This is a genomic window from Lacticaseibacillus songhuajiangensis, from assembly GCF_003946025.1.
Classification (GTDB): domain Bacteria; phylum Bacillota; class Bacilli; order Lactobacillales; family Lactobacillaceae; genus Lacticaseibacillus; species Lacticaseibacillus songhuajiangensis.
The window spans coordinates 1-52,935 of record NZ_RHNR01000012.1; the positions used below are offsets into that span (position 1 = coordinate 1).

Annotated in this window: 44 protein-coding genes, 2 tRNA genes, 1 other RNA gene and 1 pseudogene; 36 read left to right on the forward strand and 12 right to left on the reverse strand. The window is 53.5% G+C overall.

Annotation, left to right across the window (positions count from 1 at the left end; all coding sequences use genetic code 11):
* Window positions 1-405 precede the first annotated feature (405 nt).
* A complete protein-coding gene (locus tag EKM97_RS04585) occupies window positions 406-2,067 on the reverse strand; it encodes an APC family permease (RefSeq protein ID WP_125571108.1) in 1,662 nt (553 codons plus the stop codon).
* A 364-nt stretch (window positions 2,068-2,431) separates the two neighbouring features.
* On the opposite strand from EKM97_RS04585, the gene EKM97_RS04590 reads away from it, so the two are divergent.
* The 6 genes from EKM97_RS04590 (at window position 2,432) to EKM97_RS04615 (ending at window position 10,360) form a co-directional block, all read left to right on the forward strand.
* Complete coding sequence (locus EKM97_RS04590) at window positions 2,432-3,190, forward strand: ABC transporter ATP-binding protein (protein WP_125571109.1); 759 nt, start codon at window positions 2,432-2,434, stop codon at window positions 3,188-3,190.
* A gap of 15 nt (window positions 3,191-3,205) precedes the next feature.
* The gene (locus EKM97_RS04595; RefSeq protein ID WP_125571110.1) at window positions 3,206-5,023 is read left to right on the forward strand and encodes an FtsX-like permease family protein; all 1,818 of its coding nucleotides are present in this window, start codon (window positions 3,206-3,208) and stop codon (window positions 5,021-5,023) included.
* A 270-nt stretch (window positions 5,024-5,293) separates the two neighbouring features.
* Window positions 5,294-6,334, forward strand: coding sequence for a BMP family lipoprotein (locus EKM97_RS04600; RefSeq protein ID WP_125571111.1), 1,041 nt, complete (start codon window positions 5,294-5,296; stop codon window positions 6,332-6,334).
* 381 nt (window positions 6,335-6,715) lie between these two features.
* Window positions 6,716-8,257, forward strand: a complete 1,542-nt coding sequence (locus EKM97_RS04605) for an ABC transporter ATP-binding protein (RefSeq protein WP_125571112.1) — start codon at window positions 6,716-6,718, stop codon at window positions 8,255-8,257.
* Window positions 8,247-9,404 (forward strand): ABC transporter permease, encoded by a 1,158-nt coding sequence (locus EKM97_RS04610; protein ID WP_125571113.1) that lies wholly within the window; start codon window positions 8,247-8,249, stop codon window positions 9,402-9,404. The genes EKM97_RS04605 and EKM97_RS04610 overlap by 11 nt, the downstream gene beginning before the upstream one ends.
* Window positions 9,401-10,360, forward strand: coding sequence for an ABC transporter permease (locus tag EKM97_RS04615; RefSeq protein ID WP_125571114.1), 960 nt, complete (start codon window positions 9,401-9,403; stop codon window positions 10,358-10,360). The genes EKM97_RS04610 and EKM97_RS04615 overlap by 4 nt, the downstream gene beginning before the upstream one ends.
* Window positions 10,361-11,256: 896 nt before the next feature.
* Here the strand turns inward: EKM97_RS04615 and EKM97_RS04620 are convergent.
* Window positions 11,257-12,567, reverse strand: coding sequence for an NCS2 family permease (locus tag EKM97_RS04620; RefSeq protein WP_125571115.1), 1,311 nt, complete (start codon window positions 12,565-12,567; stop codon window positions 11,257-11,259).
* 365 nt (window positions 12,568-12,932) lie between these two features.
* Between EKM97_RS04620 and EKM97_RS04625 the strand changes: the two genes are divergently transcribed.
* Entirely contained in the window at window positions 12,933-14,036 is a 1,104-nt protein-coding gene (locus tag EKM97_RS04625) for a DUF871 domain-containing protein (protein ID WP_125571116.1), read from the forward strand.
* A 48-nt stretch (window positions 14,037-14,084) separates the two neighbouring features.
* On the opposite strand, the gene EKM97_RS04630 is transcribed toward EKM97_RS04625, so the two are convergent.
* The gene (locus EKM97_RS04630; RefSeq protein WP_125571117.1) at window positions 14,085-16,124 is read right to left on the reverse strand and encodes a KUP/HAK/KT family potassium transporter; all 2,040 of its coding nucleotides are present in this window, start codon (window positions 16,122-16,124) and stop codon (window positions 14,085-14,087) included.
* A 304-nt stretch (window positions 16,125-16,428) separates the two neighbouring features.
* On the opposite strand from EKM97_RS04630, the gene EKM97_RS04635 reads away from it, so the two are divergent.
* Window positions 16,429-17,778, forward strand: a complete 1,350-nt coding sequence (locus tag EKM97_RS04635; RefSeq protein ID WP_125571118.1) for a threonine/serine exporter family protein — start codon at window positions 16,429-16,431, stop codon at window positions 17,776-17,778.
* A gap of 72 nt (window positions 17,779-17,850) precedes the next feature.
* Here the strand turns inward: EKM97_RS04635 and EKM97_RS04640 are convergent, their stop codons facing one another.
* The 3 genes from EKM97_RS04640 to EKM97_RS04650 all read right to left on the reverse strand — a co-directional run bounded on the left by EKM97_RS04640 (window position 17,851) and on the right by EKM97_RS04650 (window position 21,235).
* The gene (locus EKM97_RS04640; protein ID WP_125571119.1) at window positions 17,851-18,807 is read right to left on the reverse strand and encodes an L-lactate dehydrogenase; all 957 of its coding nucleotides are present in this window, start codon (window positions 18,805-18,807) and stop codon (window positions 17,851-17,853) included.
* Window positions 18,808-19,038: 231 nt separating this feature from the next.
* Window positions 19,039-20,034 (reverse strand): NAD(P)-dependent oxidoreductase, encoded by a 996-nt coding sequence (locus tag EKM97_RS04645; RefSeq protein WP_125571120.1) that lies wholly within the window; start codon window positions 20,032-20,034, stop codon window positions 19,039-19,041.
* A gap of 1 nt (window position 20,035) precedes the next feature.
* Window positions 20,036-21,235, reverse strand: a complete 1,200-nt coding sequence (locus EKM97_RS04650; RefSeq protein ID WP_125571121.1) for an aminotransferase class I/II-fold pyridoxal phosphate-dependent enzyme — start codon at window positions 21,233-21,235, stop codon at window positions 20,036-20,038.
* Window positions 21,236-21,779: 544 nt separating this feature from the next.
* Here EKM97_RS04650 and EKM97_RS04655 point away from each other — a divergent pair.
* The gene (locus EKM97_RS04655) at window positions 21,780-22,598 is read left to right on the forward strand and encodes a fumarylacetoacetate hydrolase family protein (protein ID WP_125571122.1); all 819 of its coding nucleotides are present in this window, start codon (window positions 21,780-21,782) and stop codon (window positions 22,596-22,598) included.
* Window positions 22,599-23,098: 500 nt separating this feature from the next.
* Window positions 23,099-23,584 carry a hypothetical protein gene (locus EKM97_RS04660; protein ID WP_125571123.1) on the forward strand — a complete coding sequence of 162 codons (486 nt, stop codon included), beginning with the start codon at window positions 23,099-23,101 and terminating at the stop codon, window positions 23,582-23,584.
* A 95-nt stretch (window positions 23,585-23,679) separates the two neighbouring features.
* Here the strand turns inward: EKM97_RS04660 and EKM97_RS04665 are convergent, their stop codons facing one another.
* From EKM97_RS04665 to EKM97_RS04680, 4 genes are all read right to left on the reverse strand, one after another.
* A complete protein-coding gene (locus tag EKM97_RS04665) occupies window positions 23,680-25,020 on the reverse strand; it encodes a C1 family peptidase (protein WP_125571124.1) in 1,341 nt (446 codons plus the stop codon).
* A 104-nt stretch (window positions 25,021-25,124) separates the two neighbouring features.
* On the reverse strand, window positions 25,125-26,447 hold the full coding sequence (locus EKM97_RS04670) for a C1 family peptidase (RefSeq protein WP_125571125.1): 1,323 nt from the start codon (window positions 26,445-26,447) through the stop codon (window positions 25,125-25,127).
* 174 nt (window positions 26,448-26,621) lie between these two features.
* Complete coding sequence (gene rpiA, locus EKM97_RS04675; protein ID WP_125571126.1) at window positions 26,622-27,308, reverse strand: ribose-5-phosphate isomerase RpiA; 687 nt, start codon at window positions 27,306-27,308, stop codon at window positions 26,622-26,624.
* Between the two features lie 102 nt (window positions 27,309-27,410).
* Complete coding sequence (locus EKM97_RS04680; RefSeq protein WP_125571127.1) at window positions 27,411-27,695, reverse strand: GNAT family N-acetyltransferase; 285 nt, start codon at window positions 27,693-27,695, stop codon at window positions 27,411-27,413.
* Between the two features lie 158 nt (window positions 27,696-27,853).
* Between EKM97_RS04680 and EKM97_RS04685 the strand changes: the two genes are divergently transcribed.
* The 5 genes from EKM97_RS04685 to EKM97_RS04705 all read left to right on the forward strand — a co-directional run bounded on the left by EKM97_RS04685 (window position 27,854) and on the right by EKM97_RS04705 (window position 33,965).
* Complete coding sequence (locus tag EKM97_RS04685; RefSeq protein ID WP_125571128.1) at window positions 27,854-28,393, forward strand: dCTP deaminase/dUTPase family protein; 540 nt, start codon at window positions 27,854-27,856, stop codon at window positions 28,391-28,393.
* Window positions 28,394-28,413: 20 nt separating this feature from the next.
* On the forward strand, window positions 28,414-29,799 hold the full coding sequence (gene radA / locus EKM97_RS04690) for a DNA repair protein RadA (RefSeq protein ID WP_125571129.1): 1,386 nt from the start codon (window positions 28,414-28,416) through the stop codon (window positions 29,797-29,799).
* 383 nt (window positions 29,800-30,182) lie between these two features.
* Window positions 30,183-31,355, forward strand: a complete 1,173-nt coding sequence (locus tag EKM97_RS04695) for a PIN/TRAM domain-containing protein (RefSeq protein ID WP_125571130.1) — start codon at window positions 30,183-30,185, stop codon at window positions 31,353-31,355.
* Between the two features lie 310 nt (window positions 31,356-31,665).
* On the forward strand, window positions 31,666-33,114 hold the full coding sequence (locus EKM97_RS04700; protein ID WP_125571131.1) for an amino acid permease: 1,449 nt from the start codon (window positions 31,666-31,668) through the stop codon (window positions 33,112-33,114).
* 131 nt (window positions 33,115-33,245) lie between these two features.
* Window positions 33,246-33,965 (forward strand): sulfite exporter TauE/SafE family protein, encoded by a 720-nt coding sequence (locus tag EKM97_RS04705; RefSeq protein ID WP_125571132.1) that lies wholly within the window; start codon window positions 33,246-33,248, stop codon window positions 33,963-33,965.
* 119 nt (window positions 33,966-34,084) lie between these two features.
* On the opposite strand, the gene EKM97_RS04710 is transcribed toward EKM97_RS04705, so the two are convergent.
* Entirely contained in the window at window positions 34,085-35,005 is a 921-nt protein-coding gene (locus EKM97_RS04710) for an aldo/keto reductase (protein WP_125571133.1), read from the reverse strand.
* A 237-nt stretch (window positions 35,006-35,242) separates the two neighbouring features.
* Here EKM97_RS04710 and gltX point away from each other — a divergent pair, with 237 nt between their 5' ends.
* The 8 genes from gltX to EKM97_RS04750 all read left to right on the forward strand — a co-directional run bounded on the left by gltX (window position 35,243) and on the right by EKM97_RS04750 (window position 41,817).
* Window positions 35,243-36,733 (forward strand): glutamate--tRNA ligase, encoded by a 1,491-nt coding sequence (gene gltX, locus EKM97_RS04715; RefSeq protein WP_125571134.1) that lies wholly within the window; start codon window positions 35,243-35,245, stop codon window positions 36,731-36,733.
* Between the two features lie 232 nt (window positions 36,734-36,965).
* Window positions 36,966-37,367: a hypothetical protein gene (locus EKM97_RS04720; protein ID WP_125571135.1), complete on the forward strand. Its 402-nt coding sequence runs from the start codon at window positions 36,966-36,968 to the stop codon at window positions 37,365-37,367.
* Window positions 37,368-37,541: 174 nt separating this feature from the next.
* Window positions 37,542-37,613 (forward strand) — tRNA-Glu (locus tag EKM97_RS04725).
* A gap of 9 nt (window positions 37,614-37,622) precedes the next feature.
* Window positions 37,623-37,695, forward strand: a tRNA-Val gene (locus EKM97_RS04730).
* A gap of 175 nt (window positions 37,696-37,870) precedes the next feature.
* Window positions 37,871-38,575: a DUF6287 domain-containing protein gene (locus tag EKM97_RS04735; protein ID WP_125571136.1), complete on the forward strand. Its 705-nt coding sequence runs from the start codon at window positions 37,871-37,873 to the stop codon at window positions 38,573-38,575.
* Window positions 38,576-38,827: 252 nt separating this feature from the next.
* The gene (locus EKM97_RS04740; RefSeq protein ID WP_225419212.1) at window positions 38,828-40,027 is read left to right on the forward strand and encodes a quaternary amine ABC transporter ATP-binding protein; all 1,200 of its coding nucleotides are present in this window, start codon (window positions 38,828-38,830) and stop codon (window positions 40,025-40,027) included.
* Window positions 40,028-40,900, forward strand: a complete 873-nt coding sequence (locus tag EKM97_RS04745; RefSeq protein ID WP_125571137.1) for an ABC transporter permease — start codon at window positions 40,028-40,030, stop codon at window positions 40,898-40,900.
* An 8-nt stretch (window positions 40,901-40,908) separates the two neighbouring features.
* On the forward strand, window positions 40,909-41,817 hold the full coding sequence (locus EKM97_RS04750) for a glycine betaine ABC transporter substrate-binding protein (RefSeq protein WP_125571138.1): 909 nt from the start codon (window positions 40,909-40,911) through the stop codon (window positions 41,815-41,817).
* Between the two features lie 840 nt (window positions 41,818-42,657).
* On the opposite strand, the gene EKM97_RS04755 is transcribed toward EKM97_RS04750, so the two are convergent.
* The gene (locus EKM97_RS04755; RefSeq protein ID WP_125571139.1) at window positions 42,658-43,875 is read right to left on the reverse strand and encodes an MFS transporter; all 1,218 of its coding nucleotides are present in this window, start codon (window positions 43,873-43,875) and stop codon (window positions 42,658-42,660) included.
* 153 nt (window positions 43,876-44,028) lie between these two features.
* On the opposite strand from EKM97_RS04755, the gene EKM97_RS04760 reads away from it, so the two are divergent.
* The 13 genes and pseudogenes from EKM97_RS04760 to EKM97_RS04820 all read left to right on the forward strand — a co-directional run bounded on the left by EKM97_RS04760 (window position 44,029) and on the right by EKM97_RS04820 (window position 52,856).
* Window positions 44,029-44,640: a class I SAM-dependent methyltransferase gene (locus EKM97_RS04760; RefSeq protein ID WP_125571140.1), complete on the forward strand. Its 612-nt coding sequence runs from the start codon at window positions 44,029-44,031 to the stop codon at window positions 44,638-44,640.
* A pseudogene (gene tadA / locus EKM97_RS04765) lies at window positions 44,640-45,140 on the forward strand (tRNA adenosine(34) deaminase TadA); the annotation flags it as partial. The gene EKM97_RS04760 and the pseudogene tadA, both read left to right, overlap by 1 nt.
* Window positions 45,141-45,371: 231 nt before the next feature.
* Window positions 45,372-45,469, forward strand: an RNA gene (gene ffs, locus EKM97_RS04770) — signal recognition particle sRNA small type.
* Between the two features lie 211 nt (window positions 45,470-45,680).
* Complete coding sequence (gene dnaX / locus EKM97_RS04775; RefSeq protein WP_125571142.1) at window positions 45,681-47,441, forward strand: DNA polymerase III subunit gamma/tau; 1,761 nt, start codon at window positions 45,681-45,683, stop codon at window positions 47,439-47,441.
* A 53-nt stretch (window positions 47,442-47,494) separates the two neighbouring features.
* Complete coding sequence (locus tag EKM97_RS04780) at window positions 47,495-47,806, forward strand: YbaB/EbfC family nucleoid-associated protein (protein ID WP_125571152.1); 312 nt, start codon at window positions 47,495-47,497, stop codon at window positions 47,804-47,806.
* A gap of 19 nt (window positions 47,807-47,825) precedes the next feature.
* A complete protein-coding gene (gene recR, locus EKM97_RS04785) occupies window positions 47,826-48,425 on the forward strand; it encodes a recombination mediator RecR (protein WP_125571143.1) in 600 nt (199 codons plus the stop codon).
* Between the two features lie 16 nt (window positions 48,426-48,441).
* Window positions 48,442-48,705, forward strand: coding sequence for a DUF2508 family protein (locus tag EKM97_RS04790; protein ID WP_125571144.1), 264 nt, complete (start codon window positions 48,442-48,444; stop codon window positions 48,703-48,705).
* Between the two features lie 136 nt (window positions 48,706-48,841).
* Entirely contained in the window at window positions 48,842-49,492 is a 651-nt protein-coding gene (tmk, locus tag EKM97_RS04795) for a dTMP kinase (protein WP_404820203.1), read from the forward strand.
* Between the two features lie 22 nt (window positions 49,493-49,514).
* Window positions 49,515-49,850 (forward strand): cyclic-di-AMP receptor, encoded by a 336-nt coding sequence (locus EKM97_RS04800; protein WP_125571146.1) that lies wholly within the window; start codon window positions 49,515-49,517, stop codon window positions 49,848-49,850.
* Window positions 49,850-50,824, forward strand: coding sequence for a DNA polymerase III subunit delta' (gene holB, locus EKM97_RS04805; RefSeq protein ID WP_125571147.1), 975 nt, complete (start codon window positions 49,850-49,852; stop codon window positions 50,822-50,824). The genes EKM97_RS04800 and holB overlap by 1 nt, the downstream gene beginning before the upstream one ends.
* Before the next feature lie 93 nt (window positions 50,825-50,917).
* Window positions 50,918-51,253: a DNA replication initiation control protein YabA gene (locus EKM97_RS04810; protein ID WP_125571148.1), complete on the forward strand. Its 336-nt coding sequence runs from the start codon at window positions 50,918-50,920 to the stop codon at window positions 51,251-51,253.
* Window positions 51,253-52,122, forward strand: a complete 870-nt coding sequence (gene rsmI / locus EKM97_RS04815; RefSeq protein ID WP_125571149.1) for a 16S rRNA (cytidine(1402)-2'-O)-methyltransferase — start codon at window positions 51,253-51,255, stop codon at window positions 52,120-52,122. The genes EKM97_RS04810 and rsmI overlap by 1 nt, the downstream gene beginning before the upstream one ends.
* A gap of 5 nt (window positions 52,123-52,127) precedes the next feature.
* A complete protein-coding gene (locus EKM97_RS04820; protein WP_125571150.1) occupies window positions 52,128-52,856 on the forward strand; it encodes an acyl-[acyl-carrier-protein] thioesterase in 729 nt (242 codons plus the stop codon).
* Window positions 52,857-52,935 lie beyond the last annotated feature (79 nt).

A 52,935-nucleotide genomic window follows, 5' to 3' on the forward strand; every position in this document is an offset into this window, starting at 1 on the left:
AACAGCACTGAGATTGGAACTAGGCTTGTGGGGCTAAGCGAACAATTTGCCTGATTCTTGAGCAGACCAAAACCGCTGGTTCTCCTGGATCCCACGATGAGTAGTTTTAGTTCCACTTTGTAACGTGTCGGCCACGGCTTCACACAATAATACCGGGAGCGCAGAGTTGACGCTGGTTTTTGCGGCAACTCTGCCAGCGGAAGACCGCGTTAGCGGGCTGAAGCGGCCCCGCCCGACGTAGTTCCCGGAGCGTAGCCCAAGCGCACCACCACTGGAGTTGCCGCCCCACCGCCTAGCGGCGGTTTGAAAACAAACCCAAGCGTAAAGCGCACCCTTGCGGGCGCAGACTTACACTGAGGACAGCAAAAGCCCCGAACACATGCGTGCTCGGGGCTTCATTTTGCTTTAGAGGTCGGTTGCGACTTGGTTGCGACCGTTGCGGGTCATGCCCCAGACAACGGCGGCGATGATGATGTCGACGATGACAACGATAATCCAGCGGCCGATACCCATGCCGACTGGCAGAATGGAATTAATCATCCCGTACGTCACGGCCAGCAGCAGCAGAATCTCCACAATCGCGGTGAAGACGTACCAGGTGCCGCGGCCAAAGGCGATGCCGTTAGCGGCCTTAGTTTGACGTGCGGCAATCCACGGCATCAGGAAACCGAGCACCACCATGGCAATGGTGACCACGATACTCATAATCAGTTCCATGGTCCACTTGGTTGTCCCGAAGACGGCGTCAACGGGGAAGAAACCAAGCAAGGCGAGCACAGCGGTGATCCCAAACATCCACCAACCGACGGTAAGGCCGGCCCAGCGGTGCTTCAGGTAGACGTAATCGCCGCCCTTGAACTCATTGTTGCGTTGGCGCACCTGGATGTAGGCCCAGAAGAGGAACAAGGTGCTAGCCGGGGAAACAATCCCGTTCAGGTTCAGCAGCCAGTTGAAGATGTCGTTAATCTGTGGCAGCATGCCGGCTAGCGCCATTAGCAGGCTGCAGATGATGGTGGTCAGCCAGTAACCATTGATTGGCAGACCATCGGAATTCATTTTGGTCATTTGGCGTGGCATGTAACGCTTGGCGACGTCACCCAGGAAGATACGGGTGGAGGCGTCCAGAATCACGGCCAACTGCGCCAGCATGTAGATGCCTTGCACCACAGCGAAGACGTACATCAGGATGTTGCCCATGCCGAATTGTTTACCAATGGCCTGGAATGCGTAGTAGGAACCGTTCATCTTGAGGTCATTTGGCAAGTGGTGGGCGTTAAAGTAAACACCCAGAGAGAAGGTGCCAAACAGCGTCAGGAACATGGTCATGATGGCAATCATCTTCAGCGCCTTCGGAAAGTCGCGGGAAGGGTTCTTCATGTCCTTGGTGTAAGGAGCAGCCAGCTCGGAGCCGTTCATTGCGAAAACGAAGAGTCCAAACGCGGCTAAGAAGTGCATGTCGATGTGCTTAGGCAGGAAGTTGGTGAAGTGGAAAGGCTGAGTGGCAATCGGGTTACCTTTTGCCAGACCGGCGAAGGTCATGATGACAAACAAAATTGTCATGATGAACATCGCGCCCCCACCAATAGTACTCATGATTTCCAGTGAGCGGTTCTTGAAGAAATGCTGGAGCCAGATGAAGCCAACGAAGATGAAGGCGGTCAGAATGCCGAACCAGGCGTTACCGAGGTGCCCCTGAATGTCGCCGTTACCGGTGATAATCCAGCCGAGGGAGATGACCACTGAGTTGGCCACGTCGACCACGTATGGCAGGCCGGTGATCCAGTAGAACCACGCGGAAAAGTAACCGACTTTGTCGCCACTGGTTTCGCGCATCCAGGAGGTGACACCACCGCCAAGCTGATCAAACTGACTACCCAGGTGGGCCACAATCAGGTTGTACGGAATGACGTAGAAGAAGGTCATCAGAACCCAAGAGAAGACGGCCACGAGGCCCTGGTTCTGGAAGTTATAGATGATGTCGTCAAAGCCGATAACGGTTACGAAGTCCATCAGGCCGACAATCATCCACGGAATATAGCGGTTGTTCTTATTTTGTTGTAAAAGCATATTATTCTCCTTGTGCAAAATGTGAAAATGAGGTTTCACAAGGCACAGGGCGCTTTGTTACGCAGTTTGTTCAACACGTTAATGTCCTCCAAGGACTAAGTTTGCTGAAAAATTATAACAAATTATTAAGTTTAATGCGAGTGCCTGCGGATATGCCAAAGGATAAAAAACGTGAAGTGCGTTAAGACAGGAGGTGGTATGCAAAATTGCGGTAGCTTAGAAAAATGATTAATCCCTGAATGATGCTTTTTAACTTTTGCTAAAGCGGGCAGTATCAACGGCAATCTCGGTCTCTGGACCCAATGACTATTTTTCGGCGAGAGTGTATGGTTAATTCATCAGCAAATGTTGTGGAGGAGAAAAAATGACAGCAAGTAAAGTTGTGGCATTAAAGGACATTAACAAAACGTACGGCAAGGCGGGGCAGAAGCAGTACCAAGCACTTAAGGGAATCAGCTTCGACGTTGAACCGGGCGAATTCGTCGGCATCATGGGTGCCAGCGGTTCCGGGAAGACAACGCTTCTTAACATCTTGAGTACTCTGGACACACCAACTAGCGGCAGTGTGGACATTAACGGGACGGACGTCACCAAACTCAAGGGGGACAAACTGGCGGACTTTCGGGCCAAGGAAATTGGCTTTATCTTTCAAGATTTCAACCTGCTTGAGAGTTTAACAGCCCGCGAGAACATCGCTTTGCCACTCGCTCTGCAGAACGTATCGACCAAGAAAATTCAGCCAGCGGTGGAAAAAATTGCCGCTTCATTAGGAATTAGTGCGATTCTGGATTCTTACCCGAGTGAGATTTCTGGTGGGCAAAAGCAGCGTGTCGCTGCCGCGCGGGCACTGGTGCACGAACCAGCCATTTTGTTCGGGGACGAACCAACTGGGGCGCTGGACTCCCAGAGCGCGCGCGAATTGCTCGAAACCATGAAGCGCCTCAATGATGAGGATGACGTGTCGATTCTGCTTGTGACCCACGATCCCTTCTCTGCCAGTTACGCCAAGCGCATTTTGTTCATCAAGGACGGGGTGATTGGCAAGGAACTGCTGCGGGGCGACATGCCGCGCGAACAGTTCTACGGTCAGATTCTGGACGAACTGGGCACCTTCCAGAAGTAGTGGGGAGGAGAAGACATGTTAAACAAACTCGCTTTGGCCGGGATTAAGAATCGTTTCCGCGATTACGCGGTCCTGTTCTCTGGCCTGATTATTGGTAGTGCTATTTTCTACATGTTCATGACGCTCGCGACCAACCGCGACTTTCAGAACGCGAACTCGTCCATTTCCGCAACGCCCTTCATCTTCATGTTTGGTGCGGTGCTGCTGACGATTATCACCTTCGTGTACATTATCTACGCGAACAATTTCCTGCTCTCGATGCGTAAGCACGACTACGCGACCTTCATGATGCTGGGCGCCAAGTCGAGCAAAATTTCCAGCCTGATCTTCACCGAAACGATGGTCATTGGGCTTGGTGCCACCGTAGTCGGTTTGGCACTGGGTGTCGGGGCAACCGCATTAGTTGGTAAGTTTCTGATGCAGGCCTTAGACGCCACGGCTTCGCATTTCGCGCCGTTTTACCTGCCGGCGATTCTGACGACCGCAATTTTCTTCGTCATCCTGTTCCTGCTGGCAGCGATTGTGAACGCGGCCAAAATGCGGCGGACGCCCGTGCTCGAACTGCTGCGCGCCGACAGTACACCATCAAGATCCAACCGTAAAAATTGGCAGCTGGCCTTGTCAGCGGTTGCTGGTATCGCCTCCTTAGCAATCGGTTACTGGGCGATGGCAGAAATTGCTGTCTTAAAGTTGATGTCGATTCCAATCGCGATGGTCACCATTGTCCTGGGCTCATATCTGCTGTTCAACGCGGTCGTCGTGGCTGTGATTAAACTGCTCAAGCGTAACCAGAATTTTGCGAATAAGGGACTACGGAACTTCACACTGAGCCAGATTAGCTTCCGTGTGCGGTCCTACACGGCGATTTTGTCCGTTGTGTCCATTCTCTTCGCGCTCGCGCTGGGAGCTATTACGGTGGGACTCGGCTTCTATAATGAAGTGCCGGCCATGGCCCAAAACTTTAACAGTTACGCACTGGTGCAGCATGACCCTAGCCCTAAGGATGTTGCGGCCGCTAAGGCATTAACGGGTGCATACGGTCAGGCGAATTACCAAGTGAAGTCAAATAAGCAGGTCGTCACACTGCGTCAGAGTGACCTGCAGGCGCATCCACTGATTGCGAACCAGGCGAACGGCGATGACATACTGCAGAAAAAGGTGCGCGTAACGACCAAGGAACTGACAGCAACGCCGCAGAAGTACATTGAGGCCATTGATAGTCTGCTCATCAAGGCACGGATGTCAGCGGGTGCCAAGGTTCAGGTAGTTTCCGATGGCACCTTTGCGCAAACGCCGGGGACCGCGCAGACGGTGCGCGTCTACCGGGTGCACGACCTGCGGGCCAATGCCAAAACGCTGACCAAGTTGCAGAACGTCGAAAACAAGAAATTTCCTGCCTTGGCGGCCCGGGGTGTAGCCGGCAGTACCGCAGCGTCTTACGCCCTGTTCAACGCCTTTTGCAGCGGTTTTGCCTTCATGGGCTTCTTCCTGGGGATTGCCTTCCTGGCCATGCTCGCAAGTACCCTGATGTTCAAGATTCTGTCGGGTGCAGATTACGACAAGAATCGTTACCAGATGCTGCGCAAAATGGGGGTGCGGGAAAAGCTACTTCGCGGATCAATTCGGCACGAACTGTTCACATTGTTCGCACTTCCGGGCGTTCTGGGGGTTGTGCACGTCCTGTTCGGCCTTAAATTGTTCACGTCGCTACTGCTAAACCCGTACGACAAGCTCTACTTACCTTTCGGCATCTTCATCGTTCTGTATCTGCTTTACTATCTTGTGACGGTGTGGCTGTACGAGGGCATCGTGCTGCGGCAGAATGATCGTTAAACTAGATATAGGGGCCAAAACCGCTTAAATAAGCTGAATCGCCACTATATGTAGCGCCTAATGTAATTAGAAAATTAGAATGATTTCTCATAATGAGTGGCAAGCCCCGCAGTACACGGGTTTTGCTACTCATTTTTTTATACAATTACAAATGTAAGAGATATACGAACGTTTTTGGAATTTTCAGTGAAGATTGTTCTTGCTTTAAGGGCTTTTCCGTGCTAAATTTAAGCCAATCGGGGCTTAACCCCAAACGAGGAGGACAAAGCAGTGAAATTCACTTCTAAGTTTGCGACCGCAGCGGCAGTCGCAGCGCTCACCATTGTACTCGGTGCGTGCGGTTCAAAGTCAGCGCAGTCAGGTAAGAAGGATGCAGCACATTCTGTAGCGCTCGTTACTGATGGCGGTGGGATCGACGACAAGAGCTTCAACCAGTCAGAATGGGAAGGTTTGCAGAAGTGGGGTAAGAAGAACGGCCTTGTAAAGGGTGTTGGTGGTTACAACTACGCCCAGAGCAACTCGGATGCCGACTTCGTACCTAACGTTAACAAGATGATCCAGGCGAAGTACAAGACCATCATCGGTTCTGGGTACAAGCTGGAAAAGACCATTAGCGATGCTGCGAAGAAGAATCCAAAGACGAACTTCATCATCATCGATGATGTCATCAACCAGAAGAACGTTGCTTCCGCTACCTTCAAGGATAACGAAGCAGCCTTTCTTGCCGGTGTTTCCGCAGCGATGACGACCAAGACCAACAAGGTCGGGTTCATCGGTGGTGTGCACGGCCAGGTTATCGACCGTTTTGAAGCTGGTTTCCGTCAGGGTGTTGCGGCTGTTAACAAGAAGATCACCGTTGACGTCAAGTACGCCGACAGCTTCTCCAAGCCAGACGTTGGTCAGGCACTCGCCCAGGCAATGTTTAACAACAACGAAGACGTTATCTACCAGGCTGCCGGTGGTTCCGGTGCCGGTGTGTTCTCCGCTGCTAAGAACGCCATCAAGTCCAAGAAGGTTTGGGTCATCGGTGTTGACCGTGACCAGACTGCCGAAGGTAAGTACAAGGGCGGCAACCTGACCCTGACCTCTACCGTTAAGGGTGTTGACATCGCGGTTGAAAAGCTTGCTGATGCTGCCAAGAAGAACAAGTTCCCTGGTGGTAAGACCGTTGTTTACGGGCTTAAGGATGACGGTGTTAAGTTGACCCGTGGTAACATGTCTGCTAAGGCATGGGCCAAGGTTAAGGAATACAAGCAGAAGATTGTTTCCGGTGACATCAAGGTTGCCGAGAAGCCATCCCAGCTGAAGTAATGACTGCTTGTCAGTCAAAGGTGCAGGCCTGATTTCGCGCTTGCATTGATTCAATACAGCCCCTGCACCCAACTTTGGGTGTGGGGGCTGTATTGCACTATGAGCGGTTTGAGTTAATGCGTACTGGCTTGAAAATATTGGGCGTACCGCAATCAATGTTCAGAAATTCGTGGTTCAGAATAGCCCTGATTTTGTGAAAACAGGCAATGAAAAATGTGCAACTTAAGTTATGCACATATTTTCACAAAACCATGCTGAATATGCGAAAGTGCATGCCCTGAAATGGGCCTAGCAGTGGTATGCTAGTAAAGGCTAAATAAAGTTAAGAAAGGATCGCAAGCATTTTGCATGCAAGTGTGAAAGCTGCGTGGGGATGACACGATGAATGAAACACCCGCAATCGAAATTCACCACCTAGTAAAGGCTTTTGGCACGTTCAAGGCGAACGATGATATTTCAATCACGTTCCGCAATGGCGAGGTTCACGCCTTACTCGGTGAAAACGGTGCTGGTAAATCGACCCTGATGAATATGCTCTCCGGAATTCTGCGCCCGACTAGTGGCCAGATTCTGGTTAAGGGAAAGGAGGTCGACCTCCACTCCGCTAAGGATGCCTCTGAACTGGGTATCGGGATGGTGCACCAACACTTTATGTTGGTTGGTGCCTTTACGGTTTTGGAAAACATCATTCTGGGTTCCGAACCGACCAATGCCGGCCGGCTGAACTTCAAAACTGCCCGGAAGCGGGTTGAGGATATCCTGTCACGGTATGACCTTGATGTTGATTTGGACGCGCGTGTTGATGACATCTCCGTGGGGATGCAGCAGCGTGTTGAAATCGTTAAGGTGCTGTTCCGTAATGCTGACGTCCTGATTTTTGACGAACCAACAGCGGTGCTGACGCCGCAGGAAATCGATGATTTGCTTGCCATCATGCGCCAACTGGCTGAAGAAGGTAAGGCGGTCATCCTGATCACCCATAAGCTTGAAGAAATTCGGGCGGTTGCGGACATCACCACGATTATCCGGCGCGGTCGGGTGATTGACACGGTGAAGACTGCTGAGAAGACTGCTGAGGAATTGGCAACCTTAATGGTTGGCCGTCCGGTTGACTTCGACTTACCGAAGAGCGACTTGGCCGAGGGTGCCCCGATTCTGACGGTTGAACACCTTGATGTTACGGACAAGAACAAGGTGAAGCGCGTCGCCGACCTGAACCTGACCGTGCACGCTGGCGAAATTGTCGGCCTTGCCGGGATTGACGGTAACGGGCAGAGCGAACTGGTTAAGGCGCTCACGGGGTTGCTGCCAGTGCATGCCGGCACGATTACCATTGCCGGTAAGAACACGACCCACGCCACACCGCGCCAGATTGTGCGCGACGGGGTCGGGCACATTCCTGAAGACCGGCAGAAGTTTGGCCTTGTCATGCCAATGACGGTCATCGAGAACATGGGGCTCATGACCTATACAGAGGAACCACTGTCAAAGCACGGCATTCTGAACGAAGGGGCCGCCGTCAAAATGACGGAGGAACTCACCAAGAAGTTTGACGTGCGGACCAGCAGCATCCACAACACGGCCGGCTCCCTCTCCGGTGGTAACCAGCAGAAGCTGATTATTGCCCGGGAAATGAGTCGTGATCCGCAACTCATGATTGCGATGAACCCTACGCGTGGTCTTGACGTCGGGGCCATTGAATTCATTCACCAACAGATTCTGAACGCCCGTGAGGCAGGGCACGCGGTCCTCCTGATTTCTTACGAGCTGGATGAAATTAAACAGCTTGCAGATACCATCGCGGTTATTCACGCGGGTCACTTAGTTGCCACGCGTGAGGCGGGCGACTTGACCACTTCCCAGATTGGGCTGCTCATGGCCGGTGAACAACTGAACGAGGAGGCTGCCGTCGATGCGGATTAAAAATAAAAATATCCAGAGTATCTGGATTCCAATTATCGCCATTATTTTGGGCCTCTTGGTCGGGGCGATTGTCATGCTTCTGTCGGGTTTTAACCCGATTGAAAACTACATCAACCTGTTTACCGGGGCGGTGGGGACACCTAACGCCATCGGTGAAGTCCTCCGGGCCGCAACCCCGCTCATCCTGACTGGTGCTGGGTTCGCGATTGCTAACTCGGCTGGCTTCTTTAACATCGGGCTTGCCGGGCAGGCACTGGTTGGCTGGCTCTGCTCCGTGGCGTTTGCGAACGCCTTTCCGAGCTGGCCAGGCTACCTTTTGCTACCGGGTGCCATTATTGCCGGTGCACTTGCCGGTGCCATTTGGTCCGGGATTGCCGGTTTCCTGCGTGCCTACTTCGGCGCCAGTGAAGTGATCACGACCATCATGCTGAACTACATTGCTTTATACGGTACTAACGCCATCATCAAGGGCGTGCTTGCTCACGGGAACAACGACTACTCGCCAACAATTCCCGTTCAGGCACGTCTGCGGACCCCATTCCTGGAAAACTTGACACAAAACTCAACCTTCCACTGGGGGATTATTATTGCCATTGTTGCCGCCATCTTCCTGTGGTGGCTGATGAAGAAGACGACCCTTGGATTTGAGATCCGCGCGGTGGGGATGAATCCTGATGCTTCTCGTTACGCTGGGATGTCCACCAAGAAGACCATTATCGCCGCAATGCTGATTTCCGGTGCACTTGCCGGTTTAGGTGGCGCGATGGAAGGTCTGGGTGACTTCCAGAACATCGTCGTCAACACCGCACTGCCAGATATTGGGTTTGACGGGATGTCTGTTTCCCTGCTGGCTGGTGGGGCCCCAATTGGAATTATCTTCTCCGCCTTACTCTTTGGGGTGTTGAAGATTGGTGGCCTGAACATTTCGATCACCTCCACAACGCCTTCTGAAATCGTGAACATCGTCATTGCGTCCGTTATCTTCTTCGTCGGTGCGCAGTACATGATTCGTTACTTCTTCGACAAGTCCGGTAAGAAGGGCAAGAAGAACGGCAAGAAGGGCGCCGCAAAAGGCAAGGCGGATGCGCCGACAGGTACAGACGCCGACCAAGCGGCACCAACAACTCAGGGAGGTGACACAGAATGAACATTGAAACCTTACTTTTGACGGTTGTCTCAACATCACTCGTTTACTCTGCGCCGCTGATTTTCACTTCCATCGGTGGTGTGTTCTCAGAACACTCCGGGATTGTTAACGTTGGTCTTGAAGGCATGATGGTCATGGGCGCTTTTGCTTCCGTGGTCTTCAACCTCGCGTTTGGGGATGCCTTTGGCGCCGCAACACCGTGGCTCGGTCTTTTGGTCGGCGGATTGGTGGGGATGGTCTTCTCACTGATTCACGCGGTCGCAACCATCAACCTGCGCACTGACCACATTATTTCTGGGACGGTGCTGAACCTGATGGCACCTGCACTTGCGGTTTACCTCACCCGGCTCCTGTTCCAAGGCCGCGGACAAACCGACATCCTGCAGCACCCGCTTTCTACCGTCACCATTCCGGTTCTTTCCAAAATTCCCGTCATCGGCCCGATTTTCTTCACGAAGACCTCTGCAGCGGCATACCTAGGAATTATTGTTTCCATCGTTGCTTGGTGGGTTTTGGCTAAGACTCGTTTTGGCCTGCGCCTGCGCTCCGTTGGTGAACATCCAGAAGCGGCTGACTCAGTCGGGATTTCCGTTTACGCTTACCGCTATGCTGGGGTGCTGATTTCTGGTTTCCTTGGTGGTATCGGTGGTGCGGTAATGGCTCAGTCCATTACCTTGAACTTCTCCGTGACGACCATTGTTGGGCAAGGGTTCATGTCTCTTGCAGCGATGATCTTCGGTAAGTGGCACCCAGTCGGTGCCATGGGCGCGGCCGTCTTCTTCGGCTTCGCACAGAGTTTGGCGATTGTTGGGAAGTACATTCCGGTTATCGAAAACATGCCGGACGTTATCTTCACGATTGCGCCTTACCTGATCACCATCATCGTGCTCGTTGCCTTCATCGGGAACGCACGGATGCCAGCGGCAGATGGTTCGACCTTTATCAAGGCAAAGTAAACATGCAAAGCAAAAAGACGCTGCGGCGTCTTTTTTGTTTGCGCTGTCCGTCAGCGATAGCATTTTAGCGACGGAGTCGCGCCGGGCCTCTGTAGTATTTTCATAGCGCCGTTAGGCGGTGGGGTCGGTAACTCCGGCGGTGGTGCGCTTGAGCTGCGCTCCGGGAACTACGTCGGGCGGGGACCGCTTCAGCCCGCTATCGCGGTCTTCCGCTGGCGGAGTTGCCGCAAGAACGGCGTCAACTCCGCGCTCCCGAGATGATTGTGTGAAGCCAAGACGGCAAGTACGGCCGTCCTGTCTCCAAACAATCATCTTTTCGCCCGACTCCGTTCCCTGCGCCCTTCGGTGTCCGTCTCTCTACGCGCCAAAGCGCGAGGTCGACTGGCTTCGCCCAAGCACACCACTACCTCCGTGACCGACACGTTAATGAGTGGAGACGGAGCGATTAACGATTGCATGGCAGTTTCAAGTCATACTGCGCTGGATATGAAATCTTCGACTAAACGTTGCGTGGAAATGTCATGAACACAGTATCGTGAACGCACTTAGGGCCTGGGGTGGATTGGCGTAGTGGGCAGGAACGGAGTTAGCGAAAATAAAATAGGCTGTGTATTCCCGACATGATTTTCGTCGGGGGTACACAGCCTATTTTATCGGGAGCGGGATATTGACGCTGGGCTTGCGGCAATATCCCCAGTGGAAGACGGCGCAGCCGGCTGAAACGGTCCCCGCTAACGGAGTTCCTGCCTGCGAAGCCAATCTGCCCCAGGCCCGACCTTCGGTCAATTTTCACAGAAGCCATCCTTGCGGATGGTATTTTCAACACTTACGCTGACGGACATCGTCAACACGACAAAACAGCCGCTCCGAAGTCGGGACGGCTGTTTTGCTTGAATTTACTTGTAGTTGAGAATCCACATGAACGCAATGAAGACGAAGAACAGCAAGTACATAATTGGTGAAACTTCCTTACCGCGTTTTGCGGAGATCATCGTGATTGGGTAAACGATGAAGCCCAGTGCGATACCATCGGAGATACTGTAGGTAAGTGGCATGCCGAGTACGATGAGGAAGGATGGGATGGCGATTTCCAGCTTGTCCCAGCTGATGTATTTCAGATTCTGTGCCATCAGCACCCCGACGATGATCAGCGCTGGTGCGGTCACCTGCGTCGTGACAACGGCCAGCAGTGGGGAGAACAGCATGGACAGCAGGAAGCATATCCCGGTAACAACCGCAGTCAGCCCTGTGCGGCCACCAACCGCAATCCCGGCTGAAGATTCAACGAAGGCACCAACTGGTGAAGTACCCAGCAGAGAACCAGCGAGCATCGCGGTGGAGTCGGACGCCAGTGCCTTACCAACGCGCGGCATTTTGTTGTCCTTCATGAAGCCGGCCTGAGTCGCAAGACCAACTAGGGTACCCGCAGTGTCGAAGAAGGTGACCAGTAGGAAGGTGAGTACCACGACCCACAGCTGGACGGTGTTGATGTCACCGACGTGTTTGAGAGCAACCAAGAAGGTTGGCTTCAGGCTTGGGGCAGCGGACATGATGGCGGATGGTGCGTGAATCATACCGGTAGCGAGGCCCAGAATGGTCGTCGCAATCATCCCGACAAAGATGGCACCAGGAACGCGGCGAACCATCAGGACAGCTGTCACAATCAGACCGAAAATGGTCAGCCAAGTGGTGTTAACGCTGAGGGAGCCAAGACCCACGAGCGTAGACTTGTTGGCGACAATCAGGCCGCCGTCGCTCAAACCGAGGAAGGCAATGAACAAACCAATCCCACCGGAGATGGCGTGCTTCAAGTCCGCTGGAATGGCGTCGATGATCATTTCCCGGAGTTTGAAGATGGTGATGAGGATGAAAATCAGTGAGGCAACGAACACGCCTGCCAGGGCGGTTTGCCACGGAATCTTCATGCCGATGCAGACGGAGTACGCGAAGAAAGCGTTAATCCCGAGGGCAGGAGCGGTGGCGATAGGGTAGCGCGCCAGAATCCCCATCAGGATGGTCCCGAAGGCGGAGGCGAGGGCAGTCGCGGTGAAAACCGCACCCTTGTCCATCCCAGAAGCACCAAGCACAGATGGGTTGACGAACAGGATGTAAGCCATGGAAATGAAGGTGGTCAACCCAGCCAGCATTTCGCGTTTTACATTGGATCCCAGTTCATCAATTTGGAAATATTTCTTAATAGCAGTCATGAATAATATCCTCCAAAACACGAACATTCGTGAATTAATTGCCTTGAAACAACGCAGATAATCATACAATATTGGCATGGCGATGTAAATAGCAAAATTATTGTACCGTAAAACGCGAACATTATGTTACCTACAAGCGAAAAGCGTATTGGGACGGGCTTTTGCATTCGCTTAACATGAAAAAATTCATGAAATTAGAGTCAAGCGGCAAGAAATCGCCACGCATTTTGTGAATTGGCTGGGCACAAGTCGGAATGTTGGCCGAGGTTTAATTTTGTGTAAGCGCTATGCTAAAATTTTAAGTATAGAAAACAAATTGGAAAGAAGCTGAGCACTGACGAACGCAAACGTAAAGGAGTGACAGCATGCGTAAAATGGGCATCTCACTGTATCCGGACACTTCAAGTCTTGATGAGGACAAGCGCTATTTGGAATTGGCACGGCAATATGGTTTCAGTCGGGTCTTTACCTCACTGCTGCAATTAGCAGGGGATTCGGACGCGGATAAGCTGGATAAGTTTAAGGCGACCATCGCGTACGCCCGCGAGTTGGGTTTTGACACCATTGTCGATATTAATCCGGCGTTGTTTAGCGAGCTGGGGATTAGCTATGATGATTTGCGTTTTTTCAGTGAACTTGGTGCCAGCGGCTTACGTCTTGATGAAGGCTTCACCGGCGCCGAAGAAGCGCAGATGACGCGCAATCCCTACGGCCTCAAAATCGAAATCAATATGAGCGCGGGGACGAATTATTTGCAGAGTATTCTCAGTTACCATCCGCAGCGCGACAGTCTGTGGGGCTGTCACAATTTCTACCCGCAGCAGTACACGGGGCTGGCCGATGAATACTTTATGGCGTACTCACAGCCGTACCGTGGCGCGAATTTGCACACCGCGGCCTTCGTTTCCGCGCCCAGCGCACACTTCGGACCGTGGCCGATAAGCGAGGGTTTGCCCACCATGGAAAGTGACCGCACTCGGCCAATGACGACGCAGGTGACGCACCTGCTTATGACCGGCATGGTGGACGATGTGATCGTGGCCAATGCTTACGCCTCGGAAGTGGAACTGGCGGCAGTGGCGGTCGCGTTCACCGCCGCCGTTCCCAGTATAGGGGTGCACTTGATTACAGATATTGAGCCCACTGAACGGGCGATTGTGCTGGCAGGGATTGATGGGCAGCACTTATACCGCGGGGACGCGTCGGCGTACTTATTACGGTCGACCCTGCCGCGAATTCGCTATAGCGACGCGCACATTCCGGCGCGTGCTAGTCGCGGCGATTTTATCCGTGGCGACGTGCTGGTGGTGAATGATGACTATGCGCGCTACAAGGGTGAACTGCAAATCGCGCTGTGTACGTTTCCGAATGATGGGCGGCGCAATGTTGTCGGACGCATTACGGCGGCGGACATGGTGTTGCTCGATTTGCTCGAACCGTGGATGAGTTTTGCCCTGCATGAAGCCTAGTTGGAATCACGAAAAAAGCGAACCGCTCGCGGTTCGCTTTTTGTATGCTTAGTTTTCGTCGTCTTCATGTTCATCGAAGATGCGCTTGAGGTGGATACGGCGCGTTTTCCCCAGCACCAGTGGTACGCGTTCGGTCACCACATCGGCGTAGTCAAGACCGAACCAGCGGGCGGGGCTAATGGTGTTCTTCTGAATCCAGAGACGCGCACGAATTAGGGCTTTTGCCAGCCCGTTAATTTGCGTTTCGGGTGACAACTCTTCTTGCACGAGCACGAAGGAGAAGTCGCCGACGTTGCGGCCGGGCATTGTCGTGTACTTTTGCGGCTGGTGGTGCAGTTCGCCGCTGTGCATCAAGTCACCGACAATCTGCCGCAGGAACACGTTGACCTGCTGATTCATGCGGAAACCCAGGTAGAGCTGGACGTTGACGATGTAATCGGTCCCGTAAGTTTCCGTTTTGTACTCGGCTGTGTAGGGCTCGTCGGTAACGTTCACCGTGACGAACCAGTAAACGTCAGCGCGCTTCGGCCGCTTGTCGAGGATGGAGTAGATCAGATCTTTCTTAACGAAGTGGTCCTCGCTGGTTTCAGTCAGGTAAACCAGGTTGTCAGCGTAGAGTTCGTAACTGGTGTCGTCGTGCAGACGCCGCAACTGCTCCTTGTAGGCGAGCAGGGAAACCATCTGCCGGGTGTGTGAATTGTCATCGCGCATGACGCGGCCTTCATACCAGACGACCATGATGGCTAAAATGGCGATGGCAATCAGCGCGGTAATGTAACCACCGTGCATAAACTTGGCGACACTAGCCAGGAAGAAGACGAATTCAATGGAGATAAAGAAGATGAGCACGAGCAGGGCGACGCCGAGGGGCGCTTTGCGCATGCGCAAGTACTCGTAGAGCAGAATCGTCGTCATTAGCATCGTGACGGTGATGGCCAGGCCATACGCTGCTTCCATGTGGGCACTAGTGCGGAAGTAGAAGATGACGGCCATGCAGACCAGCCACAGCAGGGTGTTGACGGCGGGAATGTACAACTGGCCCTTAAAGCGCGTTGGGTAAATAATCCGCAGGCGCGGGAGGAAATGCAACTTAATGGCTTCAGACACCAAGGTGTAAGAGCCGGAAATCAGGGCCTGACTAGCGATGATGGCAGCCAGCGTGGCGAGGCCAATTCCGAACAGGTGCACCGCTTGTGGCATCATGTCAAAGAAGGGGTTGGCGTCTGTTGCCTTCAACAAGGCTGGGTTCATCCGGTTCTGGTCAATCCAAACTGCCTGACCCAAGTAGTTCAGAATCAAACTGATGTTGACGAAAGGCCAGCTGACGTAGATATTTGGCCGCCCAACGTGCCCCATGTCCGAGTACAAAGCTTCAGCACCGGTCGTCGCCAGGAAGATAGACCCCAAGATGAAAATCCCAGTCTTGTTGGCGGGGCTGAACAAAATTTTGATGGCGTAGTACGGGTTCAGCGCGGCGAGCATGGACCAGTCGCGACTCAAGGCGAGCAGACCGAGGATACCCAGGAACAAGAACCACACGGTCATAATCGGGCCAAAGGCGCGGCCGATAATCTCGGTCCCGAAACGCTGGATAAAGAATAGGAAGCTGATAATCAGGATGGTGATCAAAATGACCTGACTTTGCCCATTAATCCAGACACTTTTGCCAATTTGGAGGCCTTTGAGACCTTCGATAGCGGTGGTGACGGTCACGGCTGGCGTCAGCATGCCATCGGCCAGCAGGGTGGCCCCACCAATCAGGGCGGGGATGGCCAGCCACTTGGCGCGCTGGCGGACCAGGGTGTAGAGGGCGAAGATACCACCTTCACCGTGGTTGTCAGCGCGCAGGGCGATGACGACATATTTCAGCGTGGTGATAATGGCTAGTGTCCAGAAAACCAGGGATACTGAGCCTAAGAGAAAGTCGTGGTCAACGCCGCGGAAACCACCATTTCCGGCGACGATTGATTTCATAACGTAAAGCGGGCTGGTCCCGATGTCGCCGTAAACGACCCCTAGCGTGATCAGCAATCCCGCCATTGTTAATTTATTGTGGCGACTACTTGCGCCAGTGTTCAGTTTCGTCATGATTGCACCTCATATGGATAACGTGTCATTGCAGTCCAGTTTAGGCTATTCATCGGCTTGAGGCAATGATTAGCGGGCAGAGCAGGACATTTCCCGGGAAATGATGCTCCGAGCGGTGGGTATTTTCGCAAAATAATGACCGTTTTTCTGCGCTGAGAGATACAGGTAAGCCCATTGCGGACGTGTTTGCAAGTGTCGAGCCGCGCAGTGGTTGACTCCCGGCGATATTTAGCAATCAACGTTTTCTGCAAACGAAATAAGTGCTAATCTAGTAGAAGATATTTTATTCAAAGTAGGAGAAATCATGGACAACTCTGGTAATACGAACGCACAACATATTCACATCTCAGCAAAGCACCACATGACCATTCACTGGCACCGCTTCGTGAAGGACCAGAACGTTCCTGCAGTGCAGAGTAATCTGCGCGAACGCGCCACAATTGTGGGCCGGGTGGGGATTCAGATGCTCAGTTGTGGCACGGGGGCTTGGCGGGTGCGTGAAGCGATGGATACCATCGCCCGCGCGCTCAGCTTGACCTGCTCCGCAGACGTGGGGTTGACCACCATTGAATACACCTGTTTCAGCAATGGTCACCACTACTCGCAAACTCTGGCCCTGCCCACGTCAGGGGTGAACACGGATAAGCTGCACGCCATGGAGACTTTTGTGACGAGCTTCGCGGAAGACTGTGCGGACGACACGCCGGCGCAGATTCACGATAAGCTGGACCAAATTCGGGACATGAAAGCTAACTATGGTGCTGTTGCGGCTGGACTCGCATCGGCCTTTGCCTGTGCGGCCTTCGTTTTCCTGCTCGGTGGCAGTCCGGTCGAAATGTTGTGTGCCTTCTTTGGCGCCGGCGCAGGTCACTTCTCCCGAAAACTAATGGGCAAACGTCACCTCACGCTCATTGTGGTGACTTCCCTGAGTGTGGCGCTCTCCTGCGTGGTGTACATGCTGGTATTCAGAACACTGGAGTTCACCCTGCACGTCGCCAGTGCCCATGAAGCTGGCTATATTGGCGCAATGCTGTTCGTTATTCCCGGCTTTCCGCTGATTACTAGTGGCCTAGATATTTTTAAGCTCGACATGCGCTCGGGCTTGGAGCGGATGCTCTACGCGCTGACCGTGATTCTGGTTGCCGTGCTCACCGGCTGGGTGGTGGCCATGCTCGTGCAACTGCGGCCGGCAAACTTCCTGCCGCAAAACCTCGGTCCCTGGGCGCTACTTTTCCTGCGCTTGGCCGCTAGTTTTGTCGGGGTGTTTGGTTTCTCGATGATGTTCAACAGCCCGTACAAAATGGCGGGCCTTGCGGGACTGGCTGGCGCGTTTGCCAACACCTTGCGCTTGGAGCTGGTTGACTTTAAACTGCCCGCAGCTGCGGCCGCCTTTCTGGGGGCACTGCTGGCCGGACTTATTGCCTCCTATCTGCACCGCAAAATGGGCCTGCCGCGAATTTCGCTGACGGTACCGTCCATCGTCATCATGGTGCCGGGGTTGTACATGTATCGCGCGATGTACAATTTGGGCCTGAACAATTTTGCAGTGGGTGGTTCCTGGCTGATTAAGGCAGTCTTGATGGTTGTCGCGTTGCCCCTGGGTCTTGCGACCGCACGGGTGCTGACCGATCCGCTGTGGCGCCACACGAACTAAATAGCAGGTAAAAAGCCTGCGAAAAATCTTCTATTGAAGGTTTGCGCAGGCTTTTTGTGTGCATTGATAAAGCTAGTTAGAAGATGCGCTGGCCGCTTCCAGGTCGCCGCGCATAATGGCGTCATAACGCGCTTTGATGAAGTCGGCAGATTTCTGCAGCTTGGTCAATTCCTCTTCGGTCAGCGGCAAGCTCAAGGCCCGCTCCACGCCGTTAGCCCCGACGATGGCGGGGTAGGACAAGTAGCAGTCGTATTCGGCCTTGTAGTTGGATACGGGCAGCTCGCGCTTGGCGTCACTGAGGACCGCGTTCAGCAGGCGAGTGGTTGCCGCCGCAATGGCGTAGTTAGTGTAGTGCTTTCCCAGCATAACGTGGTAGCCGCCAATGCGCGCTTCGTGGTCAATGGCGTCCAAATCAATATTGGCGTCCTCTTCGGCAAGTGTGGTGATTGACTGGCCGAGGACGCGGACGGTCGACCAAGCGGTGAACTGCGAGTTGCCGTGTTCGCCGAGGTTGTAGCCGGAGACAGAGCGGGGGTCGACGTGTAGCGCCTCCCCAACGGCACGCTGCATGCGTGCGGAATCCAGCAGGGTGCCCGTGCCCATCACGTGGGCAGCGGGTAAGCCGGATAACTGTTGGTAAATCATGGTCTGGATGTCACAGGGATTCGAGATGACCAGCAAAATGCCGTGGAAGCCGGATGCCTTAATTTTGCCCGCCACGATTTTAACCTGTGTCGAGGTGAAGGCGACCTCGGAGAAGCGGTCGAGCTTGATCTTCTGGATTTCGATGTCGCCCAGGGCAGAGATGATGACTTCACAGTCCTTGAGCTCATCGTAATCATTCACGTGCAAGACCGTGTGGTAGTCCAGGTTGGCCATGGCGTCGCGGAAATCGAGCGCGTCTGCTTGCACTTTGTCTTCATTAATGTCGATGAGGGTCAGCTCGTCCGCCAACCCGCCCTGAATGATATTGTGTGCGACGGTCGCGCCCACGTGTCCACAACCAATAATTGCAACTTTGCGTGTCATGTTTGTTCTCCTTACTGTCATTTCCCGGGAAATTAGCAGAAAATGGCTAAAAAAAGGGCTGTGCCAAAAGGCGGTTAGCTCCCGCCATACAAGCTGGCGCCGGTTGGAATCCCGAATTTAGGATTCTGGCCGGTGCCTGTTTGTATGTTAGGGAGCTGCCTTTTGGCACGCGACCACGATGTAACATTCGCGTGCTAAATCCTTTTGGTACAGCCCCACGTCTATTCGTTTCTACTTGAATTCATTTACAGGTGGCTTGCCGGCCAGAATGAGTTCGACATCGTTCAAGGAAATGTCGACCATGTTTTGCACGGCAATGTTGGTGAAGAAGGCGATGTGCGGCGTGATGATGACGTTCGGCATTGCGTGCAGTTTTTCAACCAATGGGTAGTCGCTGAGCCCGTCAGTGCGGTGGTCGAAGGCAAAAATATTGGCTTCACCCTCAACAGTGTCGAGGCAGGCCGCCGCAATTTCCTTTTGCTCAAGTGCGGCAACCAGTGCTGCTGTGTCGACGACGGGGCCGCGGGAAGCGTTGACCAAACCGGCAGTGGGCTGCATCAACTTAAAGTCGGCCGCACCAATCAGCTTCTCGCTGCTGGAATTCAGGTCAACGTGTAAGCTGACGACATCACTACGCTTGAGCAAGTCTTCCTTGCTCGTGTAAGTGACGATGCCGTCAAGATCGGCCCGCGGTTTTACATCGTAAGCCAAAACCGTGGCGCCCAATGCATGCAGTAAGCCGGCGAGGGTGCCGCCAATGCGGCCGGCACCGATAATACCAATCGTGGCGGAGTGAATTTCCTTAGCCTGCAAACCACCCCAGCGGTAGTCGTTGGCGGCCACGCGGTTGTCGACGATTGCGGACTTGCGCAAAATGCGGAAGATCGACATCAGGGCGTGCTCAGCAACAGAGCGCGGTGAGTAAGCCGGCACGTTGGTCACGATGAGGCCAGCCGCGTGGGCTGCAGCCAGGTCAACAGTGTCAACGCCGGCGGTGCGGGTGGTAATCTGCTTGATGCCTATGCTGGCGAGCTGTGTGTAAACGGCCGCGTCGTCAATTGGGGCGCGCTGCTGAATCACGATGCCATCGTAACCGTCTGCTTGAGCGACCGTGGCCTTGCTCAGCAAATCGCGGGTGATGTCAATTTGGTTGCCGCTTTGCTGCGCGTGGGCCGCAATGGCGGTTTCTTCGTCGTCGCGAACGGAATACATCAAAATTTTGCTCATCTTAGTTCTCCTTCCGGTTGGCCTGAACGTAGGCACCCAGGCGCTTCATGGCCTCATGCAGGTCATCCATGGACGCTGCGTAACTGATACGGACGTGGCTTTCACCACCAGGGCCGAAGCCGCCACCCGCGATGACCGCGAGCTTGTTCTTGCGGAGCAGGTCGTAGCAGAACTCGGTATCGTCCTGAATGCAACCTGCTGGGATTTTGGCGAAGACGTAGAACGCGCCGGTTGGTTCGGGAATCTGGAAACCCATTTTGGTCATTTCACCCACGACGTAATCACGCCGCTTGATGTATTCGGCTTTCATCACTAGCGAATCCTGACGGCCAGCTTCGGTTGAAAAGGCTTCTGTGGCACCGGCCATTGCGGGGTTGGAGGCAACGGTGACGTTGAAGGCGTGGGCGAGGGCGACGCGCTTCATCAGGTCGGCGGGGCCGGCGATGATACCGATGCGCCAGCCGGTCATGGCGTGGGACTTGGACACCCCGTTAATCAGCAGGGTTTGCTGCGGCAATGCCTTGGCAAAAGAGTAGTGGTCAGCGCCGTAAGTCAGTTCAGAGTAGATCTCGTCAGAAATCACGGCGATGTTGGTTTTAGCGACAACCGCCGCAATGGCCTCAACCTGCGCCTTGTTGTAGGTCACGCCGGTCGGGTTGGACGGGAAGTTCAGGAGAATCGCCTTTACAGACGGACCTTCCTTGGCGATGGCTGTGGACAGCTGCTCGGGTGTGAGGACGAAGCCAGTGCTCTCGGTGTTGATGTAAACGGGGATGCCGCCATTGATGCGGATCAACTGGTCATAGAGGGAGAAGGTCGGACTCGGCATCAGCACCTTGTCGCCAGGATTGAGTAGCGTGTCGAGGCAGGAGTGCAAGCCTTCAGTCGCGCCAACGGTGACGATGATTTCGCTGTCCGGGTTGTAGTCCAGTTGGTAACGGTCGGCGAGAAAACCCGCGGCCGCCTTGCGCAGTTTTGGCCAGCCATTAGAAGGGCCGTAGTGAGACTCGTTGTTGTTGATGGAGTCAATTGCGGCTTGCTTGATGTGTTCGGGAACATCGAAGTCGGGTTCGCCGAGCGTGAGCTTCAGGACACCAGGAGTGGCGCTGGCTTCGGCATCAAAGACGCGGATGGGGTTGGGCTTCAGGCCATCGTAGGTGTGCTTCAAATCGGTTAACAAGGCTGGTTTAGTACTGGGCATGTGAATAACTTCCTTTCCAGATTGGCGGGAGAAAACAAAAAATCACCGGAGCGCGCTGCGCATCCGGTGATTTGCTGTACGGAAGAAACGGTACTTCCGTTAATGAAACAGCTCACGCGGATGCTTGACCGTCATCCGCGCGCCGCAAAGTGCCTGGCTCTCGGATGACTAACCGAAATACCAGGTAAAAAATTTGCGCGTTGATAAGCTGTTTGTTTGAGTCATATTATGAGAACTCCCTGAACATTTAATACATAGAGACTAATTCTAAAATGAGAGAAAGTCAATAGAATTTTTGTCGGAATTCAATTTGATAATTCACATTCATGTGTAAATTTGCAACAAATCAAGGCGACAACACCCGACACTAGGGCGTTGTGAGTAACTAAGTGTTCAAAAATTCTGCGTAATTTTTCATGGTATCTCGCAATGGCAGTATTGTGAGCGTGACGAATTCACCTAGTTTTATTGTAAAAACACAATTATTTTCAAAAAGGACTAAAATAAAGGTGAATAAATCCAATTATAAGGAGATCCTATTAACATGCGCTTAGCGATGTATGCGGGACAACCGTATTCGATTCGGGAAGCAAATGGTCAGGTATTGGGAAAGAAGTTGGCGGCAAAGAGCGTGTTGTCTTGCATCACGCATCCGAAGTATTTACGTGATGCTAAGCAATCCGCCCCAGAGGAAAAACTGAACGAGAAGGGGTTGCAGGCGCCAATTCGCAGGCCAAGGCAGATTTTTGCGTCAGGCGTTAACTATCGTGGTTATGCCGAAGAGGCCGGACTGAAGGAAAGTGACCAGCCTGTTTTCTTCAGTAAGTTTACGAGTTCACTCACGGGGCCGAATCCCTTGGTGGAACTCCCCAATGACACAATTGATTGGGAAACAGAACTCGTCGTGGTGATTGGCGAAAAGATGCACAAGGTCACCCCTGAGCAAGCAAATGCGGGTATCTTCGGCTACATGGTCGGTCAGGATCTAACCGACCGCACTCTGCAGTATTCCGGCAACACGCCGCAATGGGGATTGAGCAAGTCCTACCCGCGGTTCTCAGCTATTGGTCCGTGGATTACCACACCGGATGAAATCACCGGTGATTTGCAGGATCTGCGCATCCAGACGCACGTGAACGGCCAAGGCAAGCAGGATGCAACGGTTGGCCAGATGATTCACGGCGTTCCTGAATTGCTGGCGTACCTAGCTGGTATCGTCACATTATTGCCAGGCGACCTCGTCTTCACCGGGACGCCAAGCGGCATTGGCTACGGGGCCAAGCCGCAGACCTTCCTGCACAGTGGCGACTTTTTGAGCAGCGACATCGCACAGCTCGGTGAACTGTGTGTTGTGCTGAAGTAGCCCTGCTGGGAGCGCAAGTTACTTTTTGAATGTGAATAATTGAAAAGTACAAAGGACAGCCTTGTGGAATTTTCTTAGAAAGGGAATTTCTGCGGGGCCGTTTTGTTTGTTTACTTTTGGCAAAATACTCTTGGAGAGCTGACGCAGACGCGGCGTTGCGTTCCTACTTGGTAGTGTAAGTCACCTTCCATCAGCAAAAGAGCCTGAACTGACCCGCTAAATTGTAATTGTCTATTTTTCACCATACATAGTTTTTAGTGTTTCCTTGAACCATTCGTCGTGCTTCAAATCGCTACTAAATACAATATCGGATGAATAGGCCACAAATTGCTATGGGGATGCATTGTATTGATGATACGAGTATGCAACAATCGAGCAGTGAAATATTATTAAGCATTAATAGTATTTTTTAACGGATAGCGCTTAAAAATGTGCCGGTTGTTAAACTTCATTTTTTTGAAGAATTGCCGTTTATCACATCCAAGATTGGGAGATACTAAATGCAAAATCAACGAGTAGGGGCAAAAAAAAGGCCGCAAGCACTTCTGGTCATTTTAATTCTGGCGATGTTTACGGCAGGCGTTTTGGTCGGCAAACACGAATATCATCAGTATCAGCTCAAGCAAATGATGAATCAGACTTTGAAACTAAACGGATATACCAATCTCACCGTGCGTAGATCCTTGTACAAAGAGGAAATGGGACCTTTCAGCGGTATTTATTGGTACGAAGCCACTTTCACGAACAAGGAAACTTTGAAAGCGAGTTACCGTTTTGAAAAACAGCGCGGTCATTCACCAAACCATTTAACGCTGGCAAACAGTCCGATTGTCTACCGCGTTGTGCTGAATCCACCAACAACAAAAGTTAAATCGTGGGACGCAATCATCTATTTGGACACCAATCGGGCTATCAAGGATTCTGATCAATCGCCGGATGTCATGCGGCTTAATAAGTCGTCGTTGCGAAGCTTGAGGATGCCATAGGGATGTGCAGTCACCGCGGTGCAAATTTTCAGTGCTTGTTTCAGCCAAGAAAAAAAGAGCCGCCCATGAGGGGAGCTCTTTTTTAATACTCATGCTTATGCCAAGGCGCCCATTGGGTCCCATGGTGCAAGTAGGGTAGGCTTGTCGTATTCAGCCTTGATGGTGGCCTGGTCATCGTCCGCAAGGTACTTCTTGTTGACAACAACTTGGTAAACCCATTCGTCGAACCAAGCGTCGGATGCCACGAAGTAGCCCTTCGTGCCGACCTTGTCGCCCCAAGAGTTTTCGACCTTCCACTTGGTAGGCTGGCCATCAACGATGTCGACACCGGTCAGAACCATGGCGTGGGTCATGAGGCTCTGTGCGTAGTCAAGGCGTTCGCCCTTGGTCATGGCGAAACTGGTGTTGAACAGACCATCTTCATCGTAGATAGCGGGGTCAAGAATCCCGAGCTGACGGTCGGATTCTTTACCAACATCACTACCAAACCAAACGGATTCGCCGGCTTCAAGCTGCTTGATTGCAGCCTGCTTGAAGTCATCGATGTCCAAGTTGAAGTGACGCACTTCGCGGCCGCCAATGACGTTGCCAAGCATTTCAACAGTGTAGAGGTGCTTGTACGGCTTGTCAGCGGTTGGTGCGTTGATGAGGGACTGGTACTGATCCAGGTCCCAGTTGATGTACTTAGCGTAGAAGGACTTTGGTGTCAGACCCTTGTCGATGTGGTAATTCTTGTCATCGTCGCGGTATTCAAAGTCGAATTCTGTTGGTGGGTTGCCCAGCGTGTAGGCGAGGATCCGGTAGACTTCAGAGAGGAACTGGTTCTTGGTTTCCTCAACCTTGTCGGCGCTGGCGCCATCGTTCACGAGCTTGCGCAGGGCAACGGCGTCCTTACGCAACTTGAGGTTCAAGGTGGCGTTGAGTTCACTGCTCTTGGATGAAGAGTAGGTTTCAGGCATGACAGACTTAGGTACGATACCGTACTTGTCAATCAAAGCGGTGAGCATGTCCCACTGACCACCATCCTGCTGGGGGGTAGTCAAAAGGAATGCAACCTTGCGGGAGTCAGTTGCCTGATCGGCGGTTGCGATGATGTTTTCGTAGAAGTAGTTTGACTTTTCAAACTTGTCCCAGAAAAATGTGTAGTTCTGGGAAAGTTCGAAGTCCTTAATCTTGTACTGGGCCTGAATGGAGTGGCGCATCGTGTTGAGTGCGGCGAACATCCAGCAACGGCCGGACTGCTTCTGGTTTGCAACGGCCCCAGTTTCAAGGTCAATGGAGAAGGTTGGGGTCATCTTGGTCTGACTCTCAATGCTCTCGGCGGACTTCAAAATCCCGTTGTTCATCACAGCCTTTTGCAAGGCGGCGTGGGCGGGTGTGTTGTTCAAATCCTTAGCGTACTGGGCAAGGTTTGCTTCTGAAATGGCTTTGGTCATTTAAAGGTTCACTCCTTAGTGAGAATATGATTAAAGTTCTATCAAACAGTGTAGCACACAATGAGACGAATTGGCGGGCCAAACAGTCACGTTTGGGCGACCACTTAGGCTAGGTTGTCCCAAGATGGCAGGGTAACGGGTTCGGTTGCTAGTGCGGCGCGGGTCTTGTCGTCCAGCAGGGACTTCTTGATGACCACTTCGTAAACGTAATCGTCAAACCACTGCTTGTCGGCGACAAAGTACCCGTCGCGACCGTTTTCGCTGCCCCATGAGTTTTCAACCTTCCACTGGGTTGGCTTGCCATCGACCAGGTTGACGCCGGTGAGCGTCATCGCGTGGGAAACTTCAGCTTGGCCGGTGGCAAAGCGGTTGCCCTTGTCGAAGCTGAAGTCGGCGTTGAACAATTCAGAGAAGTTGAAGAGGCCGCCGTGTAGTGTCCCAGACTTGCGGTCCATGTCGGCCAGGACATCGTTACCGAACCAGATGGTGTCGCCGCCCTGAATCTGCTTGATCGCCAGCTTCGTGAAGACATCGTGCGGTACGTTCAGCATTTTGACTGGCCGACCCTCGATGACGGTGTTCTGAGAAGGCAGGGTGTAGGTCTGGTAGTATTCCTTGCCTGGTTCCGGTGTGCTGACCAGGGTGACGTATTCGTCCAGGTCCCAGCCCACGTACTTGGCGTAGAATTCCTTCGGCGTGATGTTACGGTCGGCGTGGAATTGCTTGTCCTTGTCGCGGTATTCGAAATCGAACTGCTGAACGGGCTCACCGTATGCGTAAGCCAAAATGCGGTAGATGGTGCTGAGCTGCTCTTGCTTCTTGGCGCGCAGGTCGTCTTCACTGGCGCCGTCCGCAGCGGCGGCGCGCAGTTCACTCGCGTCCTTACGCAGCTTGAGGTTGAGGCTGGCGTTCAGTTCGCTCGTTTGGGAGCTGCTGAAGGTTTCGGGCTGGGCGGACTTAGGGACAATCCCGTACTTGGCAGCGAGCGCGGCGGCGTTGTCAAACTGACCACCGTCACCGTTAGGGTAGCCAATCAGGTCAGCAACGACCCGGTCGGTTAGTGGCCGGTCGCGGCTGGCAATGATGCGTTCCAAGAAGAGGTTGGACTTTTCCAAACGGTCGTAGAAGGCGAGGTAAGCTTCAGAGAATTCCAAGTCCTTGATGCCAAAACGCTTGGCAGTGTCGTGGCGCATGGTGTTCAGTTCGGAGAACATCCAGCAGCGGCCACTCTTCTTCTGGTTCGTGACCTTGCCAGTTTCAATTTCGTCACTGAAGACGGCGGGCGTGTCCGTGTCTTCAAACTGACCGTGGCTGGCGGCGTAAATCCCAACGTTCTGTACGGCCCGGGCGAGTGCACCGCTGGCAGGCGTTGCGGCGAGATCCTGCTTGAACTGCTGAATCTGGTCAAAGGAAACGGCTTTTGACATTGATAATTCCTCCTATATATGTAGCAAAGATAAGAATAGTGTAGTCCTTTTAATGAGATTTTGCAGACAAAAATACCGGAAAACTCTAATTTTTCCACCAAATGAACGAAAAAAAGAAGGACATTCTCGCCGAGTGTCCTTCTGCTGCTAAATTTACGGAATCAAATGTGGCGACTAGCGCACTGCGTCGATGACTTTGGCGCCATCCTGGGTGCCGACAACCACGGTGTCAACGAGGTCGAGGAACAGGCCATGTTCGAGCAGGCCAACCTGGCCGTCCAGGAAGGACTTCAGCAGGTGGGGGTGCTTAATCTGCCCGAGGTGCAGGTCGATGACGTAGTTGCCGTTGTGGGTGCGGATCCGCTTCCCGTCAGCATCGGTACGGAAGTGCGGGTGCAAGTTTTCACTTTCCAAGCGGTGGAAAACTTGCTCGCAGCCGAACGGAATGACTTCGGTCGGCAGTGGGAACTTGCCGAGGGTGTCGACCATCTTGCTTTCGTCGACAATCCAGATGTTGCGGCGGCTGGTAGTGGCAACCATCTTCTCCAGCGTGTGGGCAGCACCGCCACCCTTAATGCCCTGGAAGTGCTTGTCGATTTCGTCGGCGCCGTCAATGCACAGGTCGATGTGGTCGACGTCATTGATGTCCTTCATAGTGATGCCCAGTGCGCTCGCCTGCTTGGCGGTGCGGCTACTGGTGGCGACGGCTTCAATGTGCAAGCCTTCTTCACGGACGCGGCGGGCGATGGCTTCGACCAGGAAGAACACCGTGGAGCCGGTGCCCAGGCCAAGGGTCATGCCGTCTTCAACAAACAGTGCTGCACGTTCGGCAGCGACTTTCTTTAGTTCACTCTGATTCATTGGGAATCCTTTCTTAATTGAGCGGTTTACGGCCATAGCGAAAAGCGGCCGTGTTTATGCCCGTTAATTCTAACACGGAACGACGATGACCAAAAACTGGGCCTAGTGTACTGGTCGCAAGACGTCGCCGTACTCAGGGTGGCGTTCAAAAGCAGCGTGGGCGTAAGTGCATAGTGGTTCGATGAGGAAGCCGTCCTGGCGTGCTTCGTCAACGACCAGCTTGATGAGTTTGCCGGCAACACCCTGACCGCGCAGGCTAGGGTCAACGTAAGTGCGCTCGATGACAACGTTTTTGCCGTCGTCAATTGGCGCGTAGGCAACTTCAGCAACGAGTTTGCCGGCTGCGTCGTTCATAAAGAAACGGCCTTGTTCATGTTGGAATTCCATCGTGAGTCTCCCTTCGGTAATTAATTACTTTAATGGTAACACGCTCGTAGCGTTTGCCGCCAAAATTTTGCTGGTCGGACAGAAGTCGGCATACGAACACACATTCTATGCGCCGCTCGTGGTATCCTATTAGGTATCAAACAAGCGGAGTGTGGAAAATGGCTAAACGTGGATTCGAGATTGTCAGTCAGTATGCAAATGAAGGCTTGAGCTTGCCGCAGCGCAGCACCAAGCACGCGGCGGGATACGATTTTTGTGCGCGCGAGGATTTCGTGCTCAAGAGTGTGTGGCGTTATGATTTCGTTCGGCTCTTCCGGCTGATTCGCAACGAGCACCCCTTAACGGGGGAAGACTTTGAGCGCGCCAGCAAGGTTTTGAAGCCGCTGCTAGTGCCGACTGGCATCAAGGCGTACATGGGCGACGATGAGGTGCTTGTGCTCGCCAATCGCAGTAGCGGCCCGATTAAGCGTGGCTTGATTCTGCCCAATGGGATTGGTGTGGTCGACGCGGACTACTACAACAATGATAGTAATGAAGGGGAGATTTTCTTCCAGCTGGTCAACCTGTCGCCGCGCGACGTGGTCATCAAGAAGGGTGAACGCATCGGTCAGGGCATCTTCATGCCGTACCTGACCGCAGATAGCGACCTCGGCACTGGCGCGCAGCGCAAGGGCGGCTTCGGGTCCACCGGTTTCTAACTTAAGTACAGGAGGGCAACATGGCAAAAGCAAAAACACGCTATACCTGTCAAAATTGTGGCTACATCTCGGCATCCTATCTGGGTCGCTGTCCGCAGTGCGGGGCCTGGAACACGTTGGTTGAGGAAACCGTTGAGCCAGCCGCTGCCGCCAGCAAACCGCGCGTGGCGCGCAGCGGCCAGACGGTGCGCCCGCAGCGAATGAACACGGTAACTGCGGAACACGAAACCCGGGTAACCACGAAGATGGCCGAACTCAACCGGGTGCTGGGCGGCGGTATTGTGCCCGGTTCGCTCATTCTGATCGGGGGGGATCCCGGCATCGGTAAGTCGACGCTGCTTTTGCAGGTGTCCGGCTACCTGGCCGGCAACCACGGCACAGTCCTTTACGTGTCTGGTGAAGAAAGTGCCAGTCAGATCAAGCTGCGTGCCCAGCGGTTAGGGGTTGCCGATTCGGGGATGTACCTGTATCCGGAAACCGATATGCCCAGCATTTTGGCTGCGGTTGATGAGATTAAGCCCGATTACCTGATTATCGACTCCGTGCAGACGATGAACGTACCGGACATGAATTCGGCCGTCGGGTCAGTGGCGCAGATTCGCGAAGTGACCGCCGAGCTGATGCGCTTGGCCAAGGGCAAAGGCGTGACCACCTTCATCGTTGGCCACGTGACCAAGGAGGGGGCCATTGCCGGGCCCAAAATTCTGGAGCACATGGTGGACACCGTTTTGTATTTTGAAGGGGATATGCACCACACCTACCGGATTCTGCGCTCGGTGAAGAATCGTTTCGGAAGCACCAACGAAATTGGTATTTTCGAAATGCGCCAGAGCGGACTTAGTGAGGTCGCCAACCCCTCAGAGATTTTCCTAGAGGAACGGCTGGCCGGTGCGACCGGCTCAGCGGTTGTCGTGTCGATGGAAGGCACGCGGCCGATTCTGGTCGAAATCCAGGCACTGCTGACGCCGACCATGTATGGTAACGCCAAGCGCACGAGTTCCGGCTTGGACCACAACAAGGTCAGCCTGATTATGGCGGTGTTGGAAAAGCGGGCGAACTTGTTGCTCCAGAACCAGGATGCCTACCTGAAGGCGACTGGGGGCGTGCGCCTGGACGAGCCGGCCATCGATATGGCCATTGCCGTGGCCATCGCGAGTTCCTACCGGGACACCGAGATTCCGGCGACAGACTGTTTCGTGGGCGAAATCGGTCTGACTGGGGAAGTGCGGCGGGTCAGTCGCATCGAGGACCGCATTAAGGAAGCGGCGAAATTGGGCTTTAAGCGCATCTTCGTGCCGCGTAACAACTTGCAAGGCTGGAAGAGCACCGCGGACATTGAAGTCGTGGGTGTGACCAGCATTGCCGAAGCCATGCACAAAATTTTTGGCGGCAAGGCGAAAAACTAAATAAATGTTGTTTTATGCAAAGAGAGTGAGTCACAATGCGGTTAGCTCCCGAGCACTAACGTAATAAAGGGCTTATTTCCGAACTTTGGGAATAGGCCCTTTATTGGGTTAGGCACAGGGAGCTGCATTGCGACTCACGTTTGTAGGCCGGCGTCGATGCTCGTTGTATTTTCGAAGCCACTAATTGTGCCCACCCGAAATTTTTTGTGCCGTTAACCGTGCCGAATGTGCACCATTAACTGGGTTGAATCATTAATATCGAACACTTTACGCACAAAAATCGCGACACTGACCAAAGATTTTACAAAAATCGGCCTTCCGCCCGAGCCTTTGCACACGTTATGGCGTACAATCAGATTAGTAATTAAAAAGGAGGTCTGTACATGAAAACACCAAGCAAAAAGGCGATTGTAACGCTTATTTTTGCGGTTGTCGGCGTGATTGCCGGGATTGGTGCCTTGCCATCAGTGTGGAAGCTGATCGGTTGGGACGGGAACAAATTCTTAGATAACTTCATTGTTGATGCCATTATTGGGGCAGTTATTCTACTGCTCATTTCCGTCTTTACCGTGCGCTGGATTCTGGACGTCATTGATCGTTCAGAGAAGGTGCTGAGCACCAAATCCACATCCTACTTACTCTTTGGGAGCATTGCCACCATCATTGGCCTGATTCTAGCCAACCTGATTTCACAGCTCTTGTTCTACCGGCTGCCCAATGAGTTCCTGGCCACCGTGCCACCCATTATCTTGATGGCGATTTTCGGTTACCTTGGTTTTCGCATCGGGACGACGCGACGCCACGAGTGGAACAAGCTGCTCAGCTCGCTGCGGCGGGATAACGACAATAGTAAGCGGAAGGCAGACGCCGATCCGGCTGAACCTGTACTTAGCGTTACTGATAATTTTCACAAGTACAAAATTCTGGATACATCCGTGATTATTGATGGTCGGATTCAGGCGTTAGCGCGGACCGGCTTCATCGAAGGCACACTGCTCGTGCCCGAGTTTGTGGTGCACGAACTGCAACTCATTAGTGATTCTGCCGATGCGCTCAAGCGTGAACGTGGTCGCCGAGGTCTGGACATTTTGGCAAAGATGCAAAACGATGCCCACATCAACTTGGAGATGACCGATCAGGACTTCGAGGGGAGCCGCGAAGTGGACGGCAAGCTGCTCAAGCTGGCCAAGGCCATTGACGGGATTGTGCTCTCTAACGACTACAACCTGGGCAAAGTGAGTCGCCTGCAGAACGTGCCGATTCTGAGCATCAATGAACTGGCGAGCGCCCTGAAGCCAGAAGTGCTGCCAGGCGAAACGCTTCAGGTGAAGGTCGTCAAGGCTGGGACCGAGCGCCAGCAAGGTGTTGCCTACCTGCCTGAGGGCACCATGGTGGTCGTTGAAGATGGTCAGTACTACATGAATCAGGAACTGACGGTAGTGGTGACGAGCTCACTGCAAACCAGTGCCGGCCGGATGATTTTTGCCCGTCCAGAGCACAGCGCCAAGCCCATCAAGGATGATGGCAATGGCGGCAGTAAGAAGAACAACAAATAAGCGCAATTCACAACCCGCTACGTGCAAAACGTGGCGGGTTTTATTTTGCCCACGGGAAACGTCACGGTGAATGGTCACAGCATGACAATGGAAAAATGGCCAATAAGTGCCCATTTAATGGGAAGTGCAGGAGCGAACCATTAGCAAATGATTGTGACACTATAAATATAATTAGGTGCTCGACAAAAACGGATTATTATCGCGTGAAACACTAGTCACAGCACCTATGAAAGCCGTATCATTATATTATAGAGCTGTGACAAAAAGACTGACGGGCAAATCATGTTTGCCCGCTGAGGGGGAGATGAACATGGCAGATTCAAAGAAGCAGTTGCGATGGTTCAACGTCGCGCTGATCGCCTTCGTGGCGGTCTGGGGCCTTGGCAACGTCGTGAACAACTACGCGCAGCAGGGACTCTCCGTAATTACATCCTGGATTCTGATAATGCTGCTGTATTTCGTACCATACGCAATGATTGTGGGTCAGCTGGGTTCGACCTTTAAGGACGCCAACGGTGGTGTTTCTTCGTGGATCAAGCAGACGAGCACCAAGAAACTGGCGTACTTTGCGGCGTGGACATATTGGGTTGTCCACGTGCCGTACCTAGCGCAAAAGCCGCAGGGGATTCTGATTGCCCTGAGCTGGTTGTTTAAAGGCAACGGGAATTTTGTGAACGAAGTGCCCGCCATGACGGTCTCACTGATTTGTCTGGTCCTCTTCTTGCTGTTCCTGTGGGTCGCCGCTAGAGGGCTGACCACACTGAACCGCATCGGGAGTCTGGCCGGAACAGCAATGTTTATTATGTCGATTCTGTTCATCATTCTGGCAGTCTCCGCACCGCTCATTACCAAGGGTGCCCACATTGCGACGCCGGACATGGGCAAGCTGAGCACCTACCTGCCAAAGTGGAACTTTAACTACTTCACCACCATTTCGATGCTGGTGTTTGCCGTTGGTGGGGCTGAAAAAATTTCGCCTTACGTTAACAACACCAAGCACGCCTCCAAAGAATTCCCACTGGGCATGCTGGTGCTTGCCGGCATGGTGGCACTGTGCGCGATTCTTGGTTCCTTCGGGATGGGGATGCTCTTCAACAGCAGCCACATTCCAACCGACTTGATGGCTAATGGTGCTTACGAAGCCTTTGCTAAGCTCGGCGGTTTCTACCACGTTGGACCTGTTTTCGTCATCTTGTACGCGATTGCAAACACCATGGCGCAGATTTCCGCGCTTGCGTTCTCCATCGACGCGCCACTGAAGATTATGCTCGCCGATGCCGATCCCGAATACGTACCGAATAAGTTAGCCAAGCTTAACAAACGGGGTACCCCAATCAATGGTTACTACATGACTGGGATTCTAGTTAGCATCCTGATTATTGTGCCCGCGCTGGGAATTGGCAGCATGAACGAGCTGTATAAGTGGCTACTGAACTTGAACTCAATCGTCATGCCGCTGCGTTACCTCTGGGTCTTCCTGGCGTACATGTTGCTCAATAAGCATCTCGAGCGCTACCACTCCGAGTACATGTTCCTCAAGAATAAGACTGCCGGCTACATCGTTGGCGCTTGGTGTTTCTTCTTCACCGCCTTTGCCTGCATCTTGGGCATGGTGCCGAAGATTGAGTACGCCGCCAACCCTGGTTCCTGGTGGTTCCAGCTGATTTTGAACATCGTCACGCCGATTGCGTTCATCGCCTTGGGTCTGATTCTGCCAGTTATTGCACGGCGGCAGAACAAGGAAATGCTGCAGGGCTAGTACAAAGCGTTCATCCTCAAATAGCGGCTACGGCTGCTATTTTTGCGTTTGGCAACTTGTTACGGGAACGCAAAAGGCTAAAATAAACCCTGTTACCATATTCCGTGTCGCGCAACAGGGGGCAAAAGAGTTTGAGCAATCCGCTGATGATGATTCTACCGGGACTACTGGCCGGTCTGGTTCAAGGTATTACGGGCTTTGGCTCCGGCATCATTTTAATGATTTTTCTTCCAGCACTGGTGCCAATTAGCCGCGCGGCGGGAATTTCGACCCTGACGATGTTCGTTGCTACGGTGCTGGTAGCATGGCGCTATCGGAAATCGTTGCAATGGCGGCGCCTCGTATTACCGTTCATCATTTACTCAACGGTGGCCACCTATTCGGTGCACTTGGGTAAAATTCTGGACACGCATCTGTTGCGAATGTTGCTCGGCGGGTTGCTGGTGCTCCTGTCCATTTACTTCACGGTACACAAGGGGCGGGAAGCCAAGCCGTACCCTGTGGTCGTGAACGTACTTTTCATGATCATTTCAGGCTTTTTCAACGGCCTGTTCGGGATTGGTGGCCCGCTGATGGCGCTGTACTACCTGATGATGGCCAAAACCAAGGAGGAATATCTTGCCAGCATCCAGACCTTCTTCGTGATGGACGGCATCTACGTCACCACCTTACGTTTCTCCCAGGGTATTTTGCGGTTGGGCGACATGAAAATTGTGGTGTTGGGGATGATTGGCGCGCTAGTCGGAACGGCCATTGCCAACCGCTTAGTTACACGGATGAACACCGAGCGTGTGAAGCAGATTGTGTACTTGTTCATTGGCGTGAGCGGGCTGTACTACCTCATTTTTTAGATACGAAAAAGGATTCGCCGATGATGAAGGGCGAATCCTTTTTGTTTGTACGCACGTTGATAGTGCGTATACTCTAATTTGCTTCCAGTGACAATGACCGCACTACTTCTCGGTGTAACTTAAGGCAAATCGTTGCCAGCGGCGAAGTACAGGTCGTACCAGTCCTGACTGCTGAGCGTGACATCGCCGGCCTCGGCCACCTGTGCAATGCGCTTGGCGTTGGTCGTGCCCGAAATAACCTGGGTGTTGCCCGGAATGCGAATAATCCAGGCAGCAGCAATCGCGTTCACGTTGGTGTGGTACTTGTCAGCCAGTTCGGACAACTTGGCGTTTAGTTCAGGGAACTTCGGACTGTTAATGAAGACCCCTTCGAAAAAGCCGTACTGGAAGGGACTCCAAGCCTGCACACTCATTTTGTGTAGGCGGCTGTATTCCAGAATGCCGCCGTCGTGGTCAATGGACCGCTCGTCGTGCATGTTGGTGTGCAGCCAAAAGTCAATCATGCCGGTGTGCTTGAGTGATAGCTGCAACTGGTTCGCAATGAGGCGCTGGGAGACGGCCTGCTGGAGCAAGTCGACTTGTTCAGGGTTAAAGTTAGACACCCCAAACTGGCGTACCTTGCCGCTGTTTTGCAGTTCATCGAAAGCTTCAGCAACCTGCTCGGGTTCCATCAGTGGGTCGGGACGGTGCAGGAGCAGGGTGTCAACGTAATCGAGACCGAGACGCTGCAGGCTGCCGTCAACAGCTTCCAAAATGTGCTGCTTGGAGAAATCATAGCGTTTGCCCGATACGATGCCGACCTTAGTTTGCACCAGCACGTCTTCACGCTTGAAGCTGGCGTCTTTGAGGGCGGCGCCGAAAATCTTTTCGGATTCACCGTTGCCGTAGATGTCGGCGTTGTCAAAGAAGTTGATACCGCCATCGTGGGCGCTTTCGATCAGGCCAACCGCCTGCTGGTGGTCAAGGGCGGTGATGCGCATGACCCCAAGTGCCACGGGGGATGCCATCAGGCCGGATTGACCCAAGTTAATTTTGCGCATGGATAAATGCCTCCTAAGTTGTGGATGACTTGAGAATAGCACAAGCGGCGTGCTCATGAAAGCGGCAACAATTCCTAGCCTGACATTCTGGTCAATCTGTCTGTGGCCACGTTGACGGCAATGGAACGAGGACAAAGGCAGATGAACGCGTCTTCACAATGCTTTAGTCCTTAAAGCCCTTGCTAGGTGTGGTATGATGTTAAATGTATTGTGAACTTTACTATGGAGGCGGAAACATTGGCAGATCGACCAATTCGCGTACGTTACGCACCTAGCCCAACCGGACATTTGCACATCGGGAATGCCCGCACGGCTTTATTCAACTACTTATTTGCACGCCACAACAACGGCACGATGGTACTGCGTATTGAAGATACGGATACTAAGCGCAACGTTGCTGACGGTGAACAGAGTCAGAAGGACAACCTGCACTGGCTCGGCATCGACTGGGATGAAGGTCCCGACAAGGGTGGGGACTTTGGTCCTTACCGTCAGTCCGAACGTAAGGACATTTACCTGCCCCTGATCCAGGAACTTGTGGACAAGGGTCTGGCATACGAATCTTACAAGACGGAAGACGAACTCGTTGCTGAACGCGAACAGCAGAAGGCCAACCATGAAATGCCGCACTACGTATACGAATACGCAGGCATGAGTGAAGACGAGAAGGCCGCTGCCATCGCTGCAGCCAAGGCCAAGGGTCTTGAACCTGTCATTCGTTTCCACATTCCAGAAGGCCGCACCTACGAATGGCACGACATCGTGAAGGGTGACATCAGCATCGACTCCGATTCTATCGGGGGCGACTTCGTCATTCAAAAGCGCGACGGCATGCCAACCTACAACTTCGCGGTTGTTGTGGATGACCACCTGATGGAAATCAGCCACGTGCTGCGTGGGGATGACCACATCGCCAACACGCCTAAGCAGCTGGCGATTTACGAAGCCTTCGGTTGGGAACCACCAGTTTTCGGTCACATGACTTTGATTATCAACACCGAAACCGGTAAGAAGCTTTCCAAGCGTGACGAGACGATTCTGCAGTTTATCGAACAGTACCGTGAACTTGGTTACTTGCCACAGGCGATGTTTAACTTCATTACCTTGCTCGGCTGGTCACCTAAGGGTGAAAGTGAAATCTTCACCAAGAAGCAGTTCATCAAGCAGTTCGACCCAGAACGTCTGAGCAAGAGTCCTGCTAAGTTCGACCAGAAGAAGCTCGAATGGGTGAACAACCAGTACGTTAAGAACGCCGATGAGAACGAAATCGCCGGTCTTGCCCTGGACAACCTGATTCGCGCCGGCAAAATTGAAGAAGACCCCGACCTGAAGACCATCGAATGGGCTCGTCAGATCACCAACATCTACAAGCAGCAGATGAGTTACACTGCGCAGATTGTGGATGATGCAGATCTCTTCTTTGCAAAGCCTGCTATGCTCACCGACGAAGACCGTCAGGAAATCGCCGACGACCAGGCACTGCCAGTCATCAACGCGTTCTACGCCAAGATGAAGGCCATCAAGCCATTCTCCGCACTCAACATCAAGAACGCGACTAACGAAGTCCGTCTTGAGACTGGTGCGAAGGGTCGCAAGCTCTACATGCCAATCCGTATCGCCACCACGCGTGTCATGCACGGTCCACAGCTGCCAGAAACTCTGGAACTGATTGGTCGTAAGCAGGTCCTCGCCAACATGGAATACGTGCTTGGGGAATTGAACAAGTAAGACCTTGTTGCACTTTGGTGCGCGAGGTTGTAAAAGGCTGCCCGTGAGGGTGGCCTTTTTGTTTTGGAGTGAGAATTGGATAGCTAGAACGAGTAATTATAAATATCTTGCTTAAAATACTGGGCTTCGGTAGACTTAGCAGATATTCATAACATCGGAGGAAATTATCACGGAAACTATCGTTGCACTAGTATTTTTAGTTGGATTAATCGCAATTATCGTTGGCGTAATTATGCTGATTGTGGCCGCAATTCGAAAAGCACCGAAGAAAACGAGTTTAATCGTTCTAATTGCTGGGATTGTGTTAGCTGTTGTTGGACTTGGTGGCGAGGCGATTGTAGAGAATGGGCAAGCGGATTACACCGTGACCACTAAGGCAGAAGGCAAGACCTTTATTGGCGATGCGACTACGGATCAAGTTAAGGGCAAAACGCTTGAATTTAAAGTCACAGATACTGGTGATATGAACAGTCAAGTAGCTGTTGGCCTCAAGGCGCCAGGTGGTTTTACCGTGAAATTGCCCGTTTCTAAGTCGGCACGACAGATCAAGGTGGGGGATACTGTAAGAGTCACCTGTACATCCGTTGGTTCGCTGTTCGGGTATCCGATTATTTCTGCCACGCTTGAGAAGTAGTCGAATTTCCGCGCTCTGCAGCGGTTATGAAGAACTGCAAAGTGGTACTGCGACTGATGCAGGACCACTTTTTTATTATGTTGAAAATTTAATTCAACAAATATTTTGAAAACAGTAGACAAACTCGCTAAAACCATGTAATATATATCAAGTCCTGATGAGGACGGCAATGATGGCCCGTTGGTCAAGTGGTTAAGACACCGCCCTTTCACGGCGGTAACATGGGTCCGAATCCCGTACGGGTCATTGCAATATGGAGGATTAGCTCAGTTGGGAGAGCGTCTGCCTTACAAGCAGAGGGTCACAGGTTCGAGCCCTGTATCCTCCATCATAAGAAGCTGACAGAGGTCAGCTTCTTTTTTTATGTCCAGAATGGTTTTTGCCCACAAACTGACGCGTTTTTGCATGAATGGAACTGGCAACTGTTCCGCCAACCAATCGCCGGATGATAAACTGCAAGGGTAAGCAGAAAGTCTGTGCACCATTCTTTGGAGGAATGCAAAATGAAACAGTTTAAGATGGGGTTGATTACTAGTCTCGTGGTGCTGGCAATGGGAACCGTTGCCGGTTGCGGTAGTCAGCAGAAGGCAAGTGAATCTTCTGCGGTGAGCTCTAAGCGCGTGACCAAAACGAGCCACAAGGCTAGGAAGAAGGCGACCAAAGCGAGCGTCAAGTCCAGCTCAGCAAGTAGTTCGTCAGCATCTACGTCTCAGCAGTCGAATGCGCGGAGTAGTAGTCGTGCCAGCAGTGCGGCTACCGCGTCGTCAGAGCAAGTGGCTACCAAGAAGATGAATTTCGCCCAGATTCAAGCCGGTGATTACACCAGTTTGCTTGGTTCGTGGACGGAAGTTGCGGAAGCGGCGAACTATCACAAAGGCAATGGGACGACGTGGGGACCGGTTGCGACGCCGAACCCACTGACCATCACCGCCCGCGAACTCAAAAACGAGTCGATGACGATGACGGCTAACTCAATTACCAGCAATGGTGAAACGAGTGCGGTGGGTTACCGCCACGATGGCGATGTGCTCTGGGCGGACACGCGCAGTGGCGCAATCATTTGGAACATCGCCTTCTACCCAATTGGCGTGGCCATCACCGGCGATTTTCAAGGGACGAACTTGCCATCCAGTCTGAGCACGCGTAAGGAACGCATCATGATCCGCACCAGTAACAACGACTTCACTGAAGTTTTCATGCGTAATTAATCAGTTGTGACCACTGCCTAATCTGACGGTGGTCTTTTTTTCGCCAAAAAGTGGTGTGTTCGCTCAACTGTTTTGGTGATTTCAGTGGTACTTTTGCGCCTGAGATTATAGTTGGAAGCTGCGAAACCGCATCTAGGCTCACTTTGCTCACCGCTGCGTTTTGTCCGCCACCGGCGTCACGTTAGGATTAAGTATAAGCAATGGCGTGATTGGTGGTGTCGTGGGGTGTTTGCAACTGTGGGGTGAACACGATTGGAAAAGATACGCGTAGAGCACTTGACCAAAATCTTTAACGGACACGTGAAGCAGGTGCGCGACATGTTGGCCAAGGGCAAATCGAAGCAACAAATTCTGGAGAAGACCGGCGCAACGGTCGGGGTTAATGATGCTAATTTCAGTGTTCAAGACGGCGAAATTTTTGTCATCATGGGCTTATCAGGGTCGGGGAAGTCGACCCTGATTCGCATGATTAACCGGCTGATTGAGCCGACCAGTGGGCACGTCTACCTGGATAATCAGGATATAGCCAAATTGAGCAAGGACGAATTACGCAATGTGCGGCGCAAGAAGATGAGCATGGTCTTCCAGAATTTTGCCCTCTTTCCGCACCGCAATGTGTTGGAAAATGCGGCTTACGGCTTGGAAATTCAAGGGGAAGATGTCGAGAAACGTCACGAGCGCGCTGAAAAGGCGCTACGGCGCGTCGGCCTGGGTGGTTATGAGAATCAGTATCCGCACCAGTTGTCTGGGGGGATGCAGCAACGCGTGGGGTTAGCTCGAGCGCTAGCTAGTGATGCGGATGTGTTGCTAATGGACGAGGCCTTCTCGGCGCTAGACCCCCTGATTCGCAAGGACATGCAGGATGAGTTGCTGGAGCTGCAAGAGGAGCTGCACAAAACAATCCTCTTTATTAGTCATGATCTGAACGAGGCACTGCGGATCGGTAACCACATCCTGATTATGCGCGACGGCGCGGTGGTGCAGGTGGGAACGCCAGAAGATATTTTGACCGCCCCGGCTGACGAGTATGTGGCCCGCTTCATCGAGGACGTGGACCGCAGCAAGGTGATTACGGCGGGCACGGTCATGATTAAGCCGTACACCGTAAACGTGGACAGCGACGGGCCGCGAGTGGCCTTGCGGCGCATGCAGCATAACGAGGTGTCGACACTCATGGTGGTAAACAGTAAGCGCGAACTCGTGGGAACAATCGACGCAACGGACACGATTAAGCTGATTAAGTCCGATAAGGAAAATAAAGTGCAGGGCCTCGGCAGCATCATCAACGCAGACGTACCAACCACGACTGCAGACACGCCGCTACGGGAACTGCTGGATCAGTTTGCGCATACAGCAATGCCGGTGGCGGTGGTTGATAAGGACAAACGGCTGCGCGGCATTGTCATTCGCGGCTCGGTACTGGCCGCCATGGCCGGAACGGGGGTGGCTTAAATGAGTGGACCTTTTGCCATAGTTACCACGGCGCGGATTCCGCTGGCTAAATGGATTGATGAGTTCGTGGCGTGGCTGGCGAGTTTTACCGGCTTCTTCAATGTCATTACGAACATTGTTGGTGGGGTGAACAGTGCCATTCAATGGGTGTTTGACGTGTTGCCGATTCCGGTGCTCATCATCGTCGTCATGCTTGGCACCTTATGGCTAACGCACCACAAGGGGCATATTAACTGGTGGCTGATGCTGTTTGAACTGCTTGGCTTCCTGCTCATTTGGAATCAGGGCTACTGGCGCGACATGACGCAGACCATCGCGCTGGTACTCACTGCCAGCATTATTGCGCTGGTTATCGGCATTCCGCTCGGGATTTGGATGGCCAAAAGTGATATTGTGCAAGCCATTATCAAACCGATTCTGGACTTCATGCAGACAATGCCGGCGTTCGTGTACCTGATTCCAGCGGTTGCGCTGTTCGGAATTGGGACGGTTCCCGGCGTGTTCTCAGCGCTGATTTTTGCAATGCCGCCAGTTGTGCGCATGACCAACCTTGGAATTCGCGGCGTCCCTACTGACTTGGTGGAGGCGGCGGATGCATATGGCTCAACGAATTGGCAAAAGCTGACCAAGGTCGAATTGCCGCTGGCATTGTCGTCCATTATGGCTGGCGTTAACCAGACGATGATGCTCGCGCTGTCGATGGTGGTCACGGCCTCAATGATTGGCGCGATGGGTCTGGGCGCCAAAGTTTACTTTGCCGTCGGCCGCAACGACGCGGGGAACGGCTTCACGGCCGGTCTTGCCATTGTCATTATTGCCATCATCCTGGACCGGATTACGCAGCTGATTAACAAGCCGCGCGAAGGAAAGTAGGTGCAGCGATGAACAAGTGGCGCAAAATATGGCGGGCACTCGCCTTGCCGCTGATTCTGCTCTTCACTTTGGGGGCCTGCACCTCAACCACACTGCCCAAATACAATCCGCATAAACCGGTGGGTGAGCAGGTGAACTACACGATTACAGGCATTGATGCCGGTGCGGGCATCATGGGCGGTACTGAGCGCGTTTTGAAACGGTACGGACTTGCAAAAGAAAACTGGCAACTGCAGACCAGTTCAACGGCAGCGATGACCACGCAACTGGGAAAGGCAATCAAAAACAAGCAAGCAATCGTGGTCACGGGTTGGACGCCGCACTGGATGTTTACCAAGTACGACTTGAAGTTTCTCAAAGATCCGCGCAACGTCTACGTCTCTAGCGAAGATATTCACACAATTGGCCGCAAGAACTTACAAAAGGACATGCCGTCTGCCTACACTGTGCTTGACCGCTTTTACTGGACACCGGCGCAGATGTCGGACGTCATGTTGAAGGTCAACGCAGGCGCATCGCCGCGTAAGGCGGCACAACGCTGGCTGGCGGAACACCCAGATAAGCTCAAGAAGTGGACGGCGGGGGTGCCGCACGTTCGTGGTAAAGCAATCAAGATGACGTATGTCGCTTGGGATTCGGAAATTGCGTCGACATACGTGGCGGCCGAGGCTCTGCGGCAAGTGGGGTACAAGCCAGAGCTGCAGGCGATGGAGATGCAGCCGCTATGGGCATCAGTCGCAACTGGCGCCGCAGATGCCATGACTTGTGCCTGGTTGCCGAACACGAGTGGTGTGTACTACCACCAGTACCACGACAAGATTATCGATATGGGGACAAACCTGAAGGGTGCGCAGGTCGGACTTGCTGTCCCAACGTACATGCGCGACATCAACTCTATCGAGGATCTGAAACGGTGACGCTGTCCGTCAGCGTAAGTCATGAAACTTTCATCCGCAAGGATGCAGAAATTGAAAATAGTGGTTAGACCGAAGGTCGGAACTGGGTCGGATTTGCTACGCTCTCGGGAAGGGTGTGCGTGGGACCGTTCCAGCCAGCTGCGCTGTCTTCCACTGGCGATTTTGCCGCAAACCCGCCGGCAAAATCCCACTCCTAACGAAAATGGCGGTGTACATTTCGCACGAAGTTCATGTGCGAAACATACACTGCCATTTTCGTGGACACGCACACCCTTCCCGTCCGCTACCGCCAATCCGACCCAGTTCCGACGCGCATTCACATGGCTGTGGTGGTGAAAGTTTCAGACCACCCTGGCGAAAACACCAAACACATGGACAAGTACTGGGAAATGTCGACGCAGAAATCAACATGTCTGCTTACCGCACACATTGAGAACCGTTATCGCGGCCTTTAACAGTGTTGGAAGTTCGTCGCCCATTCTCTGTGGGGGTTGCCACTCAGTAACGTGTCGGCCACGGAGGTGGTGGTGTGCTTGGGCGAAGTGCAGGGAACGGAGTCGGGCGAAAAGATGATTGTTTGGAGACGGGACGGCCGTATTTGCCGTCGTGGCTTCACACAATCATCTCGGGAGCGCGGAGTTGACGCTGTTCTTGCGGCAACTCCGCCAGCGGAAGACCGTGACAGCGGGCTGAAGCGATCCCCGCCCGACGTAGTTCCCGGAGCGTAGCCCAAGCGCATCACCACCGGAGTTGCCGCCCCCACCGCCTTGCGGCGTTGTGAAAGCTGCTTAAAGTGCAGGTCGCACCCTTGCGGGCGCGGACTTACGCTGACGGACAGCGTTAGAACCCGGCTTCCATGCCGGCTGACTTGTTAGTGAGCAGGATAGAGACGACACCGAGAATCAGCATGATAACGGCCATGCCCGCGTTGCCGAGCAGACCAGATGCACTCACCAAGCTGCCCGCCACGATGGCTGATAAAGGTCGGACCGCGGAAATTGCGCCAGAATACGCGCCGATGCGCGCAGGGTTCATCATGTCAGCGCGCAGGGTCTGGCTGGCAGGCACCGTGAACATTTCGCCGATTGTCAGCACGATGGCACAGACGAGCATGGGGATGAGACTGTTGACGATAAACGACGCTGCAAACGCCACGGCTTGTAGGCTCATGCCCAGACCGTACTCTTGTGTTAGGCGCATTTTGCGCCCAATTTGGGTGAAAATCGACATCATGAATACGATCATCACGGTGTTCGTGATGGAAATCAGTGACAGCATCCGTTGCCCGTAAATCGTCATGCCGAAAAGGTGAGTGGTGATGAAGTCGCGGCCAAGGTGCACAGCGAGGTAGTACGACGGTTGAATCGTCACGATTGTGGATGCGATGTAACCAAGCAGAAAGATCACGTAGCGGCCATCCGTGAGTACGGAGGCGTAAGAGCGGAGTGCGCCCCAGACGCTACCGCTGGTCGGATGCTCGGCAGGCAGTGTTTCCGCCATTCCAAAATGCACGATACAGAAGTTAATTACGGCAACTGCGGCCATGACAATAAGCAATTCGAAGAGGTAATCGCGGAAGAACCAGCCGCCAATGGCTGCCCCGAGCATGACGCCAATGTTCATGACCCAGTAAATCATCGCGTAAACGAATTGGCGGTTGCGCGGGGTGGAGACATCAATCATCATGGCTTGCTCCGCGGGATCAGCAAAAGTGCCGCCGATGTTGGCGACGAGGAATGCGCCAAAGGTAATGTAGGGGTTGGTCAACCAAAGGGAGTTCATCGCCGCCGCGACACCGTAACCACAGGCCATGAGCGCCACCCCAATTAGCATGATAGGTTTGCGCCCGTGCACGTCTGCGAGGTGGCCGCCGTACAAGCCGGAGATGAAACCCAATACGGAAACAATAATCAGTAGGATACCGGTGGTGAAGGCGCCGAAGTAATGCGAATAGTAGATGGTCATGTTGGGCATGACCGATGCACTCAAAATGGTGGACAAGAAAGTTGTTAAAGTCCGAAGCTTCAGGTTACGGTTTAAGCGCATGAATTCGTGCAAAACGGGCGCCTCCTTTCGGTGAATTTAATAAGTATACAACAATAGATGAATTAGATGCTCATTAGTGACTGAAGAAATGGTCTAGGGTGTCAATTCGTGAATATTTTCGGCTATAATAGTTTTTAGATAACTTTTGCGAAAGAGGACAAAAAGATGAGCCACTATTACACGAATGATCCGGATTTGGCGCACGACGAGCACAGTTTCTCCTTTGAATTAGGTGGACACAGTCTGCGCTTTACCAGTGACAGCGGTGTTTTCTCGAAGCACACGATTGACTTTGGCAGCCGGGTGCTCATTGCGACTGCCTTGGCACAAGCTGAGTTGGCTGCGGGGCCAATTCTGGATTTGGGCTGTGGCTACGGGCCAATCGGGATTAGCATCGCCAAAGCATTGCCCGACCGGCAGGTGACGATGAGCGACGTTAACGAACGGGCCATGGCACTTGCGCAGCGTAATGCCGCGGAAAATGGGGTCGCGGAGCAGGTCACCATTATTGAGTCTTCGGTATACGAGCAGATTGACGGCCGATTCGGCGTCATTTTGACCAATCCCCCTGTGCGCGCCGGCAAGAGCATCGTGACTGCGATGCTCAGCGGCGCTAAGGAACACCTGCTGCCAGGTGGAGAAATCTTTGTGGTGCTGCAAAAGAAGCAGGGTGCACCCAGTGCCAAGAAGCTGCTCGCTAGCACTTTTGGCAATGCCGAAGTGCTGAAGAAGGATGGGGGCTACTACATTCTGCACGCCGTTATGGAGGAAGACTAATGCCTGCAAACGCGGATCAAATCATGCAGTTTATGAAGGAAGCTGAGCGCGAGGCGCGCAAGGCGCAAATGGTCGGTGAGGTGCCGATTGGTGCTGTGGTCGTGTACGAGGGCCGCATCATTGGCCGTGGACACAACCTGCGTGAGCACAGCCAGAATGGCACGCACCACGCCGAGATGATGGCAATTCAAGAAGCGTGCCTGGTCATGCACAGTTGGCGGCTAGAGAATTGTGACCTCTACGTCACACTGGAGCCGTGCCCAATGTGCGCCGGTGCCATGATCAACAGTCGGGTACGCTGCTGCTACTGGGGTGCGTCTGATCCCAAGGCCGGTGCCGCGGGCACACTGGTGAACTTGCTGGCGGACACGCGCTTTAACCACCAAGTGGCATCTTTTGGCGGCATCGATGAAGCTGAGTGTGGCCGGATGCTCCAGGACTTCTTCCGCGCAATCCGGGCGAAGCGCAAGGCTGCCAAGAAGGCAGCGAAGGCGCGGCAAGCATTAGAAGAGCAAAATGTGCCGGATGATCCGCGACCGAAACGTAAGGGGCAGGAACCAGAAATCACTGGGGAGGCTGTGCTTGCCTACGCGGCCATGCTAGAGAAGCAGCAGGCCGAGGCGGCCGGGGATGCGTCCGCGGATGCAGGGCAGGAGTTGCCCGATTAAGTGGGACTTTTAACGCAGCCGAGACTGGTCAAACCAATTTGAGTCGTGTATAATTAATTCTGCCGTAAGGCCTTGAGACAATGGCGGGCTTCTGAATCGTGTCAGGTCCGGAAGGAAGCAGCACTAAGGTTGCATTGTCATGTGTCTCTTGTTTTTTTGAAATTAGGTGGGTCCTCCGCGAATGCGGGGGGCTTTTTTCGTCGTGCAACCCCGCTTGGCACATTGCAGACCTAGGTTTCTGCTGGCAGCTGAGTGCATCGCGAGCCACGCTGCACATTTTATTTTTTGTTTTCCTTACGCACCGACGGGGAAACGGCTTGCCTGTGGTAGAATATTCTGCAGAGACTTTTTGCCGATTGGAGGACGAATGCGGTGAGTTATCAGGCATTATATCGAGTGTGGCGCCCGCAGACTTTTGGCGACGTTGTGGGCCAGGGCGCGATTACCCAAACGCTCAAGAACGCGGTCAGCAGCCAGCAAACCAGCCACGCTTACCTGTTTACCGGGCCGCGGGGGACCGGGAAGACGTCGGTGGCCAAAATTCTGGCGAAGGCACTCAACTGTCTGAACCTAGTGGATGGCGAACCCGACAACACTTGTGTGATTTGTCAGGCGATCAACAATGGTAGCCAACCTGACGTCATCGAAATCGATGCCGCAAGTAACAACGGCGTCGACGAGATTCGCGACATTCGCGACAAGGCCAAGTACGCGCCCACGGAAGCACGCGTCAAGGTTTACATCATTGACGAAGTGCACATGTTGTCCACAGGGGCGTTTAATGCGCTGCTGAAGACGCTTGAAGAACCGCCGGCCCACGTCGTCTTCATTCTGGCGACGACCGAGCCGAACAAAATTCCGGCGACCATCATCTCGCGGACGCAGCGTTTTGACTTCCGGCGCATTACCAGCGGCGACATCGAAGAGCACTTGCGCTACATTCTGGATGACAAGGGCATTACTTACGATGATAAAGCACTGGCCGTTGTTGCCCGCGCCGCCGATGGGGGGATGCGCGACGCGCTCTCCATCCTCGATCAGGTACTGAGCTTCGGCAACGACCACGTGACCGAAGAGAGTGCCCGCGCGGTCACGGGCAGTGCCACAACCAGCGACATGGGCAAGTATTTGCAGGCCTGCTTTAGCGGCGATGCAGCTGCGGCCATGACGACCGTGGACAGCATTCTCGGTGCTGGCCGCGACAGCGCGCGTCTGCTGGAGGATTTGATCAGTTATGCGCGCGACCTGCTGGTTTACCAGTCCGCTCCGAAGTTAATTGACGCGGCGGACATGGCGCTGCTTGATGAGCATTTTGCCGACCTCGCTAAAGAGATTCCCGCACAGTGGTTATTTGTAGCCATCGACATGATGAATACGACCGGCCAGCAGTTGCGGGCCACAAACCAGCCAGACCTGTACTTGCAGGTGCTGACGGTGCGGCTCAGCCAGTTGCAAAACGCGCCAACGGCCGCCAGTCAGCAGTCCGCTGCCGCAACACCGACAGCCAATGCTGCAGCGCCGGCAGATACCGGCGCCGTCAGTCGGCTAGAAGATGAGGTCAAACGCCTCACCGGTTTGGTCCGCGATATGCAGCAGGCACCGGTCAGTGCGGCGCCCACTAAGGCGACGCCACGCAAAACCGTGCGCCACAGCGTGAAGGTGAACACCGGGGCGATTTACCCCGTTCTGCAAACGGCTAGCCGTGCGGACTTGAACGCTCTGAAGGATGTGTGGCCAGACGTGCTGGACCGCCTTGCAGGCATGCGTAAAGGGATGATGCAAATCAGCGAACCGGTGGCGGCTAGTGATGCCGGCGTTATAGTCAGCTTTGATAATGACTTTTATATTGAACGGGTGAACAGCGACACTGAGCTGCTGAAGGAATTGACCGCCGGCCTCAAGGCAATGACGGGCAAAGACATGCGCGTTGTGCTGGTTGAGCAGAAACAGTGGCCAACGATTCGCCAGAACTTCATTAAGGAAGTGGGCTTTAAGCACGGCGACAAGCCGGCCACTGGTGATAAACAGGCCCAAGCGCCAGAACCGGAGCAGAAGCAGCCTGAAACCGCACCTGAGGTTGATAAGCTCACCGATTTGTTCGGTAAGGACAACGTCACGGTTAAAGACGATTAAACTTGTGAACACGATATTTTGAAAAATAAGGAGAACTAATTATGCCAAAGAACATGGGTATGGGCATGGGAAACATGCAGAACATGATGCGCCAAATGAAGAAGATGCAGCAGCAGATGGAAGACGAACAGGCTGCCATCAACGCCGCCAGTTTTGAAGGGATCAGCAGTCAGGACCTCGTTAAGGCCACCTTCACGGGCGACCGCAAGATGACCGACCTGACCATCAACCCTGAGGCCATCGACCCAGATGACCCTGACATGTTGGCTGATCTGGTGATGCAGGCCGTTAACGATGGGCTGCAGAAGGTGGACAAGGAAACCCAGCAGAAGATGGGCAAGTACGCCCGCGGCATGGGGATGTAATTAAAGGACCGGTGAGAGAGTGCAGTACCCTGACGCAATCAGTAAACTAATTGATTCTTACATGAAGTTGCCTGGCATCGGCGAAAAAACAGCGACCCGCCTGGCCTTCTTCACGATTGACATGCACAAGGACGACGTTGAGTCCTTCGCCAAAAGTCTGGTGGACGCCAAAACCAAGCTGCATTACTGCTCGATTTGTGGCAACATCACCGAAGACGACCCTTGCGTCATCTGCAGTGACCCGACCCGTGACCAGACGCAGATTTTGGTCGTTGAGCAAGCTAAGGACGTCATGAGTATGGACCGGATGGATGACTATCACGGCCTCTACCATGTCCTACATGGCGTGTTGTCACCAATGGAAGGACTCGGACCAGACGACCTGAACATCGCCAGTTTGTTGCGGCGCCTGCAAAACAACGAATCGGTCACTGAAGTCATCGTGGCGACCAACGCAACGCCAGAAGGTGAGGCCACGGCGAGTTACCTTGCGCGCTTGATTAAGCCAGCGGGTATTAAAGTAACCCGACTTGCGCACGGCCTGTCTGTCGGCAGTGACATTGAGTACGCCGACCAGATGACCCTGATGAAGGCTGTTGAGGGCCGCACGGAACTGTAGAATTCGGAGGGGCAAAATGTTCGGACACAAGAAAAAGAGCCAGCGCCAATTGGCAGATGATGAATTGCTCACGATGATTTACGCCGTCCGCGATGACCTGGCAAAAGAACGGCGGCTATTAAACGTCGCTGCTGACGCCGAGAACGAGCGCCAGAAGCAGCGAGTGGCCTTGCAAGAAGGCTTGTTTGACTTCTTGCACCGCCAGGCCCGTACTCGGGCAGTTGCGCCAACGCAGGTTGAGGCCTTTTCCGTTTTGCACAACTTGGAGCGGATTAACTAACTTCGATAGTGGCAACAATGCAGCACCAGCCAGCCTCCCGTGGGGAACTGCGGCTGGTGCTGTTTTACATAGGTCAAATGGGCGGGAAGATTTTGCAAACGCCCGCTATTACAGTAAACTGGTAGAAAAGGAGTGAGTGTTCGTGAGCAGATTCTTGACCTTCGAAGGACCAGACGGGGCCGGTAAGGATAGCGTCCTTGACGTCGTGGTGCCGCAGTTGCAGCAACATTTGACACGCGAGCTGGTGGTCACCCGTGAGCCTGGCGGCGACCCCATCGCGGAAAAAATTCGGGAATTGATATTGGATCCCGCTAATACGGCGATGGATGATCGCACGGAGGCTTTGCTCTACGCGGCTTCACGGCACCAACACTTGCAGCAAGTGATTGAACCGGCTTTGGTGCGGGGAGCGATTGTGCTCTGTGATCGCTTCGTGGACAGCTCAATTGCTTACCAGGGCGCCGGTCGCCAAATTGGTGAGACGGCGGTGGCCGAGATTAACGAGTTCGCCACCTCGGGGCGGACACCAGACTTGACCGTTTATCTCGACGTGCCCGCTCAAGTGGGACTGGAGCGGATTCGTAGTAAGCGCAAGGATATTCAATATGACCGCTTGGATCAAGAAGAGGATGCGTTCCACGAACGAGTGCGTGCAGCATACCTGCGCCTTGCTGCAGCCAATCCCAAGCGGATTGTGACTGTAGACGCCCAGCAACCACTGGCGGCGGTTTGCGCGGATACCTTAACCGTGCTGAAGCAGCACTTAGCTGCATACTGGCAAAATTAGACAAGCAAATGGAGGCAGGAGCATGAAACTAGTACTGGCAATCATTCAAGATCAGGATGCGGCGCGGCTCAGCGCAGCGTTCATTGATAACAACGTGCGGGCAACCAAGCTCAGTTCAACGGGGGGCTTTCTGCGCGCAGGGAACTCAACCTACATTGTGGGGGTTGAAGACGACCGCGTGCCCGCTGTTCTTGACATCATTAAGCACAACTGTCAGGCGCGTGATGAGTACACCACACCACCACTGGTTTCTATCGATGCTGCTGCTGGCGATGCGGCGGCGACGAACCCGATTGAAGTGCGGGTTGGCGGTGCGACAGTCTTCGTGCTGCCCGTTGACGCCTTTCACCAGTTCTAATGGCGACGGCAACACAGCTACAGCCGGGATTGACGGCGCAGTTTAGGCAGATTATTCAGGCTGACCACTTGAGTCAGGCATATATTTTTGTGGGTCAGCGCGGAACTGGTAAAGGTGCTATGGCGCAGTGGATTGCACAGCGGTTATTCTGCACCAATTTGCAAGATGGCTCGCCTTGCGGGCAGTGCGCTGAGTGCCAGCGGATTGCCAGTGGGAATAACCCCGACGTGTTAACGGTGCGACCCGAGGGGCAGAGCATTAAGACGGACGCGGTGCGTGCGCTAAAGGACGAGATGAGCAAAAGCTCAATGGAAGGCCACTCGCGGGTCTTCATCATTGAAGATGCGGACAAAATGACGACGGGGGCGGCCAACAGCCTGCTCAAGTTCTTTGAAGAACCCTATCCCGGAATGGTCATTATTCTCACCACCACGGCCAAAAACCGGTTGCTGCCAACGGTGTTATCGCGGGCACAAATCATCCAGTTTCCAGCGCCAAGTGTGCCGCAAGTTGCGGCGCACCTCGAAGAAGCGGGTGTGGACAAAAACATCAGTACACTACTCGCGTCTTTGACCAAGGACATTGCGGCCGGTGAAGCGCTGGCGGCTGATGAAGATTTCGGCAAGCAACTGCAGGCTTGTTTGGGTCTACTGGCGCTGCTGGCTGCGGATGACCGGATGGCCTTTCCGTACGTGCAGACCGACCTGATGAAAACGGTCAGCGACCGGCCGGGGCAAGAACGTGTTCTGGCTATTCTCGCGGCCGCTTTTTCCGAGGCGCTCGCCCGTTCTTACGGCCGCGAGCCGCTCGTTTTGCCGAACGCCAGCGAAATTACTGGTCTCAGCAGTTTGGGGCCAGCGCGGCTTGCAGCCGGCTTGGCCGCGGCACTGGAAGCAGCAGAATTATTGCGCAGCAACGTCGGCTTTCAGGCAGATGTCGAACGTTTTTGCTTGCGCGTTTTGAATCGGCAATAATTAGCGCGTCCGCGGAGCGGATGCGCTTAAAAATGAAACTGTGGCGGGCGCGGCTGTTAATTGGCGCGCGGCTTCAGAAGGGAAGCATGAAACATGGCGAAGACAGATCTTTTCGATGAGTTTCTGAACTTGAGTAACCAGTCCGCGGACTTAGCTAAGCAACTGGCCAGTTTAAAGGACGAAGTGACGGCGGTGCTTGAGCAAAACGCCGAATTGCGGATGGAAAATCAGAAGCTGCGCGAGCAGTACGTTGCGGCGCGCGGAGCAGCGCAGCCGAAGCGGACCAGCAGTGCGCTGCCGGCTTCAAAACAGAATCTGGAGAAAATTTACGGTGAGGGTTACCACGTCTGCTCCAAGTTCTACGGCCAGCACCTCGAGACTGGGGAGTCGTGCGCATTTTGCCTTGAAGCCCTTTATGGAGATCGTTAATGACACAAATTATTTCAAGTTTTGCGCAGCATGATAGTGGGACCTTGTATCTCGTACCAACGCCAATTGGGAACCTCGATGACATGACATTCCGCGCCATCAAGGTGCTGCAGGCCGCCGATTTCATCGCGGCGGAGGATACGCGCAACACGCAAAAGTTGCTCAATCATTTTGAAATTGAGACCAAGCAAATCAGCTTCCATGAGCACAATACCCAGCAACGGATTCCGGAGTTGCTCGCGCTTCTTCAGGAAGGTAAGAGTATTGCGCAAGTGAGCGATGCGGGGATGCCGTCGATTTCAGACCCGGGTAAGGAGCTGGTGGCAGCGGCGATTGACGCGGATATTGCGGTTGTGCCACTACCAGGAGCCAACGCAGGCATCACCGCGCTCATTGCCTCTGGCCTGGCACCGCAACCGTTTACTTTCTATGGCTTTGTACAACGCAAGAAGACTGCCCAGGCGGAAGAGCTTGCCGGCTTGGCGCACCATCCTGCTACACTGATTTTCTACGAGGCCCCGCACCGGCTGCAAAAGACTTTGCAGGCCATGGCCAGTGCTTTTGGCGGCGACCGGCGCGCCGTGCTCGCGCGGGAACTAACCAAGCGTTATGAAGAATTCGCGCGCGGCACACTGGACGAACTGGTCGAAGTCGCGGCCAATCCGCGCGGCGAGTACGTCATCATGGTTGCACCTGGCCCGCGCGCCGAGGAGCCGGCTACTGCCGAAGAACTGGTGCCGCTGGCCGACCGGGTCGACGCACTTGTTGCGGAGGGGCTCAAACCTAACGCGGCCATTAAGGTGGCCGCCAAGGAGCGCGGACTCAGTCGCCAGGACGCCTATGCCCAGTATCACCAGCTAAAGGAGTAGATGGTTTGCGTTATTCAGAAAAAATGCAGTTACCCTTTTATTTTGCCACCGAGAACGGCACGGTCAGTCTCGCAAACGTGGTGAACATCGTCCAACGCGTGTCTGAGAATCAGCTTGCACACTTGGGCGAGGGGATGGAAGCACTGACCACGCAGGGCGTGGGCTGGATTATTACCCAGTCGCAACTCGAATTCACGCGGGCACCACGGGCGGAAGAAGACGTCACCGTTTGGACCGAAGCACGCAGCTATAATCGCCTACTTTGCTACCGTGATTACGGTATTGATGCCGCCGATGGCACACCGATTGTTCGGGTCAGCAGTACTTGGGCAATGATGGATCTGCACAAGCGGCGGATCATTCCGGTGATTGAAGCGGCCATGGCCGGTATTGGCGCGGTTGCTGACAGCAAAGTCAAGCGCCTGCCACGCTTGCCTAAGTTGGGTCAACCAACGGGCAGTCAGGAATACCGAGTGCGCTACTTTGACATCGACGGGAACCACCACGTGAATAACGTGCACTACCTGGACTGGATGCTTGATCCGCTGGGGGATGAGTTCCTGAACACGCACGTGCCACAGTCAGTGAACATTAAGTATGCGCGCGAAGTGGAACGCGGCAGCAAGGTGCTGTCTGAATTCGCATTGCATACAGATACTGCGACGAGCGTTCACCAAATCAGTGTGGCCGGCAAAATGAATGCCGAGGCCGCCATCACCTGGACAAAACTATAAATAGTGGCTGGTGAATAATTTGTCCAAGCTATCTGTAACAGTTCCTTAACCCGTTATCGTTGTATAATAGATGCATAGG

Bases quoted from the DNA above. Each gene is read 5' to 3' on its own strand.
- EKM97_RS04700 (WP_125571131.1), top strand. From the start codon at position 31,666: ATGGCAGATTCAAAGAAGCAGTTGCGATGGTTCAACGTCGCGCTGATC.
- EKM97_RS04670 (WP_125571125.1), bottom strand. From the start codon at position 26,447: ATGTCAAAAGCCGTTTCCTTTGACCAGATTCAGCAGTTCAAGCAGGAT.
- EKM97_RS04735 (WP_125571136.1), top strand. From the start codon at position 37,871: ATGAAACAGTTTAAGATGGGGTTGATTACTAGTCTCGTGGTGCTGGCA.
- EKM97_RS04650 (WP_125571121.1), bottom strand. From the start codon at position 21,235: ATGCCCAGTACTAAACCAGCCTTGTTAACCGATTTGAAGCACACCTAC.
- EKM97_RS04760 (WP_125571140.1), top strand. From the start codon at position 44,029: ATGAGCCACTATTACACGAATGATCCGGATTTGGCGCACGACGAGCAC.
- EKM97_RS04660 (WP_125571123.1), top strand. From the start codon at position 23,099: ATGCAAAATCAACGAGTAGGGGCAAAAAAAAGGCCGCAAGCACTTCTG.
- holB (WP_125571147.1), top strand. From the start codon at position 49,850: ATGGCGACGGCAACACAGCTACAGCCGGGATTGACGGCGCAGTTTAGG.
- EKM97_RS04590 (WP_125571109.1), top strand. From the start codon at position 2,432: ATGACAGCAAGTAAAGTTGTGGCATTAAAGGACATTAACAAAACGTAC.
- rpiA (WP_125571126.1), bottom strand. From the start codon at position 27,308: ATGAATCAGAGTGAACTAAAGAAAGTCGCTGCCGAACGTGCAGCACTG.
- EKM97_RS04695 (WP_125571130.1), top strand. From the start codon at position 30,183: ATGAAAACACCAAGCAAAAAGGCGATTGTAACGCTTATTTTTGCGGTT.
- EKM97_RS04605 (WP_125571112.1), top strand. From the start codon at position 6,716: ATGAATGAAACACCCGCAATCGAAATTCACCACCTAGTAAAGGCTTTT.
- EKM97_RS04620 (WP_125571115.1), bottom strand. From the start codon at position 12,567: ATGACTGCTATTAAGAAATATTTCCAAATTGATGAACTGGGATCCAAT.
- EKM97_RS04610 (WP_125571113.1), top strand. From the start codon at position 8,247: ATGCGGATTAAAAATAAAAATATCCAGAGTATCTGGATTCCAATTATC.
- EKM97_RS04790 (WP_125571144.1), top strand. From the start codon at position 48,442: ATGTTCGGACACAAGAAAAAGAGCCAGCGCCAATTGGCAGATGATGAA.
- EKM97_RS04645 (WP_125571120.1), bottom strand. From the start codon at position 20,034: ATGAGCAAAATTTTGATGTATTCCGTTCGCGACGACGAAGAAACCGCC.
- EKM97_RS04625 (WP_125571116.1), top strand. From the start codon at position 12,933: ATGCGTAAAATGGGCATCTCACTGTATCCGGACACTTCAAGTCTTGAT.
- EKM97_RS04640 (WP_125571119.1), bottom strand. From the start codon at position 18,807: ATGACACGCAAAGTTGCAATTATTGGTTGTGGACACGTGGGCGCGACC.
- EKM97_RS04685 (WP_125571128.1), top strand. From the start codon at position 27,854: ATGGCTAAACGTGGATTCGAGATTGTCAGTCAGTATGCAAATGAAGGC.
- EKM97_RS04630 (WP_125571117.1), bottom strand. From the start codon at position 16,124: ATGACGAAACTGAACACTGGCGCAAGTAGTCGCCACAATAAATTAACA.
- EKM97_RS04810 (WP_125571148.1), top strand. From the start codon at position 50,918: ATGGCGAAGACAGATCTTTTCGATGAGTTTCTGAACTTGAGTAACCAG.
- EKM97_RS04750 (WP_125571138.1), top strand. From the start codon at position 40,909: ATGAACAAGTGGCGCAAAATATGGCGGGCACTCGCCTTGCCGCTGATT.
- EKM97_RS04720 (WP_125571135.1), top strand. From the start codon at position 36,966: ATGCTGATTGTGGCCGCAATTCGAAAAGCACCGAAGAAAACGAGTTTA.
- EKM97_RS04800 (WP_125571146.1), top strand. From the start codon at position 49,515: ATGAAACTAGTACTGGCAATCATTCAAGATCAGGATGCGGCGCGGCTC.
- EKM97_RS04745 (WP_125571137.1), top strand. From the start codon at position 40,028: ATGAGTGGACCTTTTGCCATAGTTACCACGGCGCGGATTCCGCTGGCT.
- EKM97_RS04585 (WP_125571108.1), bottom strand. From the start codon at position 2,067: ATGCTTTTACAACAAAATAAGAACAACCGCTATATTCCGTGGATGATT.
- EKM97_RS04665 (WP_125571124.1), bottom strand. From the start codon at position 25,020: ATGACCAAAGCCATTTCAGAAGCAAACCTTGCCCAGTACGCTAAGGAT.
- EKM97_RS04710 (WP_125571133.1), bottom strand. From the start codon at position 35,005: ATGCGCAAAATTAACTTGGGTCAATCCGGCCTGATGGCATCCCCCGTG.
- EKM97_RS04680 (WP_125571127.1), bottom strand. From the start codon at position 27,695: ATGGAATTCCAACATGAACAAGGCCGTTTCTTTATGAACGACGCAGCC.
- rsmI (WP_125571149.1), top strand. From the start codon at position 51,253: ATGACACAAATTATTTCAAGTTTTGCGCAGCATGATAGTGGGACCTTG.
- radA (WP_125571129.1), top strand. From the start codon at position 28,414: ATGGCAAAAGCAAAAACACGCTATACCTGTCAAAATTGTGGCTACATC.
- EKM97_RS04595 (WP_125571110.1), top strand. From the start codon at position 3,206: ATGTTAAACAAACTCGCTTTGGCCGGGATTAAGAATCGTTTCCGCGAT.
- EKM97_RS04635 (WP_125571118.1), top strand. From the start codon at position 16,429: ATGGACAACTCTGGTAATACGAACGCACAACATATTCACATCTCAGCA.
- EKM97_RS04780 (WP_125571152.1), top strand. From the start codon at position 47,495: ATGGGTATGGGCATGGGAAACATGCAGAACATGATGCGCCAAATGAAG.
- EKM97_RS04655 (WP_125571122.1), top strand. From the start codon at position 21,780: ATGCGCTTAGCGATGTATGCGGGACAACCGTATTCGATTCGGGAAGCA.
- EKM97_RS04615 (WP_125571114.1), top strand. From the start codon at position 9,401: ATGAACATTGAAACCTTACTTTTGACGGTTGTCTCAACATCACTCGTT.